The organism is Edaphocola aurantiacus, assembly GCF_019797745.1.
Classification (GTDB): domain Bacteria; phylum Bacteroidota; class Bacteroidia; order Chitinophagales; family Chitinophagaceae; genus Edaphocola; species Edaphocola aurantiacus.
In genome coordinates this window covers 115,344-173,014 of the sequence record NZ_VOSI01000003.1, presented here as the reverse complement: position 1 = coordinate 173,014, position 57,671 = coordinate 115,344, and the positions used below count along the sequence as shown (strand labels likewise).

50 protein-coding genes (2 of these 50 cut by a window edge) are annotated in these 57,671 nt (G+C 44.9%); 28 read left to right on the top strand and 22 right to left on the bottom strand.

The window, feature by feature from the left end; genetic code table 11:
* From map to FTD44_RS09370, 5 genes are all read right to left on the bottom strand, one after another.
* A protein-coding gene (gene map / locus FTD44_RS09390) for a type I methionyl aminopeptidase (RefSeq protein WP_222166212.1) crosses the window boundary here: on the bottom strand, nucleotides 1-618 show its 5' portion. The gene continues 186 nt to the left of window position 1, outside the view; the window shows 618 of its 804 coding nt (coding positions 1-618); the start codon lies at nucleotides 616-618; the stop codon falls past the left edge of the window.
* A gap of 13 nt (nucleotides 619-631) precedes the next feature.
* Nucleotides 632-2,161, bottom strand: coding sequence for a 2,3-bisphosphoglycerate-independent phosphoglycerate mutase (gene gpmI / locus FTD44_RS09385; protein WP_222166211.1), 1,530 nt, complete (start codon nucleotides 2,159-2,161; stop codon nucleotides 632-634).
* 147 nt (nucleotides 2,162-2,308) lie between these two features.
* A complete protein-coding gene (locus FTD44_RS09380) occupies nucleotides 2,309-2,998 on the bottom strand; it encodes a thioredoxin family protein (RefSeq protein ID WP_222166210.1) in 690 nt (229 codons plus the stop codon).
* A gap of 19 nt (nucleotides 2,999-3,017) precedes the next feature.
* Nucleotides 3,018-3,593: a TlpA family protein disulfide reductase gene (locus tag FTD44_RS09375; protein ID WP_222166209.1), complete on the bottom strand. Its 576-nt coding sequence runs from the start codon at nucleotides 3,591-3,593 to the stop codon at nucleotides 3,018-3,020.
* A 112-nt stretch (nucleotides 3,594-3,705) separates the two neighbouring features.
* Nucleotides 3,706-4,179: a hypothetical protein gene (locus tag FTD44_RS09370; RefSeq protein ID WP_222166208.1), complete on the bottom strand. Its 474-nt coding sequence runs from the start codon at nucleotides 4,177-4,179 to the stop codon at nucleotides 3,706-3,708.
* A 183-nt stretch (nucleotides 4,180-4,362) separates the two neighbouring features.
* Here FTD44_RS09370 and FTD44_RS09365 point away from each other — a divergent pair, with 183 nt between their 5' ends.
* Nucleotides 4,363-4,671, top strand: a complete 309-nt coding sequence (locus tag FTD44_RS09365) for an ArsR/SmtB family transcription factor (RefSeq protein ID WP_129021693.1) — start codon at nucleotides 4,363-4,365, stop codon at nucleotides 4,669-4,671.
* Nucleotides 4,672-4,677: 6 nt separating this feature from the next.
* On the top strand, nucleotides 4,678-5,166 hold the full coding sequence (locus FTD44_RS09360; protein ID WP_222166207.1) for an SRPBCC family protein: 489 nt from the start codon (nucleotides 4,678-4,680) through the stop codon (nucleotides 5,164-5,166).
* A 70-nt stretch (nucleotides 5,167-5,236) separates the two neighbouring features.
* Here FTD44_RS09360 and FTD44_RS09355 read toward each other — a convergent pair whose 3' ends face one another.
* The 5 genes from FTD44_RS09355 to FTD44_RS09335 all read right to left on the bottom strand — a co-directional run bounded on the left by FTD44_RS09355 (nucleotide 5,237) and on the right by FTD44_RS09335 (nucleotide 13,224).
* Complete coding sequence (locus tag FTD44_RS09355) at nucleotides 5,237-6,637, bottom strand: phosphoglucomutase/phosphomannomutase family protein (protein ID WP_222166206.1); 1,401 nt, start codon at nucleotides 6,635-6,637, stop codon at nucleotides 5,237-5,239.
* A 35-nt stretch (nucleotides 6,638-6,672) separates the two neighbouring features.
* The gene (gene dapB / locus FTD44_RS09350; protein ID WP_222166205.1) at nucleotides 6,673-7,398 is read right to left on the bottom strand and encodes a 4-hydroxy-tetrahydrodipicolinate reductase; all 726 of its coding nucleotides are present in this window, start codon (nucleotides 7,396-7,398) and stop codon (nucleotides 6,673-6,675) included.
* A 4-nt stretch (nucleotides 7,399-7,402) separates the two neighbouring features.
* Complete coding sequence (locus tag FTD44_RS09345) at nucleotides 7,403-8,140, bottom strand: DUF2071 domain-containing protein (RefSeq protein ID WP_222166204.1); 738 nt, start codon at nucleotides 8,138-8,140, stop codon at nucleotides 7,403-7,405.
* 95 nt (nucleotides 8,141-8,235) lie between these two features.
* The gene (locus tag FTD44_RS09340; RefSeq protein ID WP_222166203.1) at nucleotides 8,236-10,677 is read right to left on the bottom strand and encodes a PIG-L family deacetylase; all 2,442 of its coding nucleotides are present in this window, start codon (nucleotides 10,675-10,677) and stop codon (nucleotides 8,236-8,238) included.
* A gap of 21 nt (nucleotides 10,678-10,698) precedes the next feature.
* Nucleotides 10,699-13,224, bottom strand: coding sequence for a M1 family metallopeptidase (locus FTD44_RS09335; RefSeq protein WP_222166202.1), 2,526 nt, complete (start codon nucleotides 13,222-13,224; stop codon nucleotides 10,699-10,701).
* 57 nt (nucleotides 13,225-13,281) lie between these two features.
* Between FTD44_RS09335 and FTD44_RS09330 the strand changes: the two genes are divergently transcribed.
* Genes FTD44_RS09330 through FTD44_RS09320 form a run of 3 tightly spaced genes read left to right on the top strand, consistent with a single transcriptional unit; the run spans nucleotide 13,282 to nucleotide 17,515 of the window.
* The gene (locus tag FTD44_RS09330; protein WP_222166201.1) at nucleotides 13,282-14,328 is read left to right on the top strand and encodes a hypothetical protein; all 1,047 of its coding nucleotides are present in this window, start codon (nucleotides 13,282-13,284) and stop codon (nucleotides 14,326-14,328) included.
* The gene (locus tag FTD44_RS09325; RefSeq protein WP_222166200.1) at nucleotides 14,297-16,723 is read left to right on the top strand and encodes a hypothetical protein; all 2,427 of its coding nucleotides are present in this window, start codon (nucleotides 14,297-14,299) and stop codon (nucleotides 16,721-16,723) included. The genes FTD44_RS09330 and FTD44_RS09325 overlap by 32 nt, the downstream gene beginning before the upstream one ends.
* 6 nt (nucleotides 16,724-16,729) lie before the next feature.
* Complete coding sequence (locus FTD44_RS09320; protein WP_222166199.1) at nucleotides 16,730-17,515, top strand: polysaccharide deacetylase family protein; 786 nt, start codon at nucleotides 16,730-16,732, stop codon at nucleotides 17,513-17,515.
* A 17-nt stretch (nucleotides 17,516-17,532) separates the two neighbouring features.
* Here the strand turns inward: FTD44_RS09320 and FTD44_RS16145 are convergent, their stop codons facing one another.
* The gene (locus FTD44_RS16145; protein ID WP_262901669.1) at nucleotides 17,533-17,667 is read right to left on the bottom strand and encodes a hypothetical protein; all 135 of its coding nucleotides are present in this window, start codon (nucleotides 17,665-17,667) and stop codon (nucleotides 17,533-17,535) included.
* A gap of 59 nt (nucleotides 17,668-17,726) precedes the next feature.
* Nucleotides 17,727-18,896 (bottom strand): AIR synthase-related protein, encoded by a 1,170-nt coding sequence (locus FTD44_RS09315; protein ID WP_222166198.1) that lies wholly within the window; start codon nucleotides 18,894-18,896, stop codon nucleotides 17,727-17,729.
* 123 nt (nucleotides 18,897-19,019) lie between these two features.
* On the opposite strand from FTD44_RS09315, the gene FTD44_RS09310 reads away from it, so the two are divergent.
* The 4 genes from FTD44_RS09310 to fbp are packed head-to-tail and all read left to right on the top strand — an operon-like array spanning nucleotide 19,020 to nucleotide 23,543.
* Nucleotides 19,020-20,465, top strand: coding sequence for an MBOAT family O-acyltransferase (locus tag FTD44_RS09310; RefSeq protein WP_222166197.1), 1,446 nt, complete (start codon nucleotides 19,020-19,022; stop codon nucleotides 20,463-20,465).
* A gap of 3 nt (nucleotides 20,466-20,468) precedes the next feature.
* Nucleotides 20,469-21,449, top strand: a complete 981-nt coding sequence (locus tag FTD44_RS09305) for a hypothetical protein (protein WP_222166196.1) — start codon at nucleotides 20,469-20,471, stop codon at nucleotides 21,447-21,449.
* A gap of 35 nt (nucleotides 21,450-21,484) precedes the next feature.
* The gene (locus tag FTD44_RS09300) at nucleotides 21,485-22,504 is read left to right on the top strand and encodes a quinone-dependent dihydroorotate dehydrogenase (protein WP_129021708.1); all 1,020 of its coding nucleotides are present in this window, start codon (nucleotides 21,485-21,487) and stop codon (nucleotides 22,502-22,504) included.
* Nucleotides 22,505-22,532: 28 nt separating this feature from the next.
* A complete protein-coding gene (gene fbp, locus FTD44_RS09295; protein ID WP_222166195.1) occupies nucleotides 22,533-23,543 on the top strand; it encodes a class 1 fructose-bisphosphatase in 1,011 nt (336 codons plus the stop codon).
* 76 nt (nucleotides 23,544-23,619) lie between these two features.
* Here the strand turns inward: fbp and FTD44_RS09290 are convergent, their stop codons facing one another.
* The 5 genes from FTD44_RS09290 to FTD44_RS09270 form a co-directional block, all read right to left on the bottom strand.
* Nucleotides 23,620-24,819, bottom strand: coding sequence for a bifunctional 3,4-dihydroxy-2-butanone-4-phosphate synthase/GTP cyclohydrolase II (locus tag FTD44_RS09290; RefSeq protein WP_222166194.1), 1,200 nt, complete (start codon nucleotides 24,817-24,819; stop codon nucleotides 23,620-23,622).
* 144 nt (nucleotides 24,820-24,963) lie between these two features.
* Nucleotides 24,964-28,089 carry a glycosyltransferase family 117 protein gene (locus FTD44_RS09285; protein ID WP_222166193.1) on the bottom strand — a complete coding sequence of 1,042 codons (3,126 nt, stop codon included), beginning with the start codon at nucleotides 28,087-28,089 and terminating at the stop codon, nucleotides 24,964-24,966.
* 241 nt (nucleotides 28,090-28,330) lie between these two features.
* Nucleotides 28,331-28,975, bottom strand: a complete 645-nt coding sequence (locus FTD44_RS09280; RefSeq protein ID WP_129021712.1) for a hypothetical protein — start codon at nucleotides 28,973-28,975, stop codon at nucleotides 28,331-28,333.
* A 33-nt stretch (nucleotides 28,976-29,008) separates the two neighbouring features.
* The gene (locus FTD44_RS09275) at nucleotides 29,009-29,569 is read right to left on the bottom strand and encodes a hypothetical protein (RefSeq protein WP_222166192.1); all 561 of its coding nucleotides are present in this window, start codon (nucleotides 29,567-29,569) and stop codon (nucleotides 29,009-29,011) included.
* Between the two features lie 70 nt (nucleotides 29,570-29,639).
* The gene (locus FTD44_RS09270) at nucleotides 29,640-30,893 is read right to left on the bottom strand and encodes a metallophosphoesterase (RefSeq protein WP_222166191.1); all 1,254 of its coding nucleotides are present in this window, start codon (nucleotides 30,891-30,893) and stop codon (nucleotides 29,640-29,642) included.
* A gap of 123 nt (nucleotides 30,894-31,016) precedes the next feature.
* Between FTD44_RS09270 and FTD44_RS09265 the strand changes: the two genes are divergently transcribed.
* Entirely contained in the window at nucleotides 31,017-31,847 is an 831-nt protein-coding gene (locus FTD44_RS09265; protein WP_222166190.1) for a DUF2911 domain-containing protein, read from the top strand.
* A gap of 101 nt (nucleotides 31,848-31,948) precedes the next feature.
* Here FTD44_RS09265 and FTD44_RS09260 read toward each other — a convergent pair whose 3' ends face one another.
* Together FTD44_RS09260 and FTD44_RS09255 are read right to left on the bottom strand one after the other, a co-directional pair.
* Entirely contained in the window at nucleotides 31,949-32,449 is a 501-nt protein-coding gene (locus FTD44_RS09260) for a hypothetical protein (RefSeq protein WP_222166189.1), read from the bottom strand.
* A gap of 159 nt (nucleotides 32,450-32,608) precedes the next feature.
* Nucleotides 32,609-33,358 (bottom strand): thioredoxin domain-containing protein, encoded by a 750-nt coding sequence (locus FTD44_RS09255; RefSeq protein WP_222166188.1) that lies wholly within the window; start codon nucleotides 33,356-33,358, stop codon nucleotides 32,609-32,611.
* Between the two features lie 123 nt (nucleotides 33,359-33,481).
* Between FTD44_RS09255 and FTD44_RS09250 the strand changes: the two genes are divergently transcribed.
* The 4 genes from FTD44_RS09250 to FTD44_RS09235 all read left to right on the top strand — a co-directional run bounded on the left by FTD44_RS09250 (nucleotide 33,482) and on the right by FTD44_RS09235 (nucleotide 39,116).
* Complete coding sequence (locus FTD44_RS09250) at nucleotides 33,482-34,846, top strand: NAD-dependent succinate-semialdehyde dehydrogenase (RefSeq protein ID WP_222166187.1); 1,365 nt, start codon at nucleotides 33,482-33,484, stop codon at nucleotides 34,844-34,846.
* A gap of 123 nt (nucleotides 34,847-34,969) precedes the next feature.
* On the top strand, nucleotides 34,970-35,743 hold the full coding sequence (locus tag FTD44_RS09245) for a cyclase family protein (RefSeq protein WP_222166186.1): 774 nt from the start codon (nucleotides 34,970-34,972) through the stop codon (nucleotides 35,741-35,743).
* Between the two features lie 23 nt (nucleotides 35,744-35,766).
* Complete coding sequence (locus tag FTD44_RS09240; RefSeq protein WP_222166185.1) at nucleotides 35,767-36,111, top strand: DMT family protein; 345 nt, start codon at nucleotides 35,767-35,769, stop codon at nucleotides 36,109-36,111.
* A gap of 65 nt (nucleotides 36,112-36,176) precedes the next feature.
* Nucleotides 36,177-39,116 carry a M16 family metallopeptidase gene (locus tag FTD44_RS09235; RefSeq protein WP_222166184.1) on the top strand — a complete coding sequence of 980 codons (2,940 nt, stop codon included), beginning with the start codon at nucleotides 36,177-36,179 and terminating at the stop codon, nucleotides 39,114-39,116.
* Nucleotides 39,117-39,295: 179 nt separating this feature from the next.
* Here the strand turns inward: FTD44_RS09235 and FTD44_RS09230 are convergent, their stop codons facing one another.
* From FTD44_RS09230 to serC, 3 genes are all read right to left on the bottom strand, one after another.
* The gene (locus FTD44_RS09230) at nucleotides 39,296-40,942 is read right to left on the bottom strand and encodes a hypothetical protein (protein WP_222166183.1); all 1,647 of its coding nucleotides are present in this window, start codon (nucleotides 40,940-40,942) and stop codon (nucleotides 39,296-39,298) included.
* 102 nt (nucleotides 40,943-41,044) lie between these two features.
* Nucleotides 41,045-43,660, bottom strand: coding sequence for a transglutaminase domain-containing protein (locus FTD44_RS09225; RefSeq protein WP_222166182.1), 2,616 nt, complete (start codon nucleotides 43,658-43,660; stop codon nucleotides 41,045-41,047).
* On the bottom strand, nucleotides 43,661-44,728 hold the full coding sequence (gene serC / locus FTD44_RS09220) for a 3-phosphoserine/phosphohydroxythreonine transaminase (protein WP_222166181.1): 1,068 nt from the start codon (nucleotides 44,726-44,728) through the stop codon (nucleotides 43,661-43,663).
* 164 nt (nucleotides 44,729-44,892) lie between these two features.
* Here serC and FTD44_RS09215 point away from each other — a divergent pair, with 164 nt between their 5' ends.
* From FTD44_RS09215 to epsC, 14 genes are all read left to right on the top strand, one after another.
* Entirely contained in the window at nucleotides 44,893-46,791 is a 1,899-nt protein-coding gene (locus tag FTD44_RS09215) for an ABC-F family ATP-binding cassette domain-containing protein (RefSeq protein WP_222166180.1), read from the top strand.
* A gap of 78 nt (nucleotides 46,792-46,869) precedes the next feature.
* A complete protein-coding gene (locus tag FTD44_RS09210; RefSeq protein WP_222166179.1) occupies nucleotides 46,870-48,654 on the top strand; it encodes an AMP-dependent synthetase/ligase in 1,785 nt (594 codons plus the stop codon).
* Between the two features lie 75 nt (nucleotides 48,655-48,729).
* Nucleotides 48,730-49,503 (top strand): SDR family NAD(P)-dependent oxidoreductase, encoded by a 774-nt coding sequence (locus FTD44_RS09205; RefSeq protein ID WP_222166178.1) that lies wholly within the window; start codon nucleotides 48,730-48,732, stop codon nucleotides 49,501-49,503.
* Between the two features lie 22 nt (nucleotides 49,504-49,525).
* Nucleotides 49,526-50,431: a tetratricopeptide repeat protein gene (locus tag FTD44_RS09200; RefSeq protein ID WP_222166177.1), complete on the top strand. Its 906-nt coding sequence runs from the start codon at nucleotides 49,526-49,528 to the stop codon at nucleotides 50,429-50,431.
* A 10-nt stretch (nucleotides 50,432-50,441) separates the two neighbouring features.
* Nucleotides 50,442-51,206: a helix-turn-helix domain-containing protein gene (locus FTD44_RS09195; protein ID WP_222166176.1), complete on the top strand. Its 765-nt coding sequence runs from the start codon at nucleotides 50,442-50,444 to the stop codon at nucleotides 51,204-51,206.
* A 25-nt stretch (nucleotides 51,207-51,231) separates the two neighbouring features.
* Nucleotides 51,232-52,380 carry an FAD-dependent oxidoreductase gene (locus FTD44_RS09190; protein ID WP_222166175.1) on the top strand — a complete coding sequence of 383 codons (1,149 nt, stop codon included), beginning with the start codon at nucleotides 51,232-51,234 and terminating at the stop codon, nucleotides 52,378-52,380.
* A 51-nt stretch (nucleotides 52,381-52,431) separates the two neighbouring features.
* Nucleotides 52,432-53,007: a Crp/Fnr family transcriptional regulator gene (locus tag FTD44_RS09185; RefSeq protein ID WP_222166174.1), complete on the top strand. Its 576-nt coding sequence runs from the start codon at nucleotides 52,432-52,434 to the stop codon at nucleotides 53,005-53,007.
* A gap of 77 nt (nucleotides 53,008-53,084) precedes the next feature.
* Complete coding sequence (locus FTD44_RS09180; RefSeq protein WP_129021731.1) at nucleotides 53,085-53,528, top strand: carboxymuconolactone decarboxylase family protein; 444 nt, start codon at nucleotides 53,085-53,087, stop codon at nucleotides 53,526-53,528.
* A gap of 111 nt (nucleotides 53,529-53,639) precedes the next feature.
* Nucleotides 53,640-54,500, top strand: a complete 861-nt coding sequence (locus FTD44_RS09175; RefSeq protein WP_222166173.1) for an alpha/beta hydrolase — start codon at nucleotides 53,640-53,642, stop codon at nucleotides 54,498-54,500.
* Nucleotides 54,501-54,509: 9 nt separating this feature from the next.
* Entirely contained in the window at nucleotides 54,510-54,959 is a 450-nt protein-coding gene (locus tag FTD44_RS09170; RefSeq protein WP_222166172.1) for a DUF1569 domain-containing protein, read from the top strand.
* Nucleotides 54,960-54,961: 2 nt separating this feature from the next.
* The gene (locus tag FTD44_RS09165; protein ID WP_222166171.1) at nucleotides 54,962-55,492 is read left to right on the top strand and encodes an NADPH-dependent FMN reductase; all 531 of its coding nucleotides are present in this window, start codon (nucleotides 54,962-54,964) and stop codon (nucleotides 55,490-55,492) included.
* Between the two features lie 232 nt (nucleotides 55,493-55,724).
* On the top strand, nucleotides 55,725-56,474 hold the full coding sequence (locus FTD44_RS09160) for a phenylalanine 4-monooxygenase (protein ID WP_222166170.1): 750 nt from the start codon (nucleotides 55,725-55,727) through the stop codon (nucleotides 56,472-56,474).
* Nucleotides 56,475-56,492: 18 nt separating this feature from the next.
* Complete coding sequence (locus tag FTD44_RS09155; RefSeq protein ID WP_129021736.1) at nucleotides 56,493-56,735, top strand: 4a-hydroxytetrahydrobiopterin dehydratase; 243 nt, start codon at nucleotides 56,493-56,495, stop codon at nucleotides 56,733-56,735.
* Between the two features lie 336 nt (nucleotides 56,736-57,071).
* A protein-coding gene (gene epsC, locus FTD44_RS09150) for a serine O-acetyltransferase EpsC (protein WP_317196833.1) crosses the window boundary here: on the top strand, nucleotides 57,072-57,671 show its 5' portion. The gene runs 231 nt beyond the window's last position; the window shows 600 of its 831 coding nt (coding positions 1-600); its start codon is at nucleotides 57,072-57,074; its stop codon lies off the right edge, out of view.

Genomic DNA, 57,671 nt, shown 5'->3' with positions numbered 1-57,671 from the left:
GTTAATCATCGGCTCAATAGCCAGTACCATATTCTCGACCAGGCGCTTACCGCTACCTCTGCGGCCATAGTTCGGTACCTGAGGATCTTCGTGCATCTGACGACCCACACCGTGTCCTACCAGCTCTCTTACCACTCCGTAACCATGTTTGCCATGTGTATGATTTTCAATAGCAAAAGCGATATCACCGGTTCTGTTGTTTACTACTGCCTGGTTGATACCCAGGAACAGGGATTCTTTGGTAATACGTACCAGATCCAGTACATCCTGAGGCACTTCGCCCATAATGAAGGTATAGGCATGGTCTCCATGAAAACCGTTCTTATAGAAACCACAGTCGATAGAAACGATATCACCTTCTCTCAGTTCATATTTGCCCGGAAAACCATGTACTACCTGCTCATTTACAGAAATACACAGGGAGTAAGGATAACCATGATACCCTTTAAAAGATGGCTTGCCGCCATTATCTTTAATAAATTCAAAAGCAAATTCGTCGATAGATAATGTGGTCATACCAGGCTTCAATATCTTCGCTACCTCAGTAAGCGTATTGCTCACCATAAGACAGCTTTCTCTTTGAATTTCAACCTCTTCGTTAGTTTTATATAAACTCATTTATAGTTCTTTTTTATGCTTCAATTAAAATATGTCCGGTCATCTCTTCCGGAATAGAAATACCCATGTATTGCAGTATTGTCGGAGCGATATCGCCCAGTTTACCGTTCTGCAGGCTACCCTTGTAGTCATTTGAAATAAGGAACAGCGGTACCGGGTTTAAGGTATGGGCTGTATTCGGCGAACCGTCTTCGTTCACCAGGTAATCAGAATTACCATGATCTGCCGTCAGGAAGACTGCATAGCCATTTTCCAGGGCTTTAGGCACGATTTCCGACACACACTGATCTACGGTTTCTGCTGCCTTAATAGCGGCTTCCCATACTCCGGTATGGCCAACCATATCGGCATTGGCAAAGTTAAGGCAAATGAAATCAGCACTTTGTACCTCAATTTCCGGAATAATGGCGTCTTTCAACTCATAAGCGCTCATTTCCGGCTTCAGATCATAAGTCGGTACATCTTTAGGAGAAGCCTTCATAATGCGCGACTCTCCGTCAAACGGCACCTCACGCCCTCCGGAGAAGAAGAAGGTTACATGCGGATATTTTTCAGTCTCAGCTATTCTAATTTGCTTTTTACCAGCATTTTGCAATACTTCACCTAATGTATTTTTGAGATCATCTTTATAAAAGATCACCGATACATTTCTAAACGTAGCATCATACTCCGTAGCGGTAACCAGGTGCAGATTAAGCGGGTGCATGTTATACTCCTGGTATGCCTGCTGAGTCAGCACGTCTACAATCTCGCGACAGCGGTCGGTACGGAAATTGAAACAGATCACGATATCCTCATCCTGTATCATTCCGATCGGTTGCTCCTGCTCATCCCACTGTACCAGCGGCATCATAAACTCGTCGGTAACCTGCTCTTCATAGGCAGATGTTATACTGCGTACAAAATCATTGGTCGGTGTACCGGCTCCTTTAGTCAGCAAGTCATAAGCCTTTGATACTCTTTCCCAACGTTTATCTCTGTCCATGGCATAATAACGGCCGATTACGGTAGCAATACGACCACGGGTTCCGGTCAGGGCATTGTCCAGTTCCTGAATAAATCCGGCTCCGCTTTTAGGATCGGTATCACGGCCATCAGTAAATGCATGTACGTAATACTGAGGTACTCCAGCATCTTCTGCATAGCTGCACAATGCCTTCAGGTGATCGATATGGGAATGCACCCCTCCGTTACTCACCAGTCCGACAAAATGCACTTTCGTTCCTTTTACCTTAGCCAGGTCAAAGGCAGCAACCAGTACCGGGTTCTGACGCAGGCTACCATCTTTAATGGCCACATTAACCCGCTGCAACTCCTGGTACACGATGCGCCCGGCACCCAGGTTCAGGTGTCCGACCTCAGAGTTTCCCATCTGTCCATTAGGCAAGCCTACCACTTCGCCGCAGGTAATGATTTCACTATTGGGATATTGATGATATAAATTATCTGTGTAAGGTGTGTGGGCAGCACGGATGGCATCGGAAGCCGGCACCAGTCCTTTTCCCCATCCATCCATAATGATCAGCATGGCTTTTTTACTCATAGAATGCAAAGTTATCATTATGCTGCTAATATTAAAAATATGTAGTCACTTTTATATGATTTTACCGGGTGTGGTATCAGCCTGGTCTATATAAAGAACAATGCGACCCCTAAAGGCCGCAATGTCTCGTTGTTGTATTGAAAGGAATTAAGATTCTGTTTTTTTATCTTTAATGCCACAGCCGATGGCTACCGTCTTGGTCGTTTCTACCGGCTTACCGGCCAGCAGTGCATCGACAGCAGCTTCTGCATAGCGGTGTTTCACCTGCTCGGCATGCTCGTAGTTGTCATCAATGGCACCGATATATTTTACGATGTTCTGGTTATTTTCTTTCTGCAGGATAAATACATGCGGTGTTTTATTGGCTCCGAATGCAGGGTATACGGTCTGTCCTTCATCAATCAGGTACGGGAAAGTATATCCTTTAGCCTTGGCCAGCTTCTGCATTTCTTCATAGCTGTCTTTAGGTTCAATTGCCGGATCGTTAGGGCTGATGGCAATAACCGGGTAGCCTTTATCTGCATAGCGCTTGTTCAGGTCTATAATGCGTTGCTCGTAGGCCTTTGCATAAGGACAGTGATTACAGGTAAAGATTACAATGAAACCTTTGGCATCTTTGTAATCAGCCAGGGCCACCTGCTTACCGTCAACATTCTTCAGAGAGAAGTCAGCCGCGGCATCACCTATAGCATAACCTTTTGCCGCAGGGGCTGCAGGTGTCGAAGGAGTGGTATCCTTTGCCACAGTGGCGGCTTCTGCCGTTGTAGCATCAGAATTACCGGCACAGGAAGCCATAGATAAGACGGCAGCACCGCAAAGGAGCATAAGTTTATTCATGTATTTATGTTTTGAGGGGTTAATGTACATAAGATTGCAGCAATTGTGTCAGTCCTTTTTCATCCAGAGATCCTTCATGAAATGCTCTTTTCTCTCCTTTCTCATATACTATGGTTGCCGGTATAGCCCCGGACCAGGTAGCATCAAATTTAGGAATCCATTCGTTCATTCGGGTATTATCATCCAGCAGGTAATGCTGTGCATTGATATTTCTTTCTTTCAGGAAGGGCACTACTTTATCCTGTAGTATATCGGACTGATCCAGCGATACCATAATCAGGCGGAAAGGTTTATGCTCTTTAGCCATACGATCGCTGAACGATTTAAAATGCGGCAGTTCCTTAACGCAAGGACCGCACCAGGTAGCCCAGAAATTGACTACATATACCGTATCATTCTCCTGCTGCAGCCGACTTTGTAATTGTTCATATTTGATTACGGTAACCTCAGGATTTTCTGCAGCGGGCAAAGGCTTTGCCGGTGCCTCAGATTCCGCAGGCCCCTTTTGAGGGTTTTCAGAGTCATTTACACTATTACAGGAGGCTGCGATAAAAATGCTGCAAAATGCAGCCCAGCCTAAAACAGACTTTTTCATGGATACTTAATTTAATCCTTCTTTAAAAGTATTACAATATCGGCAGAACCTTAAATCTGCCCCTGTTTTATAACATAACTTTACAAATACATAGTATGTACGTATACAGAGCTTAATCTTTTTCAAAGATCAGGATCGTCTCCCCCTCTTCTGTATTCATGGATATGTATAACCAGCCCTTCTTTTTCTCCACCTTCAGCTCATCTACATCTTTGTTTTTATTATTATTGATGACGCGCAGGTACTGCGCCCCACCTTTTTTGATTAAGGTATAATTACCATCGGCCTCTTCTCCCATTAATTTCTGCATATAATATCCGTCGCCTTTAATAATCAAGTGGCCATCAATAAATGGCTGCAGGTTTTTCTTAATATCATCCACGACCAGTTTTTCGTTCTCCGGAGTCACCTGACTTTTCAGATTGGGTCCCAGGGCGAGCGAGTCAATCCCCCATTCATAATAGATATCACTCATCTCAAAGGCCACCATGGTCCATTCTCCTTTTATGTCGTTGACAGTGAGGGATTGGGCCTTGGCCAGCACACTGTTCAGCAACAGTAATACAGAAAGTGTAAGAGTTCTCATATCAGATTTGTATTTAGGTAAGCTAAAATTATATATTATGTTTTTAATTAACGAATCAGACCGGATTATTTAATTGCTATACCCATACCCTATTCTTAAAAATTATAAAAATATTTTGCGCAACCAAACAATTGCACTTATATTTGCAAATGAACGGTTGCATATAAAGCGCCAGGACAAGATATGAGAAGAGATGTATTTCAGGCAATTGCCGATCCGACCCGAAGAGCCATTATAGCATTGATTGCTTTACAGGCAATGACCCCCAATGCGATTGCAGAACATTTTCATACTTCGAGGCAAGCCGTCTCCAAACACATTAAAATACTGACGGAATGTGAACTGCTCACGCAGCAGCAATCCGGAAGAGAGATTTACTATCACTTTAATCCTCATAAAATGAAAGAAGTAGCAGACTTTGTTGAGCCGTACCGCAAGATGTGGGAAAGCCGCTTCGATCAGTTAGACCAATTATTAAACCAATTAACCTAAAGTACTATGCAAAACATTCAAATCAAAAAAGATCTGGCCGCAAAAACTATCCAGATCACGAGAGACTTCAATGCGCCACTGAACAAAGTATGGCGTGCATTTACCGAAAAGGAACTGCTGGACCAATGGTGGGGACCGCAACCCTGGAAAGCCGAGACCAAACATATGGACTTCACTGAAGGGGGCTACTGGCTGTATGCCATGGTAGGATCTAATGGAGAAAAACACTGGTCCCGTGCCGATTTCGTGACCATAGATCCGATGAAAAGCTTCAAGGGCAAAGATGGTTTCTGTGACGAAAACGGAACAATGAATCCGGAAATGCCGCTCACGGACTGGACCAATGTATTTACAGAAACTGCTGAAGGTACAAGAGTGACCAATACGCTGCAATTCCAGGAAGTAAAAGACCTGCAAACGCTGGTGGATATGGGCTTCGAACAAGGCTACAGCATGGGCCTGAACCAGCTGGAAGCATTGCTGGACAGTCTGTAATCACAACTTTCCTAAAACAAATAAACCCGGCGCCATACGCCGGGTTTATTTTATATCAATACCTTATTAATTACAGGATTGTTTCTTTTACTGCTTTCAGGATATCCAGTGTTTCTTCCTCACTGCTGCCTTCTGCATAGATACGCAGCAATGGCTCTGTACCGGATGCACGCAGCATTACCCAACCACCATTCTCCAGGTGATATTTCACGCCGTCGATCTTCTCTACATGAGTAGCGGCATACTTGCCAAAACCACTATTATACACATCATTACCAGCATTGTTGATGATGGTTTCTTTCAGTTCATTAGGCAGGGTCAGATCATCTCTCTGGTATACAAATGGTCCTACTACATCATACACTTCCTGTATCAGCTCTTTCAGCGATTTACCCGTAGCCACCATAAACTCCAGCAATACCAGTCCGTCGTAGATACCATCTCTTTCGGGGATATGGCCTTTTACTGCAATACCACCACTCTCTTCTCCACCTACCAGTACATCTTCTGTTACAATTTTTTCACTGATGTATTTAAAGCCGATCGGGGTCACCTCTACTTCCAGGCCATACTGCTCGCACATACGCTTAACACGGTCAGTCACAGAGAAGGCAATAATTACCTTACCGGTCATCTGCTTGTATTTAGCCAGGTAGTGTACCAGTAACAACAGGATATGGTGTGCATCTACAAAGTTTCCGTCTTCGTCATACAGACCAATACGATCTGCATCACCATCCGTAACCAGGCCCAGCTTCAGCTCCGATGTGTTTTTCATCATTGCCGCCAGCTCTTTGGTATTTTTATATAATGGCTCCGGAGCAGTTCCGTTAAATGTAGGATTATGCTCGCAGTGCAGTAATACGGCAGACGGCATCAGTTTTCTGACTACATTCTGTCCCGCACCATACATCGCATCATAAGCCAGTTTGAAAGCCGAGTTGTTCAGCTGTGCAAAATCAAATTTGGTTTGCAGGTAATCCAGGTACATTTGCTCCAGGTCTATGAACTCCAGCAAGCCTTTCTGCTCATAGTGCTCCATGCTCTCTTCCGGAACAGTGTACTGATCCGGGATCAGGGCTTCTACCTCGGCGATGTCGCCAGGATTGGTCGGTCCGCCATGAGCACCTTTTAATTTATATCCATTATAGGCAGGCGGGTTATGCGATGCGGTGATCACAACACCCTGGTCTGCTTTCTTGGCCAATACACCATAGGAAACCATAGGTGTACTCACAAACCCTTTGGCAGCATATACCTTAATACCATTGTCGCAGAGTACGCGGGTAACGGTCTCTACAAACAATTCTCCCCCGAAACGGCAATCGTGTCCGATAACAACAGATGGCTTTTGGGTTTTGGTATATAACCAGTCAGCCAGGCCTTTAGAGACTCTGGCAACATTCTGTACTGTAAAATCTTTTGCGATAATGGCACGCCATCCATCGGTACCGAATTTAATTTTTTCCATTATGGAGTATAATATTTTTGGAGTATAATAATAGGTTATGCTTTGTCGGGAAATAATACGTCCTGCATGGTGAATACACCCTGACGGCCTTTCAGAAATTCTGCAGCCAGTACAGAGCCCAGGGCAAATCCATCGCGGGTATGCGCCGTATGCTTGATCTCGATATCGTCAATTTCGGAGTGGTAAGTCACGACATGGGTACCCGGCACTTCCGGCTCACGATAAGCTTTGATCGCCAGTTCTGCAGGATTGTTTTCTCTTTCTTTAGCCCATGTATCTTTACGGGACAGTTGCTGTATGATCTGCTCTGCAATAGTAATGGCTGTACCGCTTGGTGCATCCAGCTTTTGCAGATGGTGGGTTTCTTCTACCAGTACATTATAGGCATCCTGCTTGTCCATCAGTTGTGCCAGGTATTTATTTACTGCAAAGAAAATATTTACCCCCAGGCTAAAGTTCGATGACTGGATCATGGCGGTATTATATGCTGCACACAGGGCTTCTGCCTGTGGTACATCTTCGTTCCATCCGGTAGTACCGCAAACAACCGGTACACCTGCTTTCAGGCATTTGGATACATTCTCCAGCGCAGCCTCCGGCTGGGTAAATTCAATGGCTACATCAGCTTGTTTGATCGCTTCTGCAGTAAAGGTTTCACTATTTCCTCTTCCTATTTTCAGGACAATTTCATGGCCACGGCTCAGGGCAATCCTTTCAATGGTTTTTCCCATTTTACCGTATCCAATCAATGCAATTTTCATATGGTTACTTTATTAAAAATTTAGGCCAGAACAGTTTTTGAATGCCTGGGGAGTAATGTATAAAATCGGGGGTATGCATCAGCTCCAGGCCGCCATACACAAAATGCGAACGGAATTTTTCCAGTTTTATATCCTGAAAATTCCATTCCCTGTGATGCACACTATATTCGTACAGGTTATTCTGTTTTTCATAGAAGTATCTGAAGCGGTTAGACAACCAGGACTCCAGGGCAGATTCTTTGATTTCTGCACCCAGCTTATATTTCAATCCGAGTTTGAATCCGGTCAGATCATTTTTAGCGAAGAATTTATGCTCTTCTTCATTGCGTTCTCTCAGGATCTCTGTCTCGCCCGGTTTCAGTTTGAACAGTCTTTTGTACAGGTTTTTGGTAAATGATTTTTCAAGCTCCTGGTTAAAGATGTACAGGCCAGGCTTTCCGTTATGGATCACATAAGTCTGCATGATCACCTGGTCGAAACTAAAGCCTTGTTTGATGATGGTAAAGAAGCGGTTCATGAAGTTTTCTACACTGGCCACACAAATAGTAACCCAGGCACCACCCTCAAAAGTATCGATAGACAGCTCTTTAGGCAAAATACGCTTTACTGTACTGGCATCAACTTTCCAATGCAGCATCAGCACATCACTCCATTCACTCAGTACAATCCAGTCCTGATTAGGCATTGGGAAAGGACGATGTGCAGTAGATTTTAAAATTTCTTCAGGTTTAAATACTTCCATTACGCTTGGTCGAACAATAATTCACAGTTTTCGGGTACGAAACTATCTAACGAAAAGGTTCTTCGCAAAATAACATAAAAACTTTAACAATCCCTTTAGGGCTTCATACCTACGTGCAGCAAGTTAACAAATAATCTCATTGCGCCAACATTTCCCGCTGGTAATTGGCGAAAAAAGGCCAGACCGGTATATACGAACCATCCTTTGCCATAGGGTGCATACAGGATCGCACTGTTCAGCGGCTGCTCGCCAGGGTCTTGCATAGACAATACAGGCACATAAGCCTTATCCCATTTAGATGGATAATAGATACCGCGCTCCTGCACCCAGTTATCGAAATCTTTGCTGGTGATTACATTGGGATATTGCAGTAGCGGATCGGCCGGGTTAATAAAGGTAACCGTCGCTTGCTCATCCGTAATACGGTCACGGGACAGGCTCAGCGGCAACGGACTGAATTCGGGCAATTCCAGTCCCATACTGGTATTGTACTGCATTACTACCCTACCGCCCTGGGCTACATACTGCCAGAGACCAGGCATGTAGCGCGCCAGGTCTTTACGCACATTCGCGACCCTTACCCCACAAACGATCACATCATACTTAGCCAGACCGGCAGGATGACTCAGATCGGCATCGCTCAGCATACTCACTTCAAACCCGCTCAGGGAGAGGGCTTCAGCAACCTTATCTCCGGCACCGGCTATATAACCGATCTTCTGCACTTTCGGAGAAGCCCAGTTTTTCTGCACCAGCACCGATTGTGCCGGTTCAAAATACTGTAACGCAGGAATGTGTTCATACTGTATCAGGTGCAGCGTTTTGTCATATTGCTGATTACCGGTCTCCAGTACATATCTCAGCACGGGGCCTTGCTTCAGTGCTGCTGCCGGAATGGTAATATCGATTACAGAGCGGCTGTCTTTAGCCAAAGCAGACAATGCTTTGCGTGCCACAATCTCTTGCCCCTGGTACACCAGTAATGTGGCCTGATCTATTGACTGACGCAGGGTAATGCGTACCGAGGTCTGCAGATCTTTTTGCGGCTCGGCCACCAGCATAGGTTGCAGCGGTTCAATGTCCGCCACAGGCATTACCCGTACCGGCTCTATTACATCGCCACGGGTCGGGTTCAGCTGTTTGTATGAAATCGGCACCGGAAGCGTAAATGCCTCTGTACCTATATTGATCTGTAAGGACAATACAAAGTCCGGTATATTCAAGGCCTCATTTTTATACGGCGCCGGGTAGATGTATTTATGTTCTTTCGGTTCCTGCTGCATCCAGAAAGGCTCTGTAAGCGGCACCTGTGCGGTAACCGGGAAGGCAAATAATAAGGTACGTACACTGTCATTACCGATAGCTGTAGCAGCCGGTATGCAATTGTTCCGATCTCTGTAGTATACAGCAGCAAGTTGTACACCATTCATACGGGAAGTAATGTTCACCGTAACCGGCAGGCTATCCCCGCTGCTTACAACTTGTTTGGCGGCCAGGGCCTCGGCTTGTATACCCGCACAGTGCAGGATAATTTGGTCCAGTTCTTCCAGTTTAGTTTTGCTCCAGAAGGCGTTTTTAATATTCAAAGCGGCAATCTGCTTGCGGATCTTCACCAAGGCCTCCACACTTTTTTCGGGATGGGTAAAATCAAAACGATTGATAACCGCAGCAATCTGCTTCCCGATTTGCGGAGCACCTACCCTGTTCCAGGAAGTGTCTACCCCATCGTAAAGCGATTTGCTCATGGGTGCACCACCCAGCAATTCAAAATTTTCATTGGCAATGCCATAGGTCTGCGGAGTACCCGCTCCCTGGCTCTTATGCTCTGAGCGGCTGCGCCCGGCCAGTTCTCCGTAACTCTCACCCAGTAAAGGATCATACTGGTTGATCGGCAGCAGGAACTGTCCTTCGCGAATGGTATTGCTGGTCCCGAACTTGAATGCATTAAACAATAATCGTTTGGGCTTCCAGATATTGGGATCAGTGCTGGCCTGCAGTTCTTCAAAAGCCAGTTTAGCCGCTATTGCAGAAGCAGTATGTTGTCCGTGCCCGCCCTCGCCTGTTGTAGGAAAGCGACAGATCAGCACATCGGGACGATACTGTTGTATTGCTTGTTTCACAGAATTCACCACTTCTTCCCTGTTCCAGAAAGAGAAGGTCTCATCCGGCGACTTGCTGAAACCGAAGTCGACAAACTGGGTAAAGAGCTGGCCGGCTCCGTCCAGTTGGCGGGCCCGCATCATTTCATTGGTACGGATCAGTCCCAGTGCAGCGCCCTGTTCATTGCCCAGTATATTCTGCCCCCCGTCTCCACGGGTAAGTGACAGATAAATGGTATTGATATGATCGTGGTGTACCAGGTAGGTGATCAGCCGGGTATTCTCATCGTCAGGATGTGCAGCGATGTACATTACGGTACCCAGTCGCTGTAACTGTTGCAGCTCCTGGAAGATAGCCGATGAGGGCTGCGGGCGAAACTGCTGCGCGGTAGCATACCGGCTGCATAATATCGAAAGTAGTAGAAATAAACGTTTCATGTCTAGTAAACAATGCAGATGCTATTTCAGCAAAGCCTTTTTCTTACGGGCCAGCTCAGTACCATCACTGCTTGTATTCAGTTTTATATAATTATCCAGGTTTTTGTCCAGGTCTTTTAATAATTGATTGATGCCCTCTTTATTCGCACCTTCGTTCAGGTTTTGAATCTTACGGAGAAATGCCAGTCCGCGGGTATAGGTCTCCAGATCTCTGCTCTGTAACAGATAGGTACCAAAATGGGTGATGAGCGTACTGCGCACCCCGTCATAATTGTGTACGATCTGTTCCTGCAGGTAAGGATAATCTTCCGATCTACCTTCTTTCGCCAGCACCATATAGGAAACATAGAGTAACTGATCTCTCGGATCACTTGCTTTCAGGCTTACCGCATGATCATAGGCCAGCTTATGATTCTGGGCATAGAGTGCCATCAGGGCGCTGCCTGCAACAATGTAAGAAGGACTACTGATGGCCTGTTCGTACATAGCTGTATACTTTGTATCATATACCTTGGTCAGCAGATAAAAAGCCGCTGCCCTTACTTTATTAGAAGGATCATTCTCTGCAAGTGCGGCTACCATTGCGGTAAAAGCAGCAGCATCTGCTTTAGTACTGAGGTCTATGCCCTGTAATGCATATAAACGCACCTGGGATATGGTATCTGCTAAAGCATCTTTTAAGATCGTATTTCTTTGGGTTGCATCCGGATTATTGTTCAAAAAATCGGCCAGGGCATTGCGTTTGCTGATATAGCTGGATGATTTTTGCAGGATTGCCCGCACATCAGGAGCTGCTGGTTTGATGACTTTGATCTCGCCCGGTAACCAGTGCATAGCATCCGGCACAAATACCGGTGCTTTACCATTTACATACGGATAGGTAAATACCTGTTCTTTTTGATTTACCGTCCAGTCGATGGTTTCGGTGCCCTTGTCGCTGATCAGCTGTGCCTTCAAAGGCATATGGTACAGTCCTATGCTATCGTTCTGTTGCTGTTTTACCACAACCGTCATCTGCTGTGCCGCATTATCATACTGGTACTGGAGCTCCAGTTTAGGATGCCCTGCACGGAAATACCATTCATCAAAAAACCACTTCCAGTCCTTACCGCTTACTTTTTCAAAAGCCAGTCGCAGATCGGTAGCCTCAGCAGTACTTAATTTATGTTGTGTCAGGTACTCTTTCAGCCCGGCAAAGAAAGCCTCATCGCCCAGCAGGTTGCGCAGGTAATGCAGGGTACGGCCGCCTTTGTTGTACGATACGCGATCAAACATTTCTCCGGCAGACTGGTAATGATACCGCACCAGGGAAGGATCATTTTTGGCAGCCTGTGACAGATAGCGATTCATGGCGTTCTGCCATATTTCTTCGGCACGGTTAGGTCCGTATTTATATTCCGTCCACAGGTATTCACTGTAGTCGGCAAAAGATTCATTTACGGTCAGCTGTCCCCAGGACTCGCAGGTCACATAATCTCCAAACCATTGGTGAAACAGCTCATGCGCTACGATGAAATCGTTTGGTGCATCGGCCAGCTCACTGTCATTCTTCAGGTTAAAGGAACCGAATAAACTGGCGGTTACATTCTCCATCGCACCGGATACATAGTTGTATCCCACCACCTGGCTGTACTTATCCCAGGGATAAGGTACACCCAGCCTGTCCGAAAAGAATTGCATCATTTCCGGGGTATGGTTAAATATATTGCGGGCATAAGGGCCATAGGCCTTAGGCACATAATAGGCCACCTCTTTACCTTTCCAGGTATCTTTCTGTACCGCAAAATCGCCTACCGCCATCATAGCCAGGTATGGCGCAAAAGGTATATCCTGCACCCAGCGATCGGCACGCATGCCATTAGCCTCTTTGATGGATGTTTTCAACAGACCATTACTCAAGGTGACCAGTGTATCGGGCACATGCATGGTCAGGTCCAAAGTGGTTTTAAAGTTCGGACTATCGAAGGTCGGGAACCATTTGCTGTTGGCCTGGGTCTCGCCCTGGGTCCAGATCTGCATTGGTTTTTGCGGTTCTTCCAGTCGGGTATTGATGAAGAATAGTCCTTTATCGCTGCGGATCGCATCGGTACCACCCTCTTTTACACTATAAGGACGGGCCGTATATTTAATATGAATATTCAGTAAGTCTTCTTTTTTTACCGCTTGCTTCAGCTTAATATGCAGGCGTTCATTATCGTAATGATAGGAATCGAGTAAGGAAACCGGCATGGTTTCTACCGCATCGATCTGCATACCTACTGCATCCAGGACAATAGAGTCGGAATTATAGAAATAAGGATGCATCTGCAATAGTGCATGTCCGCTGGCCGTACGTTGGGCAAAGTCAAAGGTCAGGTCCAGTTTGGTATGCTTCAGCTCCCATTCTTTGGTACGGCTGGGCTGATACGGCGGCGGTGTCGCCGCTTTAGTCGTTTTCTGCGGTTCTGCGGCTGTCGCGGTTTTGTTTTTAGATACCGCGCAGGAAGCGGAACATATAAGGATACCCGATAGACAAATAAAGGGCTTTAATAATGTATAATTTGCCAATGAAAACATTTTAGAAACAAACAAAAATATACTTTTGTATGCTAAAACCAATACAAAATGTTGCTCCGGCATAAAGCCCTTTTTCAGACTTGTTTATTACTGCTGCTCTACGGCTTATTTGCCCTAGCCTGTACCCGACACGAGCGGCAGGTGCGCCGGGGAATGTATTACTGGAAGACCAATGTGACCTTATCTCGGGAGGAGCAAGCTTTCCTGAAGCAATACCATTGCCAGGAATTGTATGTGCGTTTTTTTGATGTCGATCTGGACCCGAATACCGGGCGTATTGTACCGGTTGCCCCTGCCCGGATCGACATTACAGACACTGCACTGAACATTGTACCGGTTGTTTTTATTACCCCTTCGGCCATTGCGCAGCTGGACCCAAAGGATATTGCGGTACTGGCACAAAACATTACCGGTTTACTGCAACGAAAATGTACAGAAGCAGGTATCGTTCCCAAAGAGATACAGATCGACTGTGACTGGACGGTTACCACCAGAGAGACATACTTCAATTTACTGCATCACCTGAAACAGGAGGCCTTTTTTACAGGAAAGAAATTAAGTGTAACCATCAGACTGCACCAGGTCAAGTATATTGTCAAAAGCGGCATACCACCGGCTGACAAGGGCTTGCTGATGTGCTATAACATGGGCAGACTCCGGAATATAAAAGAAGAAAACTCGATCCTGAATGTTGCAGCGGCGCAACAATACCTCGATAACCTGGAGCACTACCCGCTGCCGCTTGATGTGGCCCTGCCTGTTTTTCACTGGAGTGTATTATTTGAAAAGGAACAGTACAAAGGCATACTCCGGGACATTGACATTGACCGCCTGCAGGACAAGAGCCTGTTTCAGCCACAGACAGCTCATACCTTTACTGTGGTGAAAGATACTTTCTGGAACGGGTTTGAACTAAAAAAAGGACAATGGATCAGATATGAAAACAGTCCGGCAGAAGACGTGCAAAAACTTGCTACTTTTGTAGCCGAGCATATACCTAATGATTCTTTAAAGGTATTACTATACCACCTTGATCAGCAAAACCTCAAAAATTATACTCCTGATGAACTGGAAAAAATATTTACTCGCTTTTAGCAGCATTGCCGTACTGGTGGCTTCAGAGCAGATCATTCATGCCTGTGCAGACTTCGACAGTTATGATACCTACCCTTCCTTTTTTGGAAATAAGGGAACACAGACACCGGCGTACACGCCTTTCTTTTATGTCTCTGATGATTTGTACTACAGCGATTATAATGATGAAAATGATGCCGGCCCGGAGCAGGTCAACAAGATGCTGATGTTGCAGGAATGGCAGGAGTATACCCGAAAAGAAAGCTCTGTAAAGGATATTGAAACCATCCTGTACAATACCAGTATTGATGCGATACAGGCACTGGACCGCAAAGTTCCCGATTCGCTTGCGGCCAATACTTTTGCTCAATGGCTCAGCAAGGCGAAGAACAAACCGGCACTGCAATACCTGAATTATGCCAAAACCTGCGAGATAAATGCAACGGCGATCATCTCGGACTGGGATACTACAAGAGCGAAGCCTGTGGCCAGTAATATAATGCTGATGGAAGAAGGAATCGGTCTGAGGAAAAAGACGAAAGACGACTTCCTGAAGATGAAATACAACTTCCAGATCCTGCGCATGGCTTTTTATGATCAGCAATATGATAAAGTATTGTCTTTATACGAAGAGCTCCTGGGCAGCAGTGCTGACCAAAGTGTAGCCTATGCGCGTTGTATTGGTTTTAAAGCCGGTGCTTACTATAAGAAAAAGGAAAAAGCCAAAGCCGGATATTATTACAGTAAAATGTTTGCCAGCAGTGACGCTTATAAGAGCGAAGCTATGGTCTCTTATGAGTGGAGCCGCAGTACTTATGATCCGGACAAAGGGGAAAGAACCGAAGACTTCACCGATGCGATATACAAGTTATGCCAGAATGATAAAGAGCGGGCTGTTGTTACGGTTATGAATGCCCTGCGCAATGTGGGTGATGCACTGCCGGACATCGAAAAGGCCTACCAGCTTGACCCTACAGTGGCAGGACTGGATGTGTTGCTGAACCGCGAGATCAATAAAGTGGAAGAAAACTACTTCTCTTCTATTGTATATAGTCAGAACAAACTGCCGAATACTTCTTACTGGTATTACGATATCCGCAATTATGATTACAATTACGGAGAGCAAAGCCAGGCACAAAAAGACTCGGTTACCCGTACCTATACCAGCTACCTGTCTTCCCTGAACCGCTTTGCGGAAAAGATGGTGGCTGACAGAAAGAATGGCACGCCGGCATTCTGGCAACTATCATCGGCCTATATCTCTTATATGATGCAGGATAAAGTGAAGATGAATGCAGCCCTGGCGGCGGCTAAAGCCTCTGGTATGCAGCCCCGCGAGCAAGGATTATATAATGTGATTGAGATCCTGGCTGTGCTCAAAAATGCACAGAGCCTGACACCTACCGTTGAAGCGCAATTATTGCCCAAGCTGCAGGCACTGAATACGCTGGCGATCAAAGATCATGATGCGGATAAAACATTCCGCAATATGATGCAGCACCTGGTTGCAGGTCAGTACCTGCAACAAAAAGACACGATCAAAGCAGTGTATGCAATGGCACATGCCAGCAGTTATGACAGTGCACGCAATACCTTCTATACCGATGAGAGCTTTAAGGATATACAGGGCAGCGTGCTGGATGCAATGTCTATACCGCAGCTGAACAATGTACAGGCTTTCGCGGCCAATACACAAAAATCGGCCTTTGATCAGTGGCTGGTCAAAGGGACTTATTACACTCCGGAAAACCTTAAAGAACTGGAGGGCACCAAGTACATCCGCGAATATAAATTCAAAGAGGCGGCTACAATATTTGCGCAGATCAACCCGAGTAAAAAATTCCCGAGTCCGTTCATGCCGCAGATCAATGATATTGTCGAGGCAGATGAAACGGAGATCAATAAGGGATATAATAAGCTGAGCTTTAGCAAGCGTATGGCCGAACTGCAGGAGATTATTGCCAAAAATCCGAATGATGCAGGTGCTCTATATGGTTATGCAGTAGCCTTGTATAATATTTCTTATTACGGTAAGGCCTCTAATATGGTGGATTATACCCGCGACTATACCAATGAAATGGCTTATTACATCACGGACGACTGGAAAAAGCTCAGCCGGCCATTCCAGGAGTATTACGGGGTCTATACCGCAGAGCAGTATTTCAATAAAGCTGCAGCCGTGGCTACCGATCCTGAAGTAAAGGCCAAAGCGATTTGGGGTGCGGCTAAATGCTGGCAGAAAAGATGCCCGGTAGTGCCAGAGAACCGCTATGGCGAGGACAATGGTTACTTCCAGAATGCACTGAAGAATCCGCATTTCCAGAAACTGCAAAGCGGCTATAACCAAACCAAATACATGCAAACCGTATATAATACCTGTGATTATTACGGATCATACATCCGCAGAAACAGATAAACAGACATGCGCTTTAAATATTTTATTGTCTTTACGATTGTAGTGATCGGGCACCTGGTTGCCGGTATTTATTTCAATCATTACTCTGCCTGGTGGATTGCACTGGCACTATTGGTATTCCTGGGTATTACGGTACTGGCCTGTATTAAAATACAGTGGAACTTTTTCATCACTTCTGTAAACCGTGTGCCCCTGACCATACAGCAGTTCAGCTCGGGTATCAAACCTGTAGCCCTCACTTTTGATGATGGTCCGCATGAGTGTACCGAAGCAATACTGGATATCCTGAAGCAGGAGCAGGTACCGGCTACCTTCTTCGTGATCGGGAAAAATATTGCAGGCAAAGAAGCCCTATTGCAGCGTATTGCTGCGGAAGGCCACCTGTTGGGTAACCATTCCTTCAGCCATAGTGTGCATTTTGACTGGCAATCTGCCCGGCAGATGAAGGCCGATATACAGCAGTGTAGCGATGCTATAACCGCTGTAACGGGAACAGCACCTGCTATTTTCCGTCCGCCATATGGTGTAACCAACCCTAATCTGGCACGTGCTATACAGGACCTGAACCTGGTGAGTGTGGGCTGGAATGTACGCAGCATGGATACTGTAGCGAAAGATGCTGATGTACTATTGCAAAAAATACTGAAACAGGTCAAGAGCAACAGTACTGTATTATTGCATGATCGTTGTCCGATTACTGTACAGATATTGCCGGAACTGATCCGCAGCCTGAAGGAACGGGGTTATACCTTTACCTTTCCGGTGCGTATGGAGCCTGCTTCAACAATTTAGGTCATTCAGGTGTAGCATTATGAGATTTCCCGGTTACAGTTCAGCGCTTCGCCCGCAAACTTCATCACAAGTGTACCTTGCCATTTGTTTGTACCCGAAATGACGAAAATGATACGATCGCTGTAATCAAAACCATATTCATCAAGCTTCATAATACATAAAGGGCCTGGTCATAGACCAGGCCCTTTATGTATTATATTGTAAGGTTTACTTAGTAAGTATAAGTACCGAATTCTCCTTCGATGATCAGTTCATTTTTAGGAGCGGCTTCTACTCTACCGCTGATCTGTGCATCAATTTTAAAATCCTGTGCAATCTGGATCAGTTCGTTGGCAGTAGCCTCATCTGTAAAGATCTCCAGGCGCTGACCCATATTGAATACCTGGTACATCTCTCTCCAGTCTGTACCGGCTGCTTTCTGAATCATACGGAAGATCGGCGGTGCGGAGATCAGGTTGTTCTTCACTACGCGCAGGCCCTGTGGCATGTAGTGCATACATTTAGTTTGTCCGCCACCACTGCAGTGGATGATACCATTGATTTTATCAAAGTGTTTATCCAGTATCTTCAGCAGTAAAGGAGCATATGTCCTGGTTGGAGATAAGATCATCTTACCCGCATCCAGAGGCGTTTCTGTTTTATCGGTCAGGTGGTAGATCCCGTTATACACCACCTCTTTAGGCAGGTTAGGGTCTACACTTTCCGGGTATTTGGTTGCATAGTCATGGTGTAATAATTCATGACGGGCACTGGTCAGTCCGTTAGAACCGATACCACTGTTATATTCTGTTTCATAGATCGCCTGTCCGAAAGATGCAAAAGATACGATCACATTACCCGGTACGATGTTATCGGTAGTAATGATTTTACGGCGAGGCATACGGCAAGCCATAGTACCATCTACGATGATTGTACGCACTACATCTCCCACATCAGCGGTTTCACCACCCATAAAGTGTACGTCGATACCGTATTCACCCAGGGTATTAAAGAAAGACTGGCTTCCGTTAATTACTTCAGCGATTACCTCACCCGGTACCAGGTGCTTATTTCTGCCAATCGTAGAAGAGTAAGTATAAGGACCTACAGCACCTACACACAGCATATCATCCGTATTCATCACGATAGAATCGATCGCGATTCCCTTCCATACACTCAGGTCTCCGGTTTCTTTCCAGTACATATAAGCCAGGATAGATTTGGTACCGGCTCCATCTGCATGCATGATATTGCAAAAATCAGGATCATTACCCCAGAAATCAGGGTAAATTTTACAGAATGCTTTCGGGAATAAACCTTTGTCCAGGTCAGCTACGGCTTTGTGCACCTCTTCTTTCTGGGCAGAAACGCCGCGCAGGGCATAACGATCTTGTGGATTCATATTTGACTATCGAATAATGTGCAAAGGTAATTGATTTCTCGCAATGTTACTACTGCCTAAAGGCTTGTAACTCATTTTAAATATTCCTATATTTGCCCGTCAAAAATTAATAGTCTCTTATTAATGCTGTTTAACTCCTTTGCCTTTGCTATCTTCCTGCCTATAGTCTTTATACTATACTGGTTTGTGTTCAATAAGAAACTAAGGACGCAGAATATCCTGTTGTTGGTTGCCAGTTATTTTTTCTATGCCTGCTGGGACTGGCGCTTCCTTTTCTTGCTCCTGTTCTCTACCGCGCTGGATTATTTTTCCGGCCTGAAGATCGAAAAGGCCGCAAGACCAGCTACCCGAAAATTCTGGTTATGGCTGAGCATCGGCATTAACCTGGGCTTCCTGGGTATTTTTAAATACTACAATTTCTTTGCGGAGAACATGTCAGCCCTTTTGAGCCAGTTCGGGTTGAACAGCCATCCGGCACTGATACAGGTAATTCTCCCGGTTGGTATCTCATTTTACACCTTCCATGGCCTGTCATACATCATTGATATATACCAGCGCCGCATTGATGCAGAAAAAAGTTTTGTAGACTACAGTGTTTTTGTAAGCTTTTTCCCCTTGCTAGTAGCGGGCCCGATTGAGCGTGCCACGCACCTGCTACCCCAGATCAAACGTAAGCGCAGCTTTGATTACGCTACTGCGGTGGACGGTTGCCGTCAGATTTTATGGGGTTTGTTCAAAAAAGTAGTGATTGCCGATAACTGTGCCGAACTGGCCAATGAAATGTTCAACTACCCGGGAGCACATAATGGCTCGGCCTTGTGGTTGGGTGCTTTGTTTTTCACCTTCCAGATCTACGGTGACTTTTCCGGCTATTCGGACATTGCTTTAGGTACGGCCAAGCTGTTTGGTATAGACCTGCTGCGTAATTTTGCCTATCCGTATTTCTCTCGCGATATAGCAGAATTCTGGCGCAGATGGCATATTTCTCTTTCCTCCTGGTTCCGCGACTATGTGTACATCCCTCTGGGGGGCAGCAAGGTACCGGCATGGAAACGTATCCGCAATACATTCATCATTTTCCTGCTCAGTGGTTTCTGGCATGGTGCCCAATGGACCTTTATTGCCTGGGGAGCCATAAACGCTATCTATTTTCTCCCTTTGCTGCTGACGAAACGTAATCGCAGTAATATAGATATTGTAGCGGCAGACAAGGCGCTGCCCAGCCTGAGAGAACTATGGTCTATAGGTATTACCTTTATCCTTACCATGATTGCCTGGGTTTTCTTCCGGGCCGAAAGCATCGGCAGCGCATTTAAGTACCTGAAAGGTATGTTCTCCTCATCGGTATTTCAGAAACCGGACATTGATGGTATGGGCAGGGCCTGTATCGCTCTGGGACTGATTGCGATTATGCTCCTGATTGAATGGCAGGGCCGCAGAGATCCCTTCCCGCTCCGTAATATCAGACAGCGGTCTTATGCATTCCAATATGCTGTATATATCCTTTTCATCCTGGCGATATTCCTCTGGGCCGGCACTCCTCAACAGTTTATCTATTTTCAATTCTAAGACATGAAGAAGTTTCTCCGGAACATATTATGGTTACTCCTTCCGCTGGCCCTGCTAGCCTGGCCTGCAGACCGCTGGCTGAGTAGCCGGCTGAAGCACTCCCTGGAGATGGCACAGGGAGAGTTCTCAGTATGGGAGGATATCTATTCTGCCAAAATGCAGAATGAAGTGGCGGTATACGGCTCTTCCCGCGCCTGGTGTCATTATGATCCGGAAATACTGAAAGACAGCCTGAAGGCAGAGACCTATAATTTGGGGATGGATGGTTATGGCTTCTATATGCAGCATATGCGTCATCTGGAATACTTCAGATACAATAAGCATCCGAAATATATAATCCTGAATCTGGATCTTTTTACTTTTGAAATGCCCAAAGGATTATATAATGCCACACAGTTTATCCCATATATGAGCCACAGCGAAAACATGCGGTCTTATATGCGGCCGCTGCAAGGGTTTACCCGCTTCGATTACTACGTGCCTTTATTGCGTTATTATGGCCGCAAATCAGAATGTATAAGCCTGATCAGCGATGCCATGCAGGGAAAACAATCCTTACCTATGCGGCATAAAGGTTATCATGCCCATGCCAGTGAATGGAATGAAGATTTTAAGAACGCGGCGAAACTGATGGAAAAATACAGCATTGTTATAGATAGTCCTGTTGTGCAGCTGATGGATCGTTTTCTTACTGATTGTGCCCGTGAAAACATTCAGGTAGTTATGGTCTACAGCCCCGAAAATATTGCGATCCGTGACTTCCTCCGTAATAAGCAGCAATTGGTTGACCTGTTTCGTCATATTGCGCAAAAGCATAGCCTATTATTCCTGGACTATTCTGACGATCCACTCTGCTATGACCGAAGTAATTTCTATAATGCGTCTCACTTAAATGCAAGAGGATCACGCCTCTTTTCACAAAAACTGGGCCATTATCTGAAAACGAATGGTTTTATGCCTAAAAATATGGCCGCTACACCTTAAGTTATCCCGTTTGCGCTGTATCTTTGCAGCCAATTATGTACGGTTTACTCAAATATTTTTTATTCAAGAAAGATCCTGAATACATTCACTATTGGGCCATGCGCATGCTGCACAGGGCATCCAATATGCCTTTTGTACGCGGTTTCTTTAAGAAAGAATGCACTACTGATCCGCGCCTGGAAAGGGAGTTGTGGGGTATTAAGTTTAAAAACCCTGTAGGTCTTGCCGCAGGTTTTGACAAAGATGCCAAATTCATCGACGACCTGTCTATCCTGGGCTTCGGCTTTATTGAAGTAGGTACAGTAACGCCATTACCACAACCGGGTAATGATAAGCCAAGACTGTTTCGCCTGCCGGCTGATGAGGCCCTGATTAACCGCATGGGTTTCAACAATGACGGTGTCGTAGCTGCTGCAGAGCGTCTGCGCAAGCGCAAATCGGATATCGTTATCGGTGGTAATATCGGTAAAAATAAGGTGACCCCTAACGAGCAGGCCGATGATGACTATGAGAAATGTTTCCGTGCCCTGTACGATGTGGTTGACTATTTCACCGTAAATGTGAGCAGTCCTAACACGCCTAACCTGCGCGAATTGCAGGAAAAGGAACCGCTGCAGAAATTGCTGACCCGCCTGCAGATCATTAATTCTCAGCTGGGCAAAGAGAAGCCAATCTTATTAAAAATAGCACCGGACCTGACTTTAGAGCAATTAGATGATATCGTAGACATCGTCGAAACCACTAAAATTCATGGTATCGTGGCGACCAATACTACGATTGAACGCAGCGGCCTGATTTCTTCCAAAGAGGAAATTGAGGCGATCGGCGCCGGAGGCCTGAGCGGCAAACCGGTTAAAGATAAATCGACCGATGTGATTCGTTACATTCACCAGAAGAGCAAAGGCACTATTCCTATCATGGCGGTAGGTGGTATTGCTACTGCTGCCGATGCCCAGGAGAAACTGGATGCCGGCGCCAGCCTGGTACAGGTCTATACCGGATTTATCTATGAAGGTCCGCTGATCGTTAAAAAAATCTGCGCCGGACTCAACTAATACTATTATCTTTTCAATCATTACCCATATGACTAATAAACTCGTTACGCTGGATGATTTTACTATTAATCAGACGCGTCAGTTCCCTAAAGCTACCGGACAGCTCTCTTCTATCTTAAGAGACATCTCCCTGGCTTGTAAAATCATTAATAAACAAGTAAACAAGGCTGGCCTGGTAGATATTATCGGTCAGTTCGGTGCTACCAATATACAGGGTGAAGAGCAAATGAAGCTGGATGTATATGCCGACGAAGCCCTGATCAATGTATTAAAACGCAGTGAACACTGTGCCGGTATCGCTTCTGAAGAGAATGACGATTTCGTTGCTTTTGAAGATGAGTTCTCTGTTAATTCAAAATATGTAGTATTATTTGATCCGCTGGATGGTTCTTCCAATATTGATGTAAACGCTCCAATTGGTACTATCTTTTCTATCTATAAAAGAGTAAGTGAATTAGGCCAGCCGGTTACTGCTGACGATTTCTTACAGGATGGCACTAAGCTTATGGCTGCCGGTTATGTGATCTACGGAAGCAGCACGATGCTGGTATATGCTACCCGTCTGGGAGTTAACGGATTCACCCTGGAGCCTTCTATCGGTGAGTTCTGTTTATCTCATCCGGATATGCAGATGAAAGAAGATGGTAATATTTATTCCCTGAACCAGGGCAATACCATCAAATTCGAAGAAGCTACCTGTCAATTCCTGCAGTATTGTATGGAGGAGCATAAAGAAGAAAAACGTCCTTACTCTCACCGTTATATCGGTTCTATGGTAGCAGATCTGCACCGTACACTGATCAAAGGTGGTATCTTCCTTTACCCTGCGGATAAGAAGAACAAAAGCGGTAAACTGAGACTGCAGTACGAATGTAACCCGATGTCCTTCATCGTGGAAGCTGCAGGTGGTATGTCTTCTACCGGTACGCAACGTGTACTGGAAGTACAACCTATAGAACTGCATCAGCGTGTGCCGATCTATATCGGTTCTAAAAACATGGTTAAAAAAGCAATCTCTTTTATCGAAGAGCAGGCTTAAGTCATAAAGTATCAATAATAAAATAAGGCGCGGTATACATACCGCGCCTTATTTTATTATTGATATAATCTAGTTATTATTTCAGGATATCATGTCCCAGTTTGTCTCTTTTGGTTTGCAGGTAACGCTCGTTATGAGGGTTAGGCACAATCTCCAGAGGCACTACATCCACGATCTCGATACCGTAACCCAGCAGGCCGGCACGTTTTCTGGGATTATTGCTCATCAGGCGCAGTTTAGAGATATTCAGATGGCGCAGGATCTGTGCCCCTACTCCATAATCTCTTTCGTCCATTTTGAAACCCAGAGCCAGGTTAGCTTCTACAGTATCTTTACCTTCTTCCTGTAATTTGTATGCTTTCAGTTTATTGATCAGGCCTATACCTCTTCCTTCCTGGTTCATGTACAGTACACAACCTCTGCCTTCCTGCTCTACCATTTCCATGGCTTTCTGTAATTGCTCTCCGCAATCGCAGCGCAAAGAATGCAGGATATCGCCGGTAAAACAAGAACTATGTACGCGGGTCAGTATCGCTTCACCGTCGTTCCACTCACCTTTGATCAGTGCCAGATGCTGCTCACCTGTATTTTTCTGGCGGAAAGCCACCAGTTTGAAATCGCCGTATTTAGTAGGCATATCTACCCGTACTTCTTCCTCGATCAGGCTTTCTTTTTCCAGTCGGTAAGAGATCAGGTCTTTAATAGAGATAATTTTCAAATCAAATTGTTTGGCGATCTCCAGCAGTTCCGGTAAACGGGCCATGGTACCATCATCATTCATGATCTCTACCAGCACACCAGCCGGCTCCATTCCTGCCAGTCTGGCCAGGTCTACGGTTGCCTCGGTATGGCCGGTACGGCGCAGTACACCACCCGGTTTGGCTCTTAAAGGGAAAATATGTCCCGGTCTGCCCAGATCCTGAGGTTTGGTATTAGGGTCGATCAACGCCTGTACTGTTTTTGCACGGTCATGGGCAGAAATACCGGTAGTACATCCCTGACCAATCAGGTCTACCGATACGGTAAACGGGGTCTGATGCAGTACGGTATTATCTTCTACCATCAGGTTCAGGTTCAGTGCATTTGCACGCTCTTCTGTAATCGGTGCACAAATAAGACCACGGCCGTATTTGGACATAAAATTGATGATTTCAGGGGTAACATTAGCCGCAGCCGTTACAAAATCACCTTCATTCTCTCTGTCTTCGTCGTCAACAACAATTATGAGCTTACCTTTTCTTATATCTTCTAATGCTTCTTCTATGGTATGTAGCATAAAATAAAATGTTTGGAATTGAATCCTGCAAAATTAAGGTATATTCTTTGTATCTACATCTTTAGGATAAAGTATTGCAATATTCTAACAAATATTAAAGCCCGGTTAATACCGGGCTTTAGACACTGAAAATATTAGTTTATATTATTGTTGCGGAGCACCTTGCTGCTGTTGCATCATTTGCTGCTGCATCATCTGCTGCATTTGTTGTCTGAATGGTTCAGATTCCTGCAGTCTTTTGGTCAGGGCTTCTACCTGACTGTTCCATTTTTTAGCCATACCATCTTGTTTAGCCTGTTGCGCCATACCGATCAGGTTATGTACTACTTCAATATTTCTGAATGCATTACCGGTAACAACTACTTGTTTAGATTCCGGCAGATCCAGGTAATAGTTACTGAAATCTGTAGCAAATTTAATCAGTTTGTTAGCCACTGCTTCTGCTTTCTGAGGAGCATCTGCTGCAAAATAAGCTTGTGTAAACATCATAGCTGTCTGCTCAAAGTAATTGATCTCTGTAGGGAAAGATGCTTCTGAAATCTGCTCCAGAGATTTATCCAGTACTTTTACCGCATCTGCTTTTCTTCCGGAAATAGCCAATTGAATCGCTAAAGAAGCAGCATCGTTTCGGTAACCCCAGAATGTGCGTCTGTTCGGCTCATCGTAGTACACTTTATTGGTATTAGCCTTACCGAAGCTATATTGCTTGGTGAAGATATCTAAGCTTCTGTCCAGGTTATCTACCGGTACAAAACCATTCACTGTAGATACAACATTGCTTGGCACAAATTTCATCAGTACACCTTCTTTACGCAGGTATTTCTCCAGACCAGTCACAGAACCGGTACCGATCACACCATTACATACATACAGGGAACGTTTCCAGCCTTCTTTCGCAATACCAGCAATAATGTTTATCATAGACAGGTCAGAACGTACCAGCATATTGCCTTTCACATTCATGACAATAGAATCCGGGATGTTGACATTACTGTCTTTGGCAGAAACCAGACCACTGGATAATACCGCACTTTTATTTACCGGGATGTAGATACTCCGTACCGGTAAGAAGCACTTACCGCTGCTGTTCATTTTGGCGCTGTTCGGATCCATCATGAACTGCATTACTTCATTGAAGTTAATTGTTCTGCCGGTAATACGCGGATCTTCCAGGATGGAGTATACATTTTCATTACCTAATCCTGCTACATAATCTTTATTCCAGATTACAGGTATTGCAGCTGCATCATTCACTTTATTAAACATTTGCAGGTTCTGCCAGTCTGTACCCAACAGGTTGTAGTTGAAGATACGTACATCGGTACGAAAACCTTCTACCTCCTGGATATACCACAAAGGATAGGTTTCATTATCACCATTAGTGATAAGGATCGCATTTTTATCACAGGTAGCCAGCATATTACGTGCATGGTCTAAGGCCAGTGTTTTGTTGCTGCGGTCATGATCGTCCCACTCTTGTGCAGCCATTAATACAGGTACACACAGTAAGCCGATCACCGTAGCCAGTACGGCAGATGCGCTTTGATTTTTCACGGCTTTACCTAACCACTCTCTCAGCATCAGTACACCGAAACCAATCCAGATGGCAAATGCATAAGCTGCAATGTACTGGTAGTCACGCTCACGTGGCTGAAGCGGTGTATTGTTGATGTATAACTGTACGGCAATACCGGTAAAGAAGAACAGGGACAATACTACATAAGCATCCAGTTTGTTCTTTCTGAACTGGTATACCATACCAATAATACCTACGATAAACGGCAGGAAATACATGGTATTGTGTGCCTTATTATTTTTATACGCATCAGGCATTTTGCTGAAATCGCCTCTGCCCATTGCTTTGTCGATACCATTGATACCAGAGATCCAGTTACCATTCTGAGGTTCGTTACCCTCACCCTGATAATCATTCTGACGACCGGTATAGTTCCACATAAAGTATCTCCAGAACATGTGATTGACCTGGTAACCCATGAAGAAGCGGAAGTTATCTCCGCTGGTAGGCTCTTCTCCGTCAGACAGCCCTAACCAGTTCTGATAGAAACGAACGTGGCTTTCCTGGTTTGAACTCCAGATACGCGGGAAGAAGTGCTTGTTTTCATAAACATAATCAACGTTCTCTCCCACTACCGCATAATGATCTTTACCATCTTCCTGAACCGGCAGGTAAATATCATCAGTTGCTTTAATATCAGTTATTTTATCGCTATAGTACTGTCCTGTCAGGAATGGTTGCGTACCATATTGTGTACGTTGCAGGTACGGGATCAGGGACATTACATTATCCGGATTAGTCATATTGATTGACACACCAGCATTGGCGCGGATGATCGTAGGCACATAACAGGTATACCCGATGGTCATAAATACCAGTGATAATGCAGACAAGTGCAACAGGTATTTATTGTTTTTACGGGCAAACCAGATTATTGCAGCCATGATCAGACCAAACAATACCAGGAAGAAGATAGCTCCTGAATTGAACGGCATATGTAAGGAGTTTACAAACAGTAACTCAAACTTGGATGCAAAGATCGGCAGGTATTGAATGACACCATATTGTACCAGCAGTAATACGACACCACCGATAAAATAAGCAACCAGACCGCCTACCAAAGTAGCTTTGTAGCGTTTGAAATAATAGATCAGGGCAATGGTAGGAATAGCCAGTAAGCTCAACAGATGCACCCCTATCGACAGACCAATCAGGTATGAGATCAGGATCAGCCAGCGATCGGCATATACGTCATTGCTTTCTTCCCATTTCAAAATAGCCCAGAATACGAGCGCTGTAAAGAAAGATGATGTTGCATATACCTCACCTTCTACAGCGGAGAACCAGAATGTATCGGAGAAAGTGTATGCCAGGGCACCAACAACACCGGCACCCATTACGGCCAGCAAGTTGCCCTGAGCCAGCTCTTCATCATTTTTGAAGAATACGCGTTTAGCGAAGTGAGTAATAGACCAGAACAAAAACAGAATGGTAAAGGCACTGGCAAATGCACTAAGGGCATTTACAAACATAGCAACCTGCTGAGGTGCGGGTGCAAATATGGCAAAGATTCTACCCAGCAGCATGAACAGCGGTGCACCCGGAGAGTGACCAACCTGCAGCTTATAGGCACATGAAATAAACTCGCCGCAATCCCAGAAGCTCACGGTAGGCTCCATCGTTATCAGATAAACGATCAGCGCTATGGCAAAAACCGACCAGCCTGTAATGTTATTGATTTTCTTAAAACTCATGCTAAAAACATTGTATGTGTGCGCAAATATAAAGTATTGATATGAATATAAGAACACCCAAATGCAAGAAAAAAGACTGTTTTTACAAATAACATTGCCTTTTCATGCAATTATATTCTCCGATCCCGGGAGGGTGTATCATAAAGGGGTAAATCTTCTCTTAAACTCTTTCTAAATATATCATATAAACGAAGCCCGGATCAATTGATCCGGGCTTCGTTTATATGATAAAGAGCGTAAATTATTTAGATTTTTTAGGCTCAGTGAATTTTTTGAAGTTCATTGGCTTCATGTTCGGCATCATGTCTTTACCTTCAGCTTTAATGCTCAGGCTATCACCGCTCATGTGCAATACTTTGAATTTCATGGTATCCTTAGGCAGGTTAGCACCGTTAGCCATGTTAGGATTCATGTATAATAAGATTTGTTTGTTTTTAGCATCTTCTTTCCAGCCTGTAGAAGTATCTACTTGTGCCAGGTTATCAGTTGCATACATTTTCACGATACCGTTCTTTTGGAAATCATAAACGATAGCACGTGTTTTTTCCAGTTCATCCTGTTTTTTCTTGCTTTCCATGATAGAAGCACGCGCTTTTACTTTAAAGCTATCCAGGCTGTTGGTTTTTAATATATCGATGGTTTCAGCAGGAATCTGTTGTAATTCTTCCGGCTTCATTTTAGCCATTTGCTCTTTCATCATCTCAAATTCAGGAGGAAATGCTGTCAGCGTATCAATGTTTTTCAGCTGAGCTTGATACATTGAATCTTGTGCCTGATAATCAGGAACGATTTGCCATTTCTGAGCCAGTTGTCCTGAACCGCCATTTTTACAAGCAGCCATTGTAAGCATACCTAAAGCACTTAATACTAAAATTGATTTACGCATTTGATTGTGTTTTATTAGAATAATTGTGTTTATTTAAAGATTTAGATTTTGTTTTTTATATCTCACATAATAAATCGAGTCTACTATCCTTCCCTGTGTACGGGTCAGCAGCAGGCTGTCTTTTGAAGTGGGCACAATATACAAATTTGTGCTGTCACTAAAGCCGATATCTGCAAAATGCTTCATTCGGGGCACTAAAATAAGACTTAAATTATTATCTTCCACCTGATACTTGTACACAGTATCCGTTTTTTGCTGCTTCAGGTTAGTCGATAACATGTATCCGTCGCGGGTAAATTCCCAGACATAAGACTTAGCCGGTTGCATGGCCAGATCAAATTCAGTCTTAAATTCCTTAATCTCCAGCTCCTTGATAGAATCAAGGTCAGAGACACCATATTTATTCACTAAAAAATCCGGAGCGGAAGTCAGTTTTTTCACTTCTGCCACATTCTCCTGGTATATGCGCTCGATCAATGCAATTTTTTTCGGCGGCAGGGTCATTAACCACTTCCCTTCCACAGCATTTTTCTTTTTGCCACAGGCCACCAATACCAACGCAATACTTAAAGTAACCGGTATGATCTTTTTCATAATAATTTGGCAAATGTAACAATATTTTGAAATACTATAATATTTTCTTAAAATATTGCAGCTCGTTTACTTATGCCAGTTCGATCACCGTAATTTCCGGAAGGATACCCAGCCTGCCCTGGTAGCCCAAGAAGCCAAAACCGCGATTTACATACAGGTGCTGCTGGCCGTCGCTGTACAATCCAGCCCACTGCTTATACATATATTGTACCGGACTCCATTTCATCCAGGGCAATTCTATTCCGAACTGCATACCATGGGTGTGTCCGCTCAGGGTAAGATCGATATCCGGATAGGTATCCCTGATCTGTGCATCCCAGTGAGAGGGGTCATGACTCATCAGTATCTTCAGCGGAAGCGCTTTTTCGCCCAGACCTTCATATGCCTTCTGCAGCTGCCCGTGTTTAGGGAAGCGGGCTTTGGCACTCCAGTTTTCTACGCCCAGCAAGGCAAATGATGCCCCACCCTTTTCCAGGATCACATGCTCATTCATCAGCAGTTGCCAGCCCATCTGTTTATGATAGCCCTTCAGGGTTTCCAGGTTTTGTATTTTGGCCGCAGGATTTTCCCATTGTACATAATCTCCGTAATCGTGATTGCCTAATGTAGAGAATACACCAAGCGGTGCTTTCAAACGGCTGAATACATCCATATAAGGTTCCAGTTCCGAAGCACGGTCATTTACAATATCGCCGGTAAATAAGATCAGGTCAGGTTGCTGTTCCATGATCTGCGCCACCCCGTGCGCCACAGCCTCTTTATTGTCAAAGCTACCGGAATGTATATCCGAAATCTGAACGATCTTCAGGCCCTTCAACGCATCGGGAAGACCCTTGATGGCCAGTCTTAGTTTTTTAATATTATAACGATAACGATTGGTCGTACCCCATACAAATCCGCCCAGCATTAATCCGCCCAGCAGCAATGCCGTTCGGGACAGGAATACCGATCGCGATATGGTATTTTCCGAAGAGGATGATGCTACCGTTTTTGAAGCCCCGACCAGGCTGGTCAGCCAGCTGAATAACCGGAACACATCGCCCAGGAGCATCAGTGAGGCAATGACTACTTTGGCAATAAAAATACCCATTACACTGGCTATAATCAGCGCTTTAATATTCTGCGGGTACAGACCACTGATATTCCGGATCAGCAGGAAGCCGATCCATCCGAATATTGCAATGATAATATATATAACAAGGATACTTACTCTCCATTTCGGCTGTAATGCACGTGTAGCCATACTTATTGCGGTATAACTATAGTACTCCATCGCCAGTAAGATCAGCCCGAAAAACGCCAGGCTCCATTTTGACTGAAACATGCTGCAAATGTATACGAAATGGAGGGTCTGTGAAACTATCAGTGCTTATTATTTAACATATTATTCAGCAAAATAAATTGTAATATTGTGTCCTTCTAAATTCAATTCACAATTATCTAAATAATGAAAAAGATCTCTTTTGCTATAGCAATGGGTTTGCTGGTTGCTACATCTTCTTTTGCACAAGAATTTAAAATGCCGGCTCCAAGCCCGAGCACCACCATTTCTCAGGATTTTTCTACTTCCAAAATCGACATTTCTTACAGCCGCCCTTCTATGAAAGGCAGAAAGATCTTCGGTGATATCGTTCCTTTCGGACAAGAATGGAGAACCGGTGCTAATGGTGCTACCAAAATCACTTTCGGTGAAGAAGTATTCATTGCCGGCCAGCCATTAAAAGCAGGTACTTACTCCCTGTACACTATTCCGGGAAGAGAGAACTGGGAAGTAATCTTCAACAACAGCACCGAAAACTGGGGCTTATCCGGTTATGACAAAAGCAAAAATGTACTGTCTGTAAAAGTAGGTTCACTGCAAACCAATGAAGCGACAGAAACATTCTCTATCTCTGTAGAGAACATTACTAAAAACAGCTGCGATATCGTATTGAACTGGGAAAACACCCGTGTTACTATTCCTGTAAAAGCAGATAACGAAGGCCGTATCGAAGATTATGTAAAAACATCTTTAAAAGGTGAAAACCCTCCTTACATGGTAGCTGCAAGATACTACCTGGAGCAAGGCAGAAACCTGGACGAGGCACTGGTTTATGCTGATAAAGCATTACAGGCTAATCCAAAAGGATTCTACATCCACTGGATGAAAGCGCAGATCCTGAGCAAACAAGGCAGAAAGAAAGAAGCTATCGCTGAAGCTAAAAAAGCAGCAGACGGTGCTAAAGGTTCTCCTTACGAAGCAGAGTATGCCAATAACTACAAAGAGATCAGCAAATAAGCTAAAGATCATTTTATAAATGCAAACACCCCGGAAATGATTTCCGGGGTGTTTGCATTTATAAAAATCGCTCCATTACTCAAGAGAGACTTAATTTTATTTTACTTGGTTGTAATATTCAGGTATCTCAGTTCTTTGCCGGTTACGGGGTCTATTACCGATACGGTACCGATACCTTTAATATCGCTCTGACGCAGTACAATTCTCTTGGTATCTTTTGCCTGACCATCAACGGTTACACCATCACGCACCGTAGTACGGATCGCATCGTTTCCGGCTTCCAGCGTTTCAAAATTCATAAAGCGATTGCCCGGTGCCGGTTGTACCAGTATCACACCACCTGCGGCTTCCTGGCCATATAATTTCACTGCTTCTGCACCTTTTACGATGCGTACACCCTGCAGGATATCTTTATAACGGTTAAAGGTTTCGTAATCTGTTTTCAGATCATTGATCAGTACTAAAGGATTTTTCAGCTCAGACAATTCCTGAGCACTTACCGATGTTGCCGGCTTTACCTTAGCGGTTTGCTGTGCGGACACTCCGTTTACGCCTGCAACTGCAATAGCACAAAGAGCAATGAATTTAGTAGTTATGTTCATGATGGTATTGTTTATGTTTATAAAAGCGATGTAACAAATATATCCAATTATTTGTTTATATGCAAGAATACGGTGCAAAAAACCGGTTTCTGTGCTTTTACACAAAAACCGGCCTGTGTTTCTGTACGATTTCCGTACAGATCCTCAATATTTTTCTATTTATTTGGCAAAAAACTTACGAACATTATCTTCCGTTTCAAGCCCCACCATTTCATTCACTTTTTTACCGTTTACGTATTTTACTACATATGGTATACCCTGTATATTCATAAACCGCGATAACTCTTCAGACAGGTCTACATCAACTTTCTGTACTTTCACTTTACCGGCAAACTCATGCTCCATTTTCTCCAGGATCGGTGATAAACGTTTACATGGTCCGCACCAGGTAGCGCTGAAGTCAATAACCAGCACCGGGTTATCTTTAATCATTTGTTCAAACTGTGCTACGGTAACCGCATCACCGGCAGCACTGGAAGCGACTGCTTTTTTAGCCACTGCAACGGTCGGCTCGTTAGATACCGGCAGGTTCTGATTATTCCAGGCCATCATACCACCCTCAAGGTCGTATACTTTATAACCCAGAGCTTTCAGTTTTGCAGCAGCATCGGCACTGCGCCCACCGCCTTTGCAATATACCATTACCGGCTTTTCCTTATCCAGGCCAGCCAGGTTCTTTTCAAAGTCAGGACCATCAACATTATTGTTGATCGCACCGGCAATGTGCCCGCCGGCATATTCTTCCGGAGAGCGTACGTCTAATAACTGCGCTGTACCTTCTTCTTTAATCTTAGTTTCAAATGCTGTTGCCTTTAATTTTTCGACAGATGCATTACCTCCGCCCTGGCAGGCTGTAAGAGACATCAGGGAGAATGCACCGGCCAGAACACTGTATTGTAACCAATTCATGCGTATCAGATTTTTAAGGATCAAAATTACTGAAATAAATATTAGTTAATTGTGAAAGAAAAGAAAAGCCCGACAACATAAGTTTATACCTTTATATCTCAATTCTAAAAAACCGTTCTGGTCATGATCACATCCGTTAACCCTTACACGGGCAAAGTCATCCGAAAATACAAAGAAGATACTGCAAAAACAGTAACACAAAAACTGGCCAAAGCCAAAAACGCGCAAACCTCCTGGGAGCAGCTCGGCGTCAGTAAGCGCGCAGCTTATCTACAGAAACTGGGCCAGTACATCAGCAAACACAAACAGGCCATGGGGCAAATGGCTACAGAAGAAATGGGCAAACCCATAAGCCAGAGTATTGCAGAGCTGGAGAAATGTGCCTTAACCCTGCAGTTTTATGCAGATAAAGGAGCCGCATTTTTACAACCGGAAATGGTGCAAACAGAAGCCAGTGAAAGCTTTGTGCATTTTGAGGCCTTAGGCACCGTACTGGCGATTATGCCCTGGAACTTCCCTTACTGGCAGGTATACCGCGCCATGGGGCCGATCCTGATCAGCGGCAATACCATGTTACTGAAACATGCGTCGAATGTGATGGGCTGCGCTACTGCAATCAAAGAAGCGGTAGATGCCTGCGGTTTTCCGGAAGGCGTATTTGACATCCTCCAGATTACCGGAGCCAATACAGAAGCCGTGATTGCAGACCCCGGCATACATGCAGTGACTTTTACCGGCAGTACTGCTGCAGGTAAAAAAGTAGCCGCAGCCGCCGCACTGAACCTGAAAAAACAGGTACTGGAACTGGGGGGCAGTGATGCTTATGTAATATTGAAAGATGCTGATATAGACCTGGCCGTAAAAGCATGTGCCACTTCAAGACTGAACAATACCGGCCAGAGCTGTATTGCAGCCAAACGTATGATCGTAGATAAAAAAGTAGCCGCAGCATTCACCTCCAAACTGGTGCTGGCACTGGAAGCCAGGCCATACGGAGATCCTTCTCTTCCCGAAACTACCGTTGGTACAATGGCCAGAGCCGATCTTCGTGATGAGCTGCATGACCAGGTAAGCCGCAGTGTGGCGCAGGGTGCGGTGATTCTTTGCGGAGGATATATACCGAGCGGTAAGGCCGCCTTCTATCCGCCAACAGTATTGTCGGGGGTCAAAAAAGGGATGCCCGCTTATGAAGAGGAATTGTTCGGACCCGTAGCAACGATTATTGTTGCGGAAGATGAGGCCGATGCCATAAACATTGCCAATGATACTATTTATGGATTGGGCGGCGCGATCTTCTCCAAAAACATCAAAAAAGCAACCAAACTGGCGACAGAAGCGATTAAATCAGGATCTGTATTTGTGAATGATTTTGTCCGTTCCGATGCCCGCCTGCCTTTCGGGGGCATTAAGCAAAGCGGTTACGGCCGCGAGCTGAGTCATTACGGCATGAGGGAGTTTGTCAATATCAAAACGATTTATGTAAAGTAATCGTATCGAATATATCATAAGAGAAGGGCGGCTAATATGCCGCCCTTCTCTTATGATTAAGCAATTTTCCATTGGAATGATGTATTTTGCCCCTACATTTCATCTCAATACATATTCACTGTTATGAAGATCATCGATCTGTCCAAACCTATACAATATAATGCCAGTGACCCCTGGTTTATGAAGGTAAAGATCAAGCGTAAACCACATCATAAATCCCGCCTGCTGATCCGCTTATTGGGTTTACCTTTAAAATTATTCCCTAAGCAGTTCTCTGGCTGGGCCGATGATACGATACAGAAGATGGGCGTACACGCCACTACACATATCGATGCGCCCTGGCACTATGCTCCAACCTGTGCGGGCCAGCCTGCCAAGACCATTGACCAGGTGCCGCTGGACTGGTGTTACGGACCGGGACTGGTTATTGACATGAAGCATAAAGCAGACTTTGATCCGATTACCATTGCAGATATTGAATCATTCCTGAACCGGGAACAATTGTCTGTGCAACCGGGAATGATCGTGCTGATCAAAACCGGCAGAGACCAGTTTAACGGCACGAAGGATTTTCATAAAAAAGGAACGGGAATGAGTGCGGAGGCTACCCGCTGGCTGATTGAAAAAGGCATTAAAGTAATGGGCATAGATCAGTGGGGCTGGGACTTACCACTGCCCTATCTGATACAAAAAGCAAAAGAGACCGGCAATGCAGAACTATTCTGGGAAGCACACCTGGTGGGCCGTGATCTGGAATACTGCCATATGGAGCAATTGGTTAATCTTGATGCGCTACCCTATTCCGGCTTTGACATTGCGGTATTCCCGCTGAAGATTGTCGGTGCGTCTGCGGCTCCGGCAAGGGTTGTGGCTATGATGCGCGAAAAAACTGTATAATCTAATTTTATAATTGCTACGCTATGAGACTTCTGATCGTTATCGGCCTGCTGATCGTTTCTAATATCATCATGACTTTCGCCTGGTACTGGCACCTCAAATCCGGGAACACTCATTTTCCGGTCTGGAAACTGATCCTGATCAGCTGGAGCATCGCCTTGTTTGAGTATGCCTTCGCAGTACCGGCCAATCATTTCGGAGCGGCCTGGAACATCAAACCGTTTCAGCTCAAAATCATACAGGAGGTGATTACCCTGCTGGTATTTACCGTTTTCGCCATCACTTACCTGAAACAGGACTTCAGCTGGAACTATGTATACAGTTTCCTCTTCATTCTGGGTGCGGTGTACTTTGCATTCAAAAAATAACTATAATTTAAGGATTATATAATTAATCCCTATCTTTGGAACAATCAAAAATTCAACACATTAGCATGAACTTCTTTAAGCAAGTTTCTACGGCTGCATTAATCGTCGTAGGAAGTTTTCAGTTCTCTTTTGCACAGGACGCAAAGTACCAGTGGAAAGAAGCCAATGAAGGCGGTTATACCTACAAGTATGTAACCAATGATCCTTCCGGTGCACGGTTTTACACCTTAAAAAACGGCCTGACCGTTATCTTAAGCCCTAACAATAAAAAGCCGCGTATCCAGACGTACATTGCTACCAAAGCCGGTAGTAAAACGGATCCATCAGATCATACCGGACTGGCGCACTACCTGGAGCATATGCTGTTTAAGGGTACTGATAAATTTGGTTCACTGGACTGGGCTAAAGAAAAACCTTTACTGGATCAGATCGACAAACTGTATGCGCAATATAACAGCACTGCAGATGAGGCAAAACGCAAAGAAATCTACAAAGAGATTGACCGCGTATCTGGTGAAGCATCTAAATATGCAATTCCTAACGAGTATGACAAAATGATGGGTGCAATGGGTGCTGAAGGTACCAATGCCTTCACCTCTTTTGAGCAAACCGTTTATGTAGAAGATATTCCAAGCAATGCGATCGACAAATACCTGGCTGTTCAGGCAGAGCGTTTCCGCAATCCTATCCTGCGCCTGTTCCATACTGAACTTGAAGCAGTATACGAAGAGAAAAACCGTGGCCTGGATGAGGATAGCCGTAAGGCATTTGAAGCCATGTTCTCAGCATTGTTCCCGAACAATAACTATGGTAAGCAAACGACCATCGGTACTATTGAGCACCTGAAAAATCCTTCCCTGAGCGCGATCAGAGAGTATTTCACGACATATTATGTACCCAACAACATGGGTATCATCATGTCTGGTGATTTTGATCCGAGTGCAGCGATCCAGAAGATCGACAAGGCTTTCGGTTACATGAAAGCGAAAGATGTACCTCCTTATGTATACGGTAAAGAGCAGGAGATCACTGCCCCTATCGTAAAAGATGTACTGGGACCTAAACCGGAGAATATCATGATCGGTTTCCGTTTCCCTGGTGCTGCTACCAAGGATGCGCAAATGCTGGAACTGGTAGGTAATATCCTGACCAATGGTTCTGCCGGTCTGATCGATCTGGACCTGGTTAAATCTCAGAAATTACTGAGTGCTTATGCATTCCCTTATATCCTGAAAGATTACTCTATGCTGATCCTGCAGGGTAATCCTACACAAGGCCAATCTCTGGATGAGGTAAGAACATTATTACTGAAAGAACTGGCTAAACTGAGAGACGGTGACTTCTCTGAAGACCTGATCCAGTCTATCGTAAATAACGAAAAGAAAAACGATATCCAGCAAAACGAGGACTACAGTTCCCGTGCCAATAACCTGATGGATAACTTTACGTCCGAACTGGACTGGAGCACTACTATAAGCTATCCTGATATGATCAGCAAGATCACTAAACAGGATATCATGGATTTCGCGAAGAAATACCTGAATGAGAACAACTATGTTGTGATCTACAAGAAAAAAGGCGAAGATAAAGACGTGGTGAAAGTGGACAAACCACCGATCACTCCGGTAACCCTGAACAAAGATGTATCTCCGTTTGTAAAATCGGTAAATGCACTGCCGGAAACGCCAATCAAACCTTTATGGGTTAATTACAGTACCGACATCAGCAAAGGAACCCTGGGTTCTGCAGAGGTACTGACCGTACAGAACAAAGACAACAGCCTGTTCCGTATGTATTACCACTACGATATGGGTAAATGGAACAATAAACTGTTACCGATCGCTGCAGGCTACCTGGAATACCTGGGTACCAAAGATAAAAACAGCGAAGAGTTCAGCAAACAGTTCTACAAACTGGCATCTTCTTTCAACGTATCTGCGGGTAATGAAGAAACCTATATTACTTTAGAAGGTCTGAATGAAAACTTCGAAGCATCTGTAGCTTTACTGGAAGACTTACTGAAAAACTGTACAGTTGATGAAGAAGCGCTGACTGCTTATAAAGCCAAGCTGAAAAAATCAAGAACAAACGCTAAAGAGAACAAAGCTGCGATTATGGCGGGCTTACGCTCTTATGCACAATACGGTGCACAGAATCCGTTCAACAATGTATTGTCTGATACAGAGCTGGATAAATTAACCGCTAAAGAACTGGTGGATATCCTGCACCAGATGGTTAATTACAAACACCGTGTAATGTATTACGGACCAAAAACCGTAGCACAGCTGCAAACCAGCCTGAAGCCATTACATACTGTTCCTGCTACTTTCACTACAATGCCGGCAGCAGCTACCTTCAAAGCGGTAAGCACTACAGCTAACCAGGTGTTGTTTGCGAACTATGATATGAAACAGGCTGAGATCTTCTGGTTCAGAAACTCAGAGCCATATAATGTATCTAAAGTACCTACAGTATCCCTGTTCAACAACTACTTCGGTGGTGGTATGGGTAGTGTGGTATTCCAAACCATCCGTGAGTCTAAAGCACTGGCTTACTCTACTTATGCATACTTTGGTCTGCCTTCTAAAAAGGAGAACAGAAGCATTGTTGGTGCTTATGTAGGTACACAGGCAGATAAAACCAAAGAAGCGGTTGCTGGTATGAACGAACTGCTGAACGTATTACCGGAATCTCAAAACGCACTGGAAAATGCAAAACTGAGCCTGTCTAAATCTTTAGCAAGCGAGCGCATCACACAGGACGGTATCCTGTTCAGCTACCTGGCTGCTAAAAAACTGGGTAATAGCACAGATATCCGTAAGAATGTTTACGAGCAGGCACCTAAGCTGACCTTTGCTGATATGAAGAAATTCCACAGCACTGAAATGAGCCAGAAGCCATATGTATACTGTGTTGTAGGTAATGAAAAGAACCTGAACCAGGAAGAACTGTCTAAATACGGAACATTCAAAAAACTGACCCTGGAAGAAATCTTCGGATACTAATCCATAGTCAATAGATACATAAAAAGGGAGCCGATCGGCTCCCTTTTTATGTATCTACAAGTATACAATTCAATCTGAAAATCTTGTACCGGTACACACTGCTCTCATTCCTCATATCAGCCATAACGAGAGACATTTCCCTCAAGTATACACAGGCTCAAAGTACAGGCTGTATTGTTTTATTGTACACTTAACCATACCACCTTGGTATTGGTACGGGCATCTTTCTTTCTTGGCTGGGTTACTACAACGGTCATCAGTTTCTGTGCCGCGTTATAATCAGAACCATTGAACAGGCCCAGGCTCCGATCATTTTTTCCTTCTTCTTCAAAAATCTGCTTACGCACCGGAATAGCCTCTTGTTCATTCAGGTCAAACACAAAAGCTTCTAAATCTCCGGCAGCCGATACAGTAGAGACCTCACGCTTCTTCTCCACCTTTTTAGCATTGCGTTCTATATCGTTGAACAATACATAACCTCTTTCTCCAACCGGTACATATGCAAAGGATTTAAACTGGTATCCCCAGCTCAGTCTTACCCCACACTGCTGCACCTTGGCATTATACATGTAATCGGGAATAAGCGTACCGTAGTAATGGCTCTTAGGAATATAATATACATCTTGCTCATTACCTTCTTTATCATAATGCTGCACCCCTATATCTCCCATCGTACAGGTGGTACGCACTTTGGTCATCATACTGGAACCTGTACCCGAAGTACTGGTTGTCGTTACCAGCCTTTCTTCTTCAAATAAGATAGAAAAGCCACCATCTTTATTGATATACAGGTTCTGCGGTACAGCCAGGAACACATTATCCTTTTTGTAGTGCTTCTTTGTGAGTTCCTGTATCTTCTTTGTCGTAACAACACGTGAATTAACTTTCCGGTCTGCATCCATAATACTTAACTGAGAGCGGAACTGCGTCATATTCTTCTTTTTGCCCGTAGTCTCCAGGGTAAGCATATAAATATCTCCTGTATGCGGATTGTAACGGGTGAGCGCAGACTTAATTTTACTTGGTCTGCCCGAATTGTAATTTACCTTTTGCATATCAAATGCTTTTGCACCTTCCTTAAGAGAGCCCATAAGCAATATACCTGCTCTGTCTCCACCAGAAGCCACCGTATTTCTGCCCAGTACAGAAACCACCACCTCTTTAGAGCCGATGGTAGCCAGATCAAGAAACTCCAGGTACTTATACTTGTTTTTAGGCGATTGATAATAGGCCCTCGCGATTTCCTTATTACTGTTATTATAGTGTACAACCTGTATACGCCTGTTACGGTCAGACTCAAATGTGTTGTATTGCGCAACCGCATAGCAGCCAGTCTCCTCATCCAGATTCAGAAAGAATTCCGGCAAAGGCACACCACCGAAGGCCATAGCATACCCATCAAAAAAACGCAGGCGCTTCAGCTTCGCAATAACCTGGTCCTGTTTAACCTCACCCGTAGCCGGGTCAAGCACAATTCTGTTCAATGTAGGTACACGATGATAATAGGAAGAATAAATGGCAGTAATGCCCTCTGTTGTTTCAAAAACACCCAGCACCTCACCACCCTTCATTTTGTACGGAGTAGCAGGCTTAATAGATTTTTCAAATTTCAGCTTATGCGCGGCATCATACATCTTCCAGTCAATGGAACGATGATTATTGAAATGCAGTAAAGCGGTTTCCTTATTCTTAAGGCTTACGATCTTCAGGTGACCGGATTCATACTCCTGAAAGGTTTCCGACTCGGCCACTACATTCATTTGTGCCATTGCTTTCGGCGCCTGTATGCACAGAAATGCAGCTAACAGTAAAGTTATTTTCTTCATATTTCGCTCTTCTAAAAAAATGTTAAAATGAGCGCTAATGTAGATGATTATCTCTAAAAAGTGAAATGTCTTGGCAAAGATTTGTAAAAATCCGTATTAATACTATACGCTGCGCCTGTGCTGCCAGAAACCAATTGTCCTTAATGGATTCAGCCAGACTTTTACCCGCTGCATAAAGGTCTGCGGCATCGCTTTGGTAATCCTTCTTTTGAATGAAGGTCTGTATGCGCGTAATTGCTGCTGTTCCGTTTCATTCAGTACACCCGAACCGTATTTCAATTTCAGGTATAACTGTACAAATGAAGCATAGCCTACCTGATAGCGCTGATCAATATCCTGCGCAAACTGCCAGAGGGTACGATCTCCCTGAAATTGTTTATGCTGATACCAGTAGAACTGCATATAGCGATCATCCCAGTAAGCCCTTTCCGGTACGGTTTTACTCCATTTCCGGCGCAGGTTCAGGTACAAAGTGTACCATAATGGAAGGAATATAAATGCCAGTCCCAGTAAGAGTATTATGCCCGCAATCAGCAACAGGATCTGCTGACGGGTCCAGGAATTATCTGCGGCATCTCCGCTAGTTGTCTGTACCGTATGATCATCCTGTTTGGTTTTCAGGCGTAATTCATCTGCCGGAATCTGCACTGGCAGCGCAGCTACCAATTGTGCCATATCTCCCGAAACGGTAACCGGCTTTAATGCTTCTGCATAGGAAATAGCCGTAGCACTGTCATTAACCTTAACCGACGTAATATCCACCGTTGCACTATCCTTACGGATCTTGGCATGACTAATATCTATGGTCAGCACAACAGGATTCTGCTGCTGGTAAGGTTTATCTTTAAAGACAACATTCCTCGTCTTCAGTTGCACGGTTTTCTTATTTGGATCTACCTGCGTAATCATCCCATCTGCCGCCAGCAAAGCATTGCCCTGCGGGGTTGGCGGGGTACCATCTGGTTGCGGACTATCGCGGGCATCATCATTACCAATCGTTGTATCAAAATCAAGCCAGCCATAACCGGGGAAGTATACCTGCACCCAGGCATGCGCCTGATCGGAATAATACCAGTACCAGCCCTTATTGTTATTACCACTGCGGTCTACCGTCATAAAGCCAACCGTAATACGGGAGGGAATACCCAGGGCACGCAGCATAAACAGCGTGGCTCCGGCATAGTAAGCACAGTAGCCTTTCCTGTTTTCAAACAGGAAATAATTCAGTTTGCTCGCACTCGGGATATCGGGTATGCCCGGGTTGTCGGAGTATTGAAATAAGGGCTTCCCATTCTCATCCTTCGACAGGAAATAATCACGGATAGCAATAATTTTATCAATCGCCGTTGTTTTACCTGCCGTGATTTTACGGGCCAGCGCCGCTATTGGTTCATATTTAGTATTGGTCGGAAACTGCGTATAATACTGCATCACCGGCAAGGGCACAGCACTGTAATCCGTCACCTGGCGCAGCAGATCGAAGCGCATATTCTGAAACTGTTGTAACTGCAGATTATCCGGTGCATTATAGACAAAGTAGGCTGAATTCAGTTCAGACACATAACTCTTGGCCCGGTAAGCAGAATGATACTCCTGCTGGTTATCGGGATCAATCCCTATAGGCTGCACAAAAAAGGAAACACTGGGTGCTACAAATTCAGAAGGGGACAATTGTGTTTTATACACCTCTATCTCCACCACCTTCTTCTGCTTTTCCTGCAGTGCATCTTCCAGTACGGTAGAGTCGGTTTTGGTAAAATACAGGGGAATACTGCCCGGATTGGGCAGGAACAGGTCATTTCTCGGAATCTTTTTATCCCGTTCAAAGGTCTCCGTTTCATTATCGAAACGGGAATAATAAAATGCTGTAAGGTATAGCGGATTGGGCACATCATCCGTACCCGGGAAGAAGTTTTTGATATGTGCCACAAACAGCAATTGCTTGCCCCGGCTCTGATTGCCGGACAACTGATTGCGGTCTTTCATACTAACACTGCCATCCTTATTACGCTGCAACATAGAATTGGCACCAGCCTTACCGCCCGCACTCACCTCCTCTACCGCTTTGCGCAGATCATCTTCAAAATACCAGATAATACCCGTCAGCAATAATGAGCTCAGCACAAGAAACAAGCCCAACCTGCGTAATAAGTGGCCCCAATACGGTTGTGACAGATCTTTATGATTGTATATCACCTGTACTGCATAAATAATATAAATTGTATAGAGCAGTACCGGCACAAAGGCCAGCAAAAGGCTGCGCACACTCAGATCGGCCTGTCGTACGATCATCAATACACTCACCAGGAAGAAAATACCTGCTGCAATCAGTGGGAAATATCGTTTCCTGGAAAACCCCCAGCCCAATAACCAGCCAAAGGAAAACAGGAGAGCGAAGATCATAAACTGTACCGTAACGAAGAACATATCTACGCTGCCGAATACGGTATGATCCATGGCTATATAAATAAAATACAGGAACAGGAGCAACACGATAAAAGTAGATACAAACCGGAAACGAAAACTATAAAACAGTACCGCAACCAGGATACCCATTTCCAGAAAAAGGGTATGTTGCAGATATTGCTGCTCCATCAGTACCGCATAGAACTGCGCTGCATTCCATAAAATGAAATAGCAGACCAGCATAGTCGGTAATACGAGAAACAATGTTTTCGCCAGCGTGTCTTTTATATGCCTCTTGTCCGTTACGCTCATCTAAGCATGCATTTGTTCAAATTCTTTTAGTACTGCCAGCAGTTGTTCTGTATCCTGCAGGCTGATCGCATTATAGATCGAAATACGCAAACCGCCAATGTTGCGGTGTCCGCCAATGCCCAGTATACCCCGCTCTGCGGCAAAGGCGACCAATGCATCCGTCAGTTCCTCCCTGCGCAGGCGACAGCATACATTCATGCGACTGCGGCTGTCCGGTGCTGCTACAGTGTAGTACAGACTGCTCTGGTCAATGTAATTGTACAACAGTTGCGATTTAGCAATACTTTCCTGCTCTATAGCATCCATACCTTTTGCGGCCATCCAGCCCAGGTATAGCGAGGAAACATAAATAGAGAATACCGGTGCTGTGTTGACCAGCGAATTCTTTTCGGCCATAGCCTTATAGCTCAGGATCTCCGGCAATTCCTTTACGGTCTGTTGTATAAAATCTTTACGGGCGATCACCAGTGTAGTACCGGATGGTCCTATATTTTTCTGTGCCACAGCATAGATCATAGCAAAGCGGCTGTAATCCAGTTTACGGCTGAACAGTTCGGAACTGAAGTCCGCAATGACCGGCACATCAGTATCGGGAAAGGTGAATGATTGTGTACCATAGATGGTATTATTGGCCGTAAGATGCAGGTAAGCCGCATCGTCCGGGATATTCCATGTCGTAGGCACCTGTTTGTAATCATCCTCACGGGAACTGGCTGCTATATGCACTTTCCCGTAGCGCTCTGCATTGCTCATCGCATCTGCAGCCCATCGGCCGGAATCGATATACGCAGCAGTAGCACCATCCGGGAGAAAATTCATCGGAATCATTTCAAACTGTAATCTGCCACCACCCTGAAACCACATAACAGCATACTCCTCCTCGCTCAGCCCCAGCAATTGCAATACATGCTTACGGGCATCTTCCAGTATAGCTTTAAAGTGAGGCCCCCGGTGCGGTAAGCTGAGGATGGACATACCGGAATCTTTATATTCCAGTACAGAACGGGAAGCGGTTTCGAGCACCTCCCCGGGTAGTGCGGCAGGACCCGCATTGAAATTGAGCTTCATTGATTTTCTAGGCTTTTACCAATGCTCAAATATCGCATTTAATTAGCACAAAAGCCTTATCAGTACAAAGGAATTACCATTTTTTAAACAGATATAATCTTCAGCATCTATAAATTATTCCGTGTATACAAGGCAATACGCGTTGCGAGTAATATCTTTGCGCCATGCATTACGTATCAGTAGACAATTTAAGCAAAACATATGCAGACAAACCCTTATTTGAAAACATCAGTTTTCATATCAATGAGGGTGACAAAATAGCCCTGGTAGCCCTCAATGGTGCAGGCAAATCAACCCTGCTCAAGATCCTCTGCGGACAGGAAATTCCGGATGAAGGAACAGTATGGGTACATAAAGATGTAAAAGTGGTGTTGCTGGATCAGGATCCTTATCTGAATGATGCACGCACCATCCTGGAAAATATATTCAGCTATGACCACCCTATAGTGAATGCGCTGAAGCGTTATGAGCAACTGACCGAAAGCGATACCACACCCGATGAGGCAGAACTCGCTGCCGCGATACAGGAGATGGACAACCTCAATGCATGGCACTACGACAGTACGGTAAAGCAGATTTTAGGTAAGTTGAACATCCATCACCTGGACCAACAGGTAAGTAAACTGTCCGGCGGTCAGAAAAAACGTATCGCCCTGGCCAAAGTACTGATCGATATGGATTTTGAGCACAGGCATACCCTGCTGATCATGGATGAACCGACCAACCACCTGGATGTAGGCATGATTGAATGGCTGGAACACTACCTGAGCCAGGATAAACTGACCCTGCTGCTGGTAACCCACGATCGTTACTTCCTGGACAATATCTGTACCGATATATTAGAAATAGACCAGACCAAAATATTCCATACCAAAGGCAATTACGAACGCTTCCTGGAGCAAAAGGCACTGCGTTCCGAAATAGAGCAAGCCAGCATAGACAAGGCACGCAACCGTTACCGCAAAGAACTGGAATGGATGCGCAAGCAACCTAAGGCACGTACGACCAAGTCTAAAGCACGTGAAGATGCTTTCTATGACTGGAAAGCCCGTGCACAGAAGAAAATACAGGAAGCACAGCTGGAACTGCAGGTCAAAATGACGCGTCTCGGCGGAAAGATACTGGAGATAAAAAAACTGTATAAATCTTTCGGAGAGAAAGTAATCCTGAAAGGCTTTGATTATACTTTCAAAAAAGGAGAACGTGTAGGGGTTGTGGGTGTGAACGGTGCCGGTAAATCTACCTTTATCAATATGCTGTTGGGCAAAGAACCGGCTGACAGTGGTAAGATCAACATCGGTGATACCATTGTATTCGGTGATTTCTCACAGGAAGGGCTGGTGATCAAAGAAGATGTGCGGGTCATTGAATTTGTAAAAAATATTGCAGAGTATTTCCCGCTGGCAGATGGCACAAAAGTAAGCGCAGCCCAGTTTCTGGAGCGCTTCCTCTTCACCCCGCAGAAACAGTTTACCTTCATTTCCAAACTGAGCGGTGGTGAGAAAAAGCGATTACAGCTGCTGTCCATCCTCTTCCGCAATCCGAACTTCCTGGTATTGGATGAACCGACCAATGACCTTGATCTTCCTACGCTGGACATTCTTGAAGATTTCCTGGCAGAATATCCGGGCTGTATCATTATCGTATCGCATGACCGTTACTTTATGGATAAGCTGGTCGATCACCTGTTTGTATTTGAAGGTAATGGCGAGATCCGCGACTTCCCGGGTAACTATTCGCAATACCGCGAGATCGCCCGTGAAGAGCAGAAAGCACAATCTATGACAGAACAGCCACCGGTAATCGTAGAAGAAGTTACGGAAACCGTAACTCAGGCCAAGCCTGCTGCACCGGCAAAGCTTTCGTTTAAAGAAAAAAGAGAACTGGAAGAATTGAATAAAGTCATCCCCGCACTGGAGGCAGAAAAAGCAAAACTCGAAGAAGCGATGAGCCATACGGGCATTGACTTCCTGGATTTGCAGAAAATGGGCGACCGTATTTCGGCCATCATACAGGAACTGGATGAAAAAGAAATGCGCTGGCTGGAATTGAGCGAACGTTAAATTTGAGTGCAGGCAAACCGCCTGCTTAAACATAAGACATGAAAAAAGTATATTTTTATACAAGAAAACATGCACCATATGAATCATAACTATACCCGTCTTTTTGATTGTATTGCACCGGACCGCATAGGTGATAAAGAAGTTTTACTGGCCGGAAAAAAGAATAAACAATACCAACCCCTGTCAGGGCTGCAGGTGATTGACTCGGTGCATGCACTGGCCAATGGCCTGATCCGTTTAGGATTGCAGCAGTTAGAGGGTACAGAAGCCCGCGAAAAGGTGGGTATTATCAGCAACAGCCGCCCGGAATGGATCATTACCGATCTTGCCGTTCAGAAAATCGGGGGCATACTGGTACCCCTGTATCCCAATACTAACCTGGACGAGATCATATATATATTTAATGAGGCCGAGGTAAAGTACTGTTTTGTGCATGATAAAAACATGTACAAAAAGCTGCTTAGTGTTAGAGAGCAGATACCTGGTCTGCAATATATTTACACTTATGCAGAGATAGAAGATGCCCCGCACTGGAGCGTACTGCATCAGACACCCGATGCCGCGGAGCTGGCCGAAATTCAACGCAGAAGCGATGCAATTGAGGAAGAAGAGGTGACCACCATCATTTACACATCGGGTACCACAGGCAAGCCAAAAGGTGTTATGCTGACACATAAAAATATTGTCAGTAATGTAAAAAACACCGAAGAGGCGATTAATGGTATAGGCATTGAGGATAAAAAAAGCCTGAGCTTCCTGCCACTGAACCATATTTTTGAAAAGACCGTTACCTATATTTACCTGTTCAACCGCTATTCGGTATACTATGCCGAGAGCATGGAGACCATTGCCGAAAACCTCAAAGAGGTACAGCCGGCACTGTTTGTGACCGTTCCCCGCCTGCTGGAAAAGGTGTATGAAAAGATCATGAATACCGGTAGTGCCCTTACGGGTGTCAAACGCAAGTTATTCTTCTGGGCTGTAGAGCTGGGTGATCAATACGATACCCGCAACCGCTCTGCATGGTACAACTTTCAGTTATCCATCGCCAACAAACTGATCTTTGATAAATGGCGTGCGGCACTGGGAGGCAAAGTAAAAGCAATTGTAGTCGGAGGGGCCGCCTGCCCGCCGAAACTGGCTCGTTTATTTTCTGCCGCACAGATTCCGATTATGGAAGGTTATGGCCTTACAGAGAGTTCACCGGTCATTGCGGTAAACCGCTATGAAGAAGAAAATCGCATGTTCCGCACTGTAGGTCCGGCCATTACCGATATAGAAATCCGTATTGCAGAAGACGGAGAGATCCTGTGTAAAGGGGACAATGTAATGCATGGCTATTATAAAAACCCGGAAGAGACCGCCAATGTGATTGTAGACGGATGGCTCCATACCGGCGATATAGGCACCATGATCGAAGGTCGTTTCCTGAAGATCACCGATCGTAAAAAAGAACTGTTTAAGAATAGTGGTGGCAAGTATATTGCCCCGCAACCTATCGAAAATAAACTGAAAGAAAGCCGTTTTATTGAACAGGTAATGGCCGTAGGTGCCAATGAGAAATATGTCGGTGCATTAATCGTTCCTAATTTTGAACACCTGCAGAAATGGATGTTGCTGAATGGCATGAACTTTACGACCAATGCTGCAGCAGTCAAAGAAGAGGCGGTACTGAAACATTACAAGGCAATCCTGGAGAAGTTCAATAAGGAATTCAGTGCCATTGAACAGGTGAAAAAGTTTTCACTGCTGGAAAAAGAATGGACGGTAGAAGAAGGCACGATGACGCCGAAACTGAGCCTGAAACGCAAGGTTATCGTAGAGAAGTACAAAGAGCAGATCGACGATATTTACAGAAGATAAACATACGGAAGTGTTGCCTGGGCAACACTTCTTTTATATAACCGCAGCAGTATAGCTGCTTTAAAAACTGATTTTATGGCTACTGCACTCATTACCGGCGCCTCCAATGGCATAGGACTGGAACTGGCACGCATCTTTGCCCATGCGGGTATAAACCTGGTACTGGTTGCCCGTAGTACCGGCAAATTAAAAGCCCTGGAAGGCGAATTGCTGCAACAGTATCCTTCATTAAAAATAGAGGTACTGACCAAAGACCTCTCCCTGCCCGATGCTGCACAGGAAGTATACCAAGAGCTGCATACCCAGAACATTCAGATCGATTACCTGGTGAATAATGCCGGTTTCGGAGACTTCGGATTCTTTACCGAAACAGACTGGGACAAAGAAGCACAGATGATAGACCTGAACATCAAAGCGCTGACGCAGTTCTCTAAACTGTTCCTCAAAGATATGCAGCAGCGCGGCAAAGGCAAAGTGCTGAATGTGGCCTCCACAGCGGCTTTTCAGCCGGGACCACTGATGGCTGTATACTTTGCAACCAAAGCATATGTGCTGCATTTGTCGGAAGCATTGCATAATGAGCTAAAAGGAACCGGCGTAACGGTAACAGCCTTATGTCCCGGGCCAACGGAAAGTGGCTTTGTTGATATTGCCGGAATGGGCAAAAGTAAGCTGGTCAAAGGTCGTAAGCTGCCTACCTCTGCTGCAGTTGCAGACTATGGATTTAAGGCTATGATGCGCGGAAAGGCCGTCGCAGTACATGGAGGTTTAAATAAAGTCATGGTATTTGCCCAACGCTTTACCCCACGCAGCTGGACCACCGCCATTGTTAGAAAAATACAGGATTAATATCAGATCAATCATACGTACTATGCGATTCATCAGTAGATCTGCACTGCTTTTCATACTCTTTTTATTCCTCAGGGGGCAAGCATTTGCATGTCTGAATGGAAATGTAGTTCAAAAACTGAAGGGTGATTTCCCTGCGTATATGGAGGAGGCTGCGCGTATAGAACCCGGCCGCATCTTGTTTAGTGTGCTCCATTATAATAATGGTGTACGGAAGTTAAAACAATTGTATACCGCAAACAAAGACCCTGATGTACTTTCAGATATCGGCCTCCTGCTCATCCTGGAGCGGCATTATGACAAGGCCATTGCTCTGTACCGGAATATGGAGCAACAATATCCCGGAAGATACGCCACAGCCGCAAATATCGGTACAGCATTCGAGCTAACCGGCCAGAATGATAGTGCACTGAAATGGATCAGCAGAGCCGTAGCGATAAATCCCAAATCTCACGACAGCTCAGAATGGCTGCATGTCAACATTCTGAAAGCGAAGATAGAAGGGCCTTCTGCTATTAACAGCGACTTCTTACTGGGTGTTGATTTCGGTAATGACAGTATTCCTGTCGATCTCGAATTCTATGCCCTCAATAAACTTTCCAATGCAGTATATTATCAGCTGAATGAAAGAATGTCGTTTATCACATGGAAAGACCCTATTGTAGCCCAATTACTATTTGATTATGGCAATATGATGATGATGAACAGGGCTTATTCAATGGCATTATCACTGCTTCAATCGGCAAAAGAATACGGCTATGCTGGGCACCTGCTAGAAACGAGAATGGAGTATTGCAAAAAAGGAATAGAAAAAAAGAATAACATTCCCATTGATCACAACATAACAACATTTGAGATTTACCTGCTCTCTTTTCTTACGGGAATTGTATTAATTCCTATTGTCTTACTTTTACGGATGAAACACTAATACATGGCTTATGTCTACCGGGCACAATGATATTATTTACCGCGAGATCCCGGCCCCGCCGGAACTGAGCGACTTTGTTGACAGCATCTGGATGCTGCATAATGATGCTCCGGATACAAAGGAAGTCATTATTCTTCCTGACGGGCGTATTGATTTATTTCTTTCCCATTCGGCGACAGAACCCTTTACAATGCGCTTAATGGGCATGAGTACGGAACCGGACCAGACAAGCATTTCTCCGCATACGCTGATGTATGCCATCAGCTTCAGGCCTTTGGCTACGGAATATGTGTTACAACAAACCGTTTCCGCAATTGTGGACTCCGCCATGGAATTGCCTGCAGGCTTCTGGGGCTTTACAGAAACAGACCTGGACGATTTTGAGGCATTTACCGTTACGGCACTTCAAAAAGTGAAAGAGCATATCGCAGCAGCAATAGATGAGCGTAAACAAAGTTTATTCCATCTAATCCATGCTGCTGCAGGAGAAGTCAGTGTTCAGGCCCTCTCAGACCAGATATTCTGGAGCAGCCGGCAGATCAATCGCTATTTCACAGAGCAATATGGCTTGTCTTTAAAGACCTATTGCAGCATCCTGCGTTTCCGGGCTTCCTTTGAACAGATCAAAGTAGGCGAATTATACCCCGATGCCCAATTCGCAGACCAGTCTCACTTCATTAAAGCAGTGAAGAAGCTAGCCGGAGTAACGCCCAAAATGTTGCAGCAAAATAAAAACGACCGATTTATACAATTTTCGACCCTGCCGCCAAAGTAGTTTTGCATTGTAAAAAATAAATACAATGCTGGTAAAAGATAAAAAAATTGCTGTTGTCGGCGGTGGTCCCGGAGGCCTTACTCTGGCGCGCTTACTGCAAATGAAAGGGGCACAGGTAAAAGTTTATGAAAGAGATGCCCACAAAGAGGTACGTGTACAGGGTGCCACACTGGACCTGCACGAGACATCCGGGCTGGAAGCCTTACGCAGAGCAGGGCTTACCGAAGCGTTCTATAAACATTACCGTCCCGAAGCAGGCAAATTACGCATCATCGATACTGCAGGTTATATTCATCATGACGAACATGATGGGACAGATTCCTTTGCAGAAGACCGTCCGGAAATAGACCGCGGACCATTACGCAATATTCTTATGGATTCCCTCCTTCCCGACACCATTGTTTGGGACAGTCAGTTCACTTCCATGCAGGAAGAAGGACAGGGTTGGTTACTGAACTTTAAAAACGGACATGCCGCCTATGCAGACCTTGTGATCGCCGCAGATGGTGCCAACTCCCGCATTCGTCCATTTATAACAGACATACAGCCTGTATACTCGGGCATTACGATCGTTGAGGGCACTATCTATCATGCAGCCATCAATGCCCCGGATATTAATGCGCTGGTACAAGGCGGCAAAGTATTTGCACTGTCAGGTAACCAGTCCCTCATCCTGAGTGCGAAAGGAGACGGCAGCCTGTCATTTTATACCGGAACTGCTGAAACAGAAGACTGGCTGGAGACTTGTGGTATAGACTTTGCGAACAAGCACCAGGTGCATCGCTGGTTCATCAAACGGTTCCGTGACTGGAGTCCTTTCTGGCATGAATTATTTGCCAATGATGAAGTGTCCTTCATTCCCAGACCACAGTACCACTTCCCTACCGATCAGTATTGGCCCTCAAAGTCCAATGTTACGATGCTTGGCGATGCCGCACACCGTATGCCTCCCTATGCTGGTGAAGGCGTAAATATGGCGATGCAGGATGCTTTTGAATTGGCCGAATGCCTTACCGGAAGCCACTGTACAGATATTCAGTCCGCCATCACTACATATGAAACACAAATGCGCCGGAGGGCTGCTGAAGTTACAGAGCAGACCTTGTACAATACCCAAATGCTGCACAGTGAAGGAGCATTAAGCAATATCCTGAAGATCATGCAGGGCGCCTGAAAATAGATTAATTTTGAACCGGTATAATAGTTATCAAAGATACCGGTTCATATGTCAGAAATGCTCATTACACATATCCGCAAATTTACCCGCCTGTCTGATGAAGAGGTGCCTGCATTGCTGGCCTTTTTCAAAGAAATAGAGGTCAGGAAAAAGGAAAACCTGCTTAAGGAGGGCCAGATCTGCCGTTATAATTATTTTGTCACAGAGGGCTGCCTGCGCATGTTCTTTGTTGATGAAAAAGGGGTGGAAAAGACCGTACAATTTGGTCTCGAACACTGGTGGATCGCTGATTACTTTTCCTTTCAGCGGCATCAACCTTCGGCGTTCTGTATACAGGCAGTAGAACGTTCGGTCCTGTATGCAATAGATCTTCAGGCACAGGAACAATTGCTGGAGCAGTTTCCGCAAATGGAACGGTATTTCCGTATGGTACACCAGACCGCACATGCTGCTTCGCAAATGAGGCTAAAATTCCTGTACGGGTACTCCAGGGAAGCGCTCTATCGCCAATTCAGCAGCAGCTTTCCGGAATTTGTGCAGCGCATTCCACAATATTTACTGGCCTCTTACCTGGGCATTACCCCGGAATACCTCAGTGAATTAAGGGCAAAAAACATTTCTTAAACCAGTTTAATTTTTTTCTGCGCCAGGCTTCGGACTTTTGCTTTATCATATTAATCATTACTAAAAAATCATAAACGATGAACAAAAGAGTTAATGTTGCTGCTTTACAACCTGCCGCTTACAAAGCGATGTTTGCCCTGGAACAGGCACTGGCCTCCGGAAGCATCAGCCCGATACACAAAGAACTGATCAAGATCAGGGCTTCACAGATCAATGGTTGTGCATTCTGCCTGGATATGCATACCAAAGATGCCCTGAAATATGGAGAAACACCTCAACGCATTTTCTTACTGAATGCATGGAAAGAAACGGATCTCTTCAGCGAAGAAGAGAAAGTGATCCTGGCTATTACAGAAGAAATCACTTTGATAAGCCATCATGGTCTTACCGAAGAGACATATGCTAAGGCCAGCAGCATGTTTGATGAACAATACATTTCACAACTGATCATGGCGGTGGTTACGATCAATGCCTGGAACCGTATCGCCATCAGCACCCTGGCACAGGTTCCGAAAGACTAAAAATATAATACCGTTAAAAAACAAGGGGATGATAATAATATCATCCCCTTGTTGCGTTCTAAAATTTGGTAATTTAGCCACATGACGGTACAAACTGTCAATTGATACAGCATGAACAAACTACTATTGATCGGTCTTCTATGTTTATCCCAGTTGCAGGGTTACGGACAGAAGCAGGCTGCAAAACAAACCAGCAAATCCAGTCCTTTTGTAATAGGCACTACGGAGACCATGACCTCTGCCGTACTTGGAGAGAACCGTGTCCTGAATATTTACCTTCCAGAAGGCTATGATCCTAAAGCTGCGGCCCGCTACCCGGTGATCTATCTGCTGGATGGTTCGGCCGATGAAGACTTTGTCCATGTAGCCGGACTGGTACAGTATTGCAGTTTTGAATGGATCAAATGGCTACCAAAATCTATTGTAGTCGGCATTGCCAATATAGATCGTAAGCGAGACTTTACCTTCCCGAGCAATGTGCCGGAAGAGCAGCAGAAATATCCTACTACCGGACATTCGGATAAGTTTATTTCTTTTCTCTCCGAAGAGCTGATTCCGTATATCGATGCTCATTATAAAACAGAACAGACTAAAACCATTATCGGCCAGTCATTGGGTGGCTTACTGGCTACCGAAATCCTGATGAAGCAACCGCAACTGTTCAACCAGTATATCATTATCAGTCCCAGCCTGTGGTGGAACGAAGGCTCCATATTGTTGCAGCCCCCGACGCCTTTTCCGCAGGGGCAAAGTACCCGCCGCATCTATATTGGTGTAGGCAAGGAAGGCAGTACACCGGGCGCACAGCCTGGTAATATGGAGGTGGATGCACATCTGCTGGCAGAAATCATGAGAGGAGCACATCCTGAAGCTTTGGTACATATGGATTACCTGCAGGATGAAGACCATGCTACAGCAATGCATCAGGCACTGTTGAATGCATTTAAATGGCTGGGATCAAAACAACCTTAAACACACATTATGATGATCACGATAGCGCAAACGGAACAACTACAATCGGTACTTGACCGCTTAAAACCGCAACAGGAGCCTTTATTCGGCATCATGACTCCACAGGAAATGGTAGAGCATCTGCTTTTTTTCGTAGAGATCTCATCCGGGCTGCACCCACAGGTGCAATTCTTTTCTGATGAGCGTGCGCTGAAGAATAAGCAATACCTGATCTATTCAGAAAATGCACTTGCCCCGGGTGTTAAGATGCCTTTGATGAATGGCATGCCACAGGAACTGCAATGTAAAGATCTTGCGGAAGCCAATACTGCATTGATTCAAGCAACCATTCAATTCAACCAGACGGCAGAAAGTCCGGATTATGTGCACCCTGCCCTGGGACTGATGAGCCGTGCAGAATGGAAAATCTTTCATGATAAACATTTCACGCATCACTTCAAACAATTCGGCCTGATCTGAATATGAGCAAAACCTTACAGATACTGGCTATTATCGGTAGTGCACAAAGCAACTCCTCTAATGAGAGTATTGTTGCGGCACTGGCAGGTATGTTGCAACCACATAAGCTGACCATATTTCAAGATCTTAAAAGCCTGCCACACTTTGACCCGGAGCAATCGGTACATAATCCTCCTGCCGAAGTGTTGCAACTAAGGACACAGATCGAACAGGCCGATGGGATCATCATCTGTAGCCCGGAGTATATCTTCAGTATTCCCTCCAGACTGAAAAACGTATTTGAATGGTGTGTGGCGACTACTATTTTCTCTGATAAACCAACGGGCATCATCACGGCATCTGCCAGCGGACAAAAGGCACATGAAGAGCTGCAACTGATCCTGAAGACACTGATGGCGCGGTTTACAGCCGAAACCACCCTGCTCATACCCGGTGTAAAAGGAAAGGTAAATGAGACCGGTGACATAACAGATGCTGCAACCAAAGATGAACTGCAAACCTTGAGCAGGAAATTCCTGCACTTACTAACGTAAGCAATTTTTTTAACAGAATATTTTTTGCGACCAGGGTCTGTATATAAAATAATACAGTATGTTTGCAACAATCATGTTGACCTCAATGCACATATCAGCTGCTACTTATTATTACTATTCTAAGCGATATCGTTTGGAATAGCGGCTGCATATATATACCTCATATATTTTTAACAGACCCCGGTTCCTTACGAACCGGGGTTATTTTTTTTCATTTTTTTAAATATCTATTATGGAACGGAACAGACCATTGTCCCAGCAGTACGAACTGTACACCAGTGAAGACTTTGCCGTATGGCGCGCTTTATTTGAACGGCAAATGCACTTATTAAACCAGTACGGAAGCCATTATTATAAAGCAGCCTTAAATACGGTGGGCTTTGAGGCGACTTCCATTCCGGACTTTACCGTAGTAAACCAGAAGCTGAAAGCTGCTACGGGCTGGCAGATCACTGTAGTACCGGGCCTGGTGCCTGCAGCAGCATTCTTTGCTTTGCTGGCCCGCCGCATATTCCCCGCCACCTGCTGGCTGCGCACTATGGCAGAACTGGATTATATCGAAGAGCCGGATATGTTTCATGATGTATTCGGACATATTCCTTTGTTGAGTCATCCTGCTTATGCCGATTTCATGCACGCCTTCGGGCAGCTAGGGTTGCGCTGGAATGATGATGAGCATAAGATGGAACTGTTGAGCCGCATTTACTGGTATACTATTGAGTTCGGGCTGATCAGAGAAGACGGTGTACCGAAAATATACGGTGCCGGTATATTGTCCTCTCCCGGCGAAACCCTACACAGCATGGCTCCTGATACCAGACGCAGCCTGTTCCAGGTACCCGATATCCTGGATACTCCGTTCCGTACAGACGTGTTACAGGAAGAGTACTTCGAGATTATGCACCTGGACCAGTTGACCGAGATCTTAGAGGAGGTAGCAGTTATCATGCGGCAGGATGCGAAACATTCCGTATTTTTATAATCAAATAAACAAGCAATTATGTATCAGGAATGGAAAGAGCGGGATGGTTATTTATATAAACAGTTTCGTTTCAGTGATTTCAGTCAGGCATTTGGGTTTATGACCCGGGTAGCTTTACTGGCCGAGCAGCATAATCATCATCCAAGATGGACCAATGAATGGGACACTGTGGAGATATGGCTGCGTACACATGATGCCGGTGATGTGATATCAGAAAAAGATCATCAGCTCGCGAAGGCGATAGACCGCGTTTTAGAATAAGTATAAAAAGAGCAGCTCCGGCTGCTCTTTCTGCATTATACCCTTCTGTTTACCTGCACTTACTCCGGGGTAAGTAACATCTTAAGGATTTTATAAACTTTCGTTTCTTAACAAGAATTAATTTGTAAAACGATTTTGTTTCGGCAAATTTGTAATAACAAAACAAAAATTATGTTTCACCAGACTTGCTGCCAATACTGCTGTTGTACAATGTGGGATCATCCTGCAAGCGGTATGGTTATGTAGTGCTCTGAAGCGTTCTATATAAGATTTTCCAATGCCCTTGCGTATCCCGCAGGGGCATTTTCTATTTTCTGACCTGATAAAATAAAAACAGTGGAAGTCATTTCAAGAAACAAAGCTATTTACCAGCGCAATTTCCTGGCCAACCGCATCTTTCTGGACCGGCAACAAACGGCTTACTGGATCACCGAAATATTTGACTGGATGTTCACCACCCGGAAGGAGTTCTTGAGTTACAGTCAGTTTGAACAGAAAGAACTGGAATTACAAATCATATTAAGAGAACTGTTATTGCAGGAACAATTTACACCCGAAGAGGCTACCAGGATCACAGAGGCTTTTTTTACCGATCTGCAGGATGTATATGCCCTACTGGCTGAAGACCTGAAAGTAGCCATCAGCTTCGATCCGGCAGCAACCTCTATGCATGAGATCCTGTTCAGCTACCCTGGTTTCTTTGCCATTGCCGTACACCGTATCTCCTATTATTTATGGCATCACAATGCACAGATCCTCGCACGTGTATTTGCTGAAATCGCGCACAGCAAGACAGGTATTGACATCCATCCGGCTGCGGTGATCGGAAAACGTTTTTTCATTGATCATGGTACAGGCATCGTGATCGGAGAAACCTGTATTATAGGCGAAGATGTAAAAATATATCAGGGGGTTACACTGGGTGCTTTAAGTGTA

Bases quoted from the DNA above. Each gene is read 5' to 3' on its own strand.
- FTD44_RS09330 (WP_222166201.1), top strand. From the start codon at position 13,282: ATGTTGCTCCGGCATAAAGCCCTTTTTCAGACTTGTTTATTACTGCTG.
- FTD44_RS09175 (WP_222166173.1), top strand. From the start codon at position 53,640: ATGAACAAACTACTATTGATCGGTCTTCTATGTTTATCCCAGTTGCAG.
- fbp (WP_222166195.1), top strand. From the start codon at position 22,533: ATGACTAATAAACTCGTTACGCTGGATGATTTTACTATTAATCAGACG.
- FTD44_RS09265 (WP_222166190.1), top strand. From the start codon at position 31,017: ATGAAAAAGATCTCTTTTGCTATAGCAATGGGTTTGCTGGTTGCTACA.
- FTD44_RS09180 (WP_129021731.1), top strand. From the start codon at position 53,085: ATGAACAAAAGAGTTAATGTTGCTGCTTTACAACCTGCCGCTTACAAA.
- FTD44_RS09240 (WP_222166185.1), top strand. From the start codon at position 35,767: ATGAGACTTCTGATCGTTATCGGCCTGCTGATCGTTTCTAATATCATC.
- FTD44_RS09170 (WP_222166172.1), top strand. From the start codon at position 54,510: ATGATGATCACGATAGCGCAAACGGAACAACTACAATCGGTACTTGAC.
- FTD44_RS09195 (WP_222166176.1), top strand. From the start codon at position 50,442: ATGTCTACCGGGCACAATGATATTATTTACCGCGAGATCCCGGCCCCG.
- FTD44_RS09235 (WP_222166184.1), top strand. From the start codon at position 36,177: ATGAACTTCTTTAAGCAAGTTTCTACGGCTGCATTAATCGTCGTAGGA.
- FTD44_RS09360 (WP_222166207.1), top strand. From the start codon at position 4,678: ATGCAAAACATTCAAATCAAAAAAGATCTGGCCGCAAAAACTATCCAG.
- FTD44_RS09365 (WP_129021693.1), top strand. From the start codon at position 4,363: ATGAGAAGAGATGTATTTCAGGCAATTGCCGATCCGACCCGAAGAGCC.
- FTD44_RS09375 (WP_222166209.1), bottom strand. From the start codon at position 3,593: ATGAAAAAGTCTGTTTTAGGCTGGGCTGCATTTTGCAGCATTTTTATC.
- FTD44_RS09255 (WP_222166188.1), bottom strand. From the start codon at position 33,358: ATGAATTGGTTACAATACAGTGTTCTGGCCGGTGCATTCTCCCTGATG.
- FTD44_RS09270 (WP_222166191.1), bottom strand. From the start codon at position 30,893: ATGTTTCAGTCAAAATGGAGCCTGGCGTTTTTCGGGCTGATCTTACTG.
- FTD44_RS09290 (WP_222166194.1), bottom strand. From the start codon at position 24,819: ATGCTACATACCATAGAAGAAGCATTAGAAGATATAAGAAAAGGTAAG.
- gpmI (WP_222166211.1), bottom strand. From the start codon at position 2,161: ATGAGTAAAAAAGCCATGCTGATCATTATGGATGGATGGGGAAAAGGA.
- FTD44_RS09285 (WP_222166193.1), bottom strand. From the start codon at position 28,089: ATGAGTTTTAAGAAAATCAATAACATTACAGGCTGGTCGGTTTTTGCC.
- FTD44_RS09300 (WP_129021708.1), top strand. From the start codon at position 21,485: ATGTACGGTTTACTCAAATATTTTTTATTCAAGAAAGATCCTGAATAC.
- FTD44_RS09205 (WP_222166178.1), top strand. From the start codon at position 48,730: ATGGCTACTGCACTCATTACCGGCGCCTCCAATGGCATAGGACTGGAA.
- FTD44_RS09210 (WP_222166179.1), top strand. From the start codon at position 46,870: ATGAATCATAACTATACCCGTCTTTTTGATTGTATTGCACCGGACCGC.
- FTD44_RS09315 (WP_222166198.1), bottom strand. From the start codon at position 18,896: ATGAATCCACAAGATCGTTATGCCCTGCGCGGCGTTTCTGCCCAGAAA.
- FTD44_RS09225 (WP_222166182.1), bottom strand. From the start codon at position 43,660: ATGAGCGTAACGGACAAGAGGCATATAAAAGACACGCTGGCGAAAACA.
- FTD44_RS09310 (WP_222166197.1), top strand. From the start codon at position 19,020: ATGCTGTTTAACTCCTTTGCCTTTGCTATCTTCCTGCCTATAGTCTTT.
- FTD44_RS09215 (WP_222166180.1), top strand. From the start codon at position 44,893: ATGCATTACGTATCAGTAGACAATTTAAGCAAAACATATGCAGACAAA.
- dapB (WP_222166205.1), bottom strand. From the start codon at position 7,398: ATGAAAATTGCATTGATTGGATACGGTAAAATGGGAAAAACCATTGAA.
- FTD44_RS09280 (WP_129021712.1), bottom strand. From the start codon at position 28,975: ATGCGTAAATCAATTTTAGTATTAAGTGCTTTAGGTATGCTTACAATG.
- FTD44_RS09370 (WP_222166208.1), bottom strand. From the start codon at position 4,179: ATGAGAACTCTTACACTTTCTGTATTACTGTTGCTGAACAGTGTGCTG.
- FTD44_RS09305 (WP_222166196.1), top strand. From the start codon at position 20,469: ATGAAGAAGTTTCTCCGGAACATATTATGGTTACTCCTTCCGCTGGCC.
- FTD44_RS09355 (WP_222166206.1), bottom strand. From the start codon at position 6,637: ATGGAAAAAATTAAATTCGGTACCGATGGATGGCGTGCCATTATCGCA.
- FTD44_RS09275 (WP_222166192.1), bottom strand. From the start codon at position 29,569: ATGAAAAAGATCATACCGGTTACTTTAAGTATTGCGTTGGTATTGGTG.
- FTD44_RS09155 (WP_129021736.1), top strand. From the start codon at position 56,493: ATGTATCAGGAATGGAAAGAGCGGGATGGTTATTTATATAAACAGTTT.
- FTD44_RS16145 (WP_262901669.1), bottom strand. From the start codon at position 17,667: ATGAAGCTTGATGAATATGGTTTTGATTACAGCGATCGTATCATTTTC.
- FTD44_RS09325 (WP_222166200.1), top strand. From the start codon at position 14,297: ATGAACTGGAAAAAATATTTACTCGCTTTTAGCAGCATTGCCGTACTG.
- FTD44_RS09260 (WP_222166189.1), bottom strand. From the start codon at position 32,449: ATGAACATAACTACTAAATTCATTGCTCTTTGTGCTATTGCAGTTGCA.
- FTD44_RS09320 (WP_222166199.1), top strand. From the start codon at position 16,730: ATGCGCTTTAAATATTTTATTGTCTTTACGATTGTAGTGATCGGGCAC.
- FTD44_RS09200 (WP_222166177.1), top strand. From the start codon at position 49,526: ATGCGATTCATCAGTAGATCTGCACTGCTTTTCATACTCTTTTTATTC.
- FTD44_RS09230 (WP_222166183.1), bottom strand. From the start codon at position 40,942: ATGAAGAAAATAACTTTACTGTTAGCTGCATTTCTGTGCATACAGGCG.
- FTD44_RS09250 (WP_222166187.1), top strand. From the start codon at position 33,482: ATGATCACATCCGTTAACCCTTACACGGGCAAAGTCATCCGAAAATAC.
- FTD44_RS09380 (WP_222166210.1), bottom strand. From the start codon at position 2,998: ATGAATAAACTTATGCTCCTTTGCGGTGCTGCCGTCTTATCTATGGCT.
- FTD44_RS09160 (WP_222166170.1), top strand. From the start codon at position 55,725: ATGGAACGGAACAGACCATTGTCCCAGCAGTACGAACTGTACACCAGT.
- FTD44_RS09340 (WP_222166203.1), bottom strand. From the start codon at position 10,677: ATGAAACGTTTATTTCTACTACTTTCGATATTATGCAGCCGGTATGCT.
- FTD44_RS09190 (WP_222166175.1), top strand. From the start codon at position 51,232: ATGCTGGTAAAAGATAAAAAAATTGCTGTTGTCGGCGGTGGTCCCGGA.
- FTD44_RS09185 (WP_222166174.1), top strand. From the start codon at position 52,432: ATGTCAGAAATGCTCATTACACATATCCGCAAATTTACCCGCCTGTCT.
- serC (WP_222166181.1), bottom strand. From the start codon at position 44,728: ATGAAGCTCAATTTCAATGCGGGTCCTGCCGCACTACCCGGGGAGGTG.
- FTD44_RS09245 (WP_222166186.1), top strand. From the start codon at position 34,970: ATGAAGATCATCGATCTGTCCAAACCTATACAATATAATGCCAGTGAC.
- FTD44_RS09165 (WP_222166171.1), top strand. From the start codon at position 54,962: ATGAGCAAAACCTTACAGATACTGGCTATTATCGGTAGTGCACAAAGC.
- FTD44_RS09345 (WP_222166204.1), bottom strand. From the start codon at position 8,140: ATGGAAGTATTTAAACCTGAAGAAATTTTAAAATCTACTGCACATCGT.